Annotated in this window: 55 protein-coding genes, 1 tRNA gene and 1 riboswitch (1 of these 57 only partly in view); of the genes, 25 read left to right on the plus strand and 31 right to left on the minus strand. The window is 68.3% G+C overall.

Features of this window, described 5'->3' with window-relative positions; genetic code table 11:
* The coding region (locus tag Q8N19_RS15020; RefSeq protein WP_305592353.1) for a class I SAM-dependent methyltransferase at nt 1-168 on the minus strand (168 nt) is incomplete at its 3' end.
* A gap of 99 nt (nt 169-267) precedes the next feature.
* On the opposite strand from Q8N19_RS15020, the gene mutM reads away from it, so the two are divergent.
* From mutM to dnaA, 6 genes are all read left to right on the plus strand, one after another.
* Nucleotides 268-1131, plus strand: a complete 864-nt coding sequence (gene mutM / locus Q8N19_RS15025) for a bifunctional DNA-formamidopyrimidine glycosylase/DNA-(apurinic or apyrimidinic site) lyase (RefSeq protein ID WP_305592025.1) — start codon at nt 268-270, stop codon at nt 1129-1131.
* Between the two features lie 5 nt (nt 1132-1136).
* Nucleotides 1137-2015, plus strand: coding sequence for a TraB/GumN family protein (locus Q8N19_RS15030; RefSeq protein ID WP_305592027.1), 879 nt, complete (start codon nt 1137-1139; stop codon nt 2013-2015).
* 47 nt (nt 2016-2062) lie between these two features.
* Entirely contained in the window at nt 2063-2848 is a 786-nt protein-coding gene (locus Q8N19_RS15035) for an enoyl-CoA hydratase (protein WP_305592356.1), read from the plus strand.
* Nucleotides 2849-3433, plus strand: a complete 585-nt coding sequence (locus Q8N19_RS15040) for a GDSL-type esterase/lipase family protein (RefSeq protein WP_305592029.1) — start codon at nt 2849-2851, stop codon at nt 3431-3433.
* Nucleotides 3434-3550: 117 nt separating this feature from the next.
* Nucleotides 3551-3820: a 30S ribosomal protein S20 gene (gene rpsT, locus Q8N19_RS15045; RefSeq protein ID WP_293321062.1), complete on the plus strand. Its 270-nt coding sequence runs from the start codon at nt 3551-3553 to the stop codon at nt 3818-3820.
* Nucleotides 3821-4238: 418 nt separating this feature from the next.
* Nucleotides 4239-5693, plus strand: coding sequence for a chromosomal replication initiator protein DnaA (gene dnaA, locus Q8N19_RS15050; RefSeq protein WP_371133874.1), 1455 nt, complete (start codon nt 4239-4241; stop codon nt 5691-5693).
* 216 nt (nt 5694-5909) lie between these two features.
* On the opposite strand, the gene Q8N19_RS15055 is transcribed toward dnaA, so the two are convergent.
* The 9 genes from Q8N19_RS15055 to Q8N19_RS15095 form a co-directional block, all read right to left on the minus strand.
* Complete coding sequence (locus Q8N19_RS15055; RefSeq protein ID WP_305592033.1) at nt 5910-6434, minus strand: DUF2087 domain-containing protein; 525 nt, start codon at nt 6432-6434, stop codon at nt 5910-5912.
* A 269-nt stretch (nt 6435-6703) separates the two neighbouring features.
* Entirely contained in the window at nt 6704-8842 is a 2139-nt protein-coding gene (pnp, locus tag Q8N19_RS15060) for a polyribonucleotide nucleotidyltransferase (protein WP_305592035.1), read from the minus strand.
* 268 nt (nt 8843-9110) lie between these two features.
* Nucleotides 9111-9380: a 30S ribosomal protein S15 gene (gene rpsO, locus Q8N19_RS15065; protein WP_305592037.1), complete on the minus strand. Its 270-nt coding sequence runs from the start codon at nt 9378-9380 to the stop codon at nt 9111-9113.
* Between the two features lie 14 nt (nt 9381-9394).
* Complete coding sequence (truB, locus tag Q8N19_RS15070; protein WP_305592039.1) at nt 9395-10327, minus strand: tRNA pseudouridine(55) synthase TruB; 933 nt, start codon at nt 10325-10327, stop codon at nt 9395-9397.
* Nucleotides 10328-10330: 3 nt separating this feature from the next.
* Complete coding sequence (gene rbfA / locus Q8N19_RS15075) at nt 10331-10774, minus strand: 30S ribosome-binding factor RbfA (RefSeq protein ID WP_305592041.1); 444 nt, start codon at nt 10772-10774, stop codon at nt 10331-10333.
* A gap of 122 nt (nt 10775-10896) precedes the next feature.
* A complete protein-coding gene (locus tag Q8N19_RS15080) occupies nt 10897-11685 on the minus strand; it encodes a dienelactone hydrolase family protein (protein ID WP_305592043.1) in 789 nt (262 codons plus the stop codon).
* Between the two features lie 34 nt (nt 11686-11719).
* Nucleotides 11720-12235: a DUF2939 domain-containing protein gene (locus tag Q8N19_RS15085; protein ID WP_305592045.1), complete on the minus strand. Its 516-nt coding sequence runs from the start codon at nt 12233-12235 to the stop codon at nt 11720-11722.
* Nucleotides 12236-12268: 33 nt separating this feature from the next.
* Nucleotides 12269-12547 (minus strand): DUF167 domain-containing protein, encoded by a 279-nt coding sequence (locus tag Q8N19_RS15090; protein WP_305592047.1) that lies wholly within the window; start codon nt 12545-12547, stop codon nt 12269-12271.
* 10 nt (nt 12548-12557) lie between these two features.
* Complete coding sequence (locus Q8N19_RS15095) at nt 12558-12872, minus strand: YggT family protein (protein WP_305592049.1); 315 nt, start codon at nt 12870-12872, stop codon at nt 12558-12560.
* 130 nt (nt 12873-13002) lie between these two features.
* Here Q8N19_RS15095 and Q8N19_RS15100 point away from each other — a divergent pair.
* The 6 genes from Q8N19_RS15100 to Q8N19_RS15125 all read left to right on the plus strand — a co-directional run bounded on the left by Q8N19_RS15100 (nt 13003) and on the right by Q8N19_RS15125 (nt 18428).
* Nucleotides 13003-13078: transfer RNA gene (locus Q8N19_RS15100), tRNA-Ala, on the plus strand.
* A 384-nt stretch (nt 13079-13462) separates the two neighbouring features.
* Nucleotides 13463-13777, plus strand: a complete 315-nt coding sequence (locus tag Q8N19_RS15105) for a hypothetical protein (RefSeq protein ID WP_305592050.1) — start codon at nt 13463-13465, stop codon at nt 13775-13777.
* Nucleotides 13778-13838: 61 nt separating this feature from the next.
* Nucleotides 13839-15446, plus strand: coding sequence for a methyl-accepting chemotaxis protein (locus Q8N19_RS15110; protein WP_305592052.1), 1608 nt, complete (start codon nt 13839-13841; stop codon nt 15444-15446).
* 174 nt (nt 15447-15620) lie between these two features.
* Entirely contained in the window at nt 15621-15818 is a 198-nt protein-coding gene (locus Q8N19_RS15115) for a hypothetical protein (RefSeq protein ID WP_305592054.1), read from the plus strand.
* Nucleotides 15815-17566 carry an SLC13 family permease gene (locus Q8N19_RS15120; protein ID WP_305592059.1) on the plus strand — a complete coding sequence of 584 codons (1752 nt, stop codon included), beginning with the start codon at nt 15815-15817 and terminating at the stop codon, nt 17564-17566. The genes Q8N19_RS15115 and Q8N19_RS15120 overlap by 4 nt, the downstream gene beginning before the upstream one ends.
* A gap of 82 nt (nt 17567-17648) precedes the next feature.
* The gene (locus Q8N19_RS15125) at nt 17649-18428 is read left to right on the plus strand and encodes a metallophosphoesterase family protein (RefSeq protein ID WP_305592061.1); all 780 of its coding nucleotides are present in this window, start codon (nt 17649-17651) and stop codon (nt 18426-18428) included.
* An 8-nt stretch (nt 18429-18436) separates the two neighbouring features.
* On the opposite strand, the gene Q8N19_RS15130 is transcribed toward Q8N19_RS15125, so the two are convergent.
* On the minus strand, nt 18437-19315 hold the full coding sequence (locus Q8N19_RS15130; RefSeq protein WP_305592063.1) for a DUF1206 domain-containing protein: 879 nt from the start codon (nt 19313-19315) through the stop codon (nt 18437-18439).
* Between the two features lie 42 nt (nt 19316-19357).
* Nucleotides 19358-22195 carry a DNA polymerase I gene (polA, locus tag Q8N19_RS15135; RefSeq protein ID WP_305592065.1) on the minus strand — a complete coding sequence of 946 codons (2838 nt, stop codon included), beginning with the start codon at nt 22193-22195 and terminating at the stop codon, nt 19358-19360.
* A 212-nt stretch (nt 22196-22407) separates the two neighbouring features.
* Here polA and Q8N19_RS15140 point away from each other — a divergent pair, with 212 nt between their 5' ends.
* From Q8N19_RS15140 to Q8N19_RS15150, 3 genes are read left to right on the plus strand one after another with little or no spacing between them, the layout of a single operon-like run.
* A complete protein-coding gene (locus Q8N19_RS15140) occupies nt 22408-23199 on the plus strand; it encodes a helix-turn-helix domain-containing protein (RefSeq protein WP_305592067.1) in 792 nt (263 codons plus the stop codon).
* The gene (locus tag Q8N19_RS15145; RefSeq protein ID WP_305592069.1) at nt 23174-24709 is read left to right on the plus strand and encodes a GNAT family N-acetyltransferase; all 1536 of its coding nucleotides are present in this window, start codon (nt 23174-23176) and stop codon (nt 24707-24709) included. Before Q8N19_RS15140 ends, Q8N19_RS15145 begins: the two co-directional genes overlap by 26 nt.
* Nucleotides 24706-25245, plus strand: coding sequence for an ATP-binding protein (locus Q8N19_RS15150; protein ID WP_305592071.1), 540 nt, complete (start codon nt 24706-24708; stop codon nt 25243-25245). Before Q8N19_RS15145 ends, Q8N19_RS15150 begins: the two co-directional genes overlap by 4 nt.
* 118 nt (nt 25246-25363) lie before the next feature.
* Here Q8N19_RS15150 and Q8N19_RS15155 read toward each other — a convergent pair whose 3' ends face one another.
* Together Q8N19_RS15155 and Q8N19_RS15160 are read right to left on the minus strand one after the other, a co-directional pair.
* Entirely contained in the window at nt 25364-26167 is an 804-nt protein-coding gene (locus Q8N19_RS15155) for an isocitrate lyase/phosphoenolpyruvate mutase family protein (RefSeq protein ID WP_305592073.1), read from the minus strand.
* 195 nt (nt 26168-26362) lie between these two features.
* A complete protein-coding gene (locus Q8N19_RS15160) occupies nt 26363-27052 on the minus strand; it encodes a DUF4336 domain-containing protein (protein WP_305592075.1) in 690 nt (229 codons plus the stop codon).
* A gap of 332 nt (nt 27053-27384) precedes the next feature.
* Between Q8N19_RS15160 and Q8N19_RS15165 the strand changes: the two genes are divergently transcribed.
* Together Q8N19_RS15165 and Q8N19_RS15170 are read left to right on the plus strand one after the other, a co-directional pair.
* Nucleotides 27385-28590, plus strand: coding sequence for a saccharopine dehydrogenase family protein (locus Q8N19_RS15165; RefSeq protein ID WP_305592077.1), 1206 nt, complete (start codon nt 27385-27387; stop codon nt 28588-28590).
* Between the two features lie 6 nt (nt 28591-28596).
* On the plus strand, nt 28597-29772 hold the full coding sequence (locus tag Q8N19_RS15170; protein WP_305592079.1) for a carboxynorspermidine decarboxylase: 1176 nt from the start codon (nt 28597-28599) through the stop codon (nt 29770-29772).
* Here the strand turns inward: Q8N19_RS15170 and Q8N19_RS15175 are convergent.
* The 4 genes from Q8N19_RS15175 to Q8N19_RS15190 all read right to left on the minus strand — a co-directional run bounded on the left by Q8N19_RS15175 (nt 29769) and on the right by Q8N19_RS15190 (nt 34845).
* On the minus strand, nt 29769-30911 hold the full coding sequence (locus Q8N19_RS15175; protein ID WP_371133879.1) for a serine hydrolase domain-containing protein: 1143 nt from the start codon (nt 30909-30911) through the stop codon (nt 29769-29771). The genes Q8N19_RS15170 and Q8N19_RS15175 overlap by 4 nt on opposite strands.
* Nucleotides 30908-31753, minus strand: coding sequence for a bifunctional hydroxymethylpyrimidine kinase/phosphomethylpyrimidine kinase (locus tag Q8N19_RS15180; RefSeq protein ID WP_305592081.1), 846 nt, complete (start codon nt 31751-31753; stop codon nt 30908-30910). The genes Q8N19_RS15175 and Q8N19_RS15180 overlap by 4 nt, the downstream gene beginning before the upstream one ends.
* Before the next feature lie 100 nt (nt 31754-31853).
* The gene (gene ahcY / locus Q8N19_RS15185) at nt 31854-33245 is read right to left on the minus strand and encodes an adenosylhomocysteinase (protein ID WP_305592083.1); all 1392 of its coding nucleotides are present in this window, start codon (nt 33243-33245) and stop codon (nt 31854-31856) included.
* Nucleotides 33246-33369: 124 nt separating this feature from the next.
* Nucleotides 33370-34845 carry a CYTH and CHAD domain-containing protein gene (locus Q8N19_RS15190; RefSeq protein ID WP_305592085.1) on the minus strand — a complete coding sequence of 492 codons (1476 nt, stop codon included), beginning with the start codon at nt 34843-34845 and terminating at the stop codon, nt 33370-33372.
* A 98-nt stretch (nt 34846-34943) separates the two neighbouring features.
* On the opposite strand from Q8N19_RS15190, the gene bioB reads away from it, so the two are divergent.
* From bioB to Q8N19_RS15205, 3 genes are all read left to right on the plus strand, one after another.
* A complete protein-coding gene (bioB, locus tag Q8N19_RS15195; protein WP_305592087.1) occupies nt 34944-35939 on the plus strand; it encodes a biotin synthase BioB in 996 nt (331 codons plus the stop codon).
* 151 nt (nt 35940-36090) lie between these two features.
* Complete coding sequence (locus Q8N19_RS15200) at nt 36091-37026, plus strand: ABC transporter ATP-binding protein (protein ID WP_305592089.1); 936 nt, start codon at nt 36091-36093, stop codon at nt 37024-37026.
* Nucleotides 37023-37784 carry an ABC transporter permease gene (locus Q8N19_RS15205; RefSeq protein WP_305592091.1) on the plus strand — a complete coding sequence of 254 codons (762 nt, stop codon included), beginning with the start codon at nt 37023-37025 and terminating at the stop codon, nt 37782-37784. The genes Q8N19_RS15200 and Q8N19_RS15205 overlap by 4 nt, the downstream gene beginning before the upstream one ends.
* A gap of 21 nt (nt 37785-37805) precedes the next feature.
* On the opposite strand, the gene Q8N19_RS15210 is transcribed toward Q8N19_RS15205, so the two are convergent.
* From Q8N19_RS15210 to Q8N19_RS15230, 5 genes are all read right to left on the minus strand, one after another.
* Nucleotides 37806-38078: an HPr family phosphocarrier protein gene (locus Q8N19_RS15210; RefSeq protein WP_305592092.1), complete on the minus strand. Its 273-nt coding sequence runs from the start codon at nt 38076-38078 to the stop codon at nt 37806-37808.
* A complete protein-coding gene (locus Q8N19_RS15215; protein ID WP_305592093.1) occupies nt 38075-38479 on the minus strand; it encodes a PTS sugar transporter subunit IIA in 405 nt (134 codons plus the stop codon). Before Q8N19_RS15215 ends, Q8N19_RS15210 begins: the two co-directional genes overlap by 4 nt.
* An 87-nt stretch (nt 38480-38566) precedes the next feature.
* Nucleotides 38567-38980, minus strand: a complete 414-nt coding sequence (locus Q8N19_RS15220) for an HPr kinase/phosphorylase (protein ID WP_305592095.1) — start codon at nt 38978-38980, stop codon at nt 38567-38569.
* Nucleotides 38977-40620: a stimulus-sensing domain-containing protein gene (locus tag Q8N19_RS15225; protein ID WP_305592097.1), complete on the minus strand. Its 1644-nt coding sequence runs from the start codon at nt 40618-40620 to the stop codon at nt 38977-38979. The genes Q8N19_RS15220 and Q8N19_RS15225 overlap by 4 nt, the downstream gene beginning before the upstream one ends.
* Nucleotides 40589-41299, minus strand: coding sequence for a response regulator transcription factor (locus Q8N19_RS15230; protein WP_305592098.1), 711 nt, complete (start codon nt 41297-41299; stop codon nt 40589-40591). The genes Q8N19_RS15225 and Q8N19_RS15230 overlap by 32 nt, the downstream gene beginning before the upstream one ends.
* Before the next feature lie 182 nt (nt 41300-41481).
* Here Q8N19_RS15230 and Q8N19_RS15235 point away from each other — a divergent pair, with 182 nt between their 5' ends.
* A complete protein-coding gene (locus Q8N19_RS15235) occupies nt 41482-43194 on the plus strand; it encodes a hypothetical protein (RefSeq protein WP_305592100.1) in 1713 nt (570 codons plus the stop codon).
* Nucleotides 43195-43301: 107 nt separating this feature from the next.
* Here Q8N19_RS15235 and pseC read toward each other — a convergent pair whose 3' ends face one another.
* Together pseC and pseB are read right to left on the minus strand one after the other, a co-directional pair.
* A complete protein-coding gene (gene pseC, locus Q8N19_RS15240; protein ID WP_305592102.1) occupies nt 43302-44465 on the minus strand; it encodes a UDP-4-amino-4,6-dideoxy-N-acetyl-beta-L-altrosamine transaminase in 1164 nt (387 codons plus the stop codon).
* 6 nt (nt 44466-44471) lie between these two features.
* A complete protein-coding gene (gene pseB, locus Q8N19_RS15245; RefSeq protein ID WP_305592103.1) occupies nt 44472-45527 on the minus strand; it encodes a UDP-N-acetylglucosamine 4,6-dehydratase (inverting) in 1056 nt (351 codons plus the stop codon).
* A 95-nt stretch (nt 45528-45622) separates the two neighbouring features.
* Between pseB and Q8N19_RS15250 the strand changes: the two genes are divergently transcribed.
* Nucleotides 45623-46048 (plus strand): hypothetical protein, encoded by a 426-nt coding sequence (locus Q8N19_RS15250; RefSeq protein ID WP_305592105.1) that lies wholly within the window; start codon nt 45623-45625, stop codon nt 46046-46048.
* Between the two features lie 24 nt (nt 46049-46072).
* Here Q8N19_RS15250 and Q8N19_RS15255 read toward each other — a convergent pair whose 3' ends face one another.
* The 3 genes from Q8N19_RS15255 to Q8N19_RS15265 are packed head-to-tail and all read right to left on the minus strand — an operon-like array spanning nt 46073 to nt 47850.
* A complete protein-coding gene (locus tag Q8N19_RS15255; RefSeq protein ID WP_305592106.1) occupies nt 46073-46849 on the minus strand; it encodes an SDR family oxidoreductase in 777 nt (258 codons plus the stop codon).
* Nucleotides 46850-46897: 48 nt separating this feature from the next.
* Nucleotides 46898-47191, minus strand: a complete 294-nt coding sequence (locus tag Q8N19_RS15260; RefSeq protein ID WP_305592108.1) for a 4a-hydroxytetrahydrobiopterin dehydratase — start codon at nt 47189-47191, stop codon at nt 46898-46900.
* Nucleotides 47188-47850, minus strand: coding sequence for an HAD-IA family hydrolase (locus Q8N19_RS15265; RefSeq protein WP_305592110.1), 663 nt, complete (start codon nt 47848-47850; stop codon nt 47188-47190). The genes Q8N19_RS15260 and Q8N19_RS15265 overlap by 4 nt, the downstream gene beginning before the upstream one ends.
* A 49-nt stretch (nt 47851-47899) precedes the next feature.
* On the opposite strand from Q8N19_RS15265, the gene Q8N19_RS15270 reads away from it, so the two are divergent.
* From Q8N19_RS15270 to Q8N19_RS15280, 3 genes are read left to right on the plus strand one after another with little or no spacing between them, the layout of a single operon-like run.
* Nucleotides 47900-48295 carry a hypothetical protein gene (locus Q8N19_RS15270; protein WP_305592112.1) on the plus strand — a complete coding sequence of 132 codons (396 nt, stop codon included), beginning with the start codon at nt 47900-47902 and terminating at the stop codon, nt 48293-48295.
* Nucleotides 48292-49128 (plus strand): DUF3445 domain-containing protein, encoded by an 837-nt coding sequence (locus Q8N19_RS15275; RefSeq protein ID WP_305592114.1) that lies wholly within the window; start codon nt 48292-48294, stop codon nt 49126-49128. Before Q8N19_RS15270 ends, Q8N19_RS15275 begins: the two co-directional genes overlap by 4 nt.
* A gap of 32 nt (nt 49129-49160) precedes the next feature.
* A complete protein-coding gene (locus Q8N19_RS15280; protein WP_305592116.1) occupies nt 49161-49886 on the plus strand; it encodes a hypothetical protein in 726 nt (241 codons plus the stop codon).
* A gap of 174 nt (nt 49887-50060) precedes the next feature.
* On the opposite strand, the gene Q8N19_RS15285 is transcribed toward Q8N19_RS15280, so the two are convergent.
* The 3 genes from Q8N19_RS15285 to recF all read right to left on the minus strand — a co-directional run bounded on the left by Q8N19_RS15285 (nt 50061) and on the right by recF (nt 55167).
* Nucleotides 50061-51488 carry an amidase gene (locus Q8N19_RS15285; protein ID WP_305592118.1) on the minus strand — a complete coding sequence of 476 codons (1428 nt, stop codon included), beginning with the start codon at nt 51486-51488 and terminating at the stop codon, nt 50061-50063.
* An 87-nt stretch (nt 51489-51575) separates the two neighbouring features.
* On the minus strand, nt 51576-54014 hold the full coding sequence (gene gyrB, locus Q8N19_RS15290) for a DNA topoisomerase (ATP-hydrolyzing) subunit B (protein ID WP_305592120.1): 2439 nt from the start codon (nt 54012-54014) through the stop codon (nt 51576-51578).
* A 10-nt stretch (nt 54015-54024) separates the two neighbouring features.
* On the minus strand, nt 54025-55167 hold the full coding sequence (recF, locus tag Q8N19_RS15295) for a DNA replication/repair protein RecF (RefSeq protein WP_305592122.1): 1143 nt from the start codon (nt 55165-55167) through the stop codon (nt 54025-54027).
* 108 nt (nt 55168-55275) lie between these two features.
* A riboswitch (cobalamin riboswitch) is annotated at nt 55276-55314 on the plus strand (it continues 177 nt past the right edge of the window).

The raw sequence follows: 55314 nt of genomic DNA on the forward strand, positions 1-55314 counted from the left end.
CAGGCGGGCGGCGACGGCGTCCTTCCAGAGGCGGTGGACGCCGCCGCTCATCAGGTCGTTCATCAGGTCATAGCGGCGGGCGACGCTGTCGAAGACCCCGCGCACCAGGCGAGGCTTCTCGTCGGCCGCAACGTCGCGAAAGCCGAAGGTGGCGGCAGGTCCGGTCATGGCTCGCCTCATAGCCTCCCTGAGCCGCCCGCGCCAGCGCAAGGCCGCCTCACACAGTTCAAGTTGATCGGGGGCGCGGCCTCTGCCAATCGATGCCCCATGCCTGAACTTCCCGAGGTCGAGACCGTCCGCCGCGGCCTGGCGCCCGTTCTGGACGGCCAGCGCCTGACCCGCGTGGAGGCCAGGCGGCCGGACCTGCGCTTTCCCTTTCCCGAGGGGTTCGTCCAGCGGCTGGCCGGGGCGCGCATCGAGGCCCTGTCCCGGCGGGCGAAATATGTGCTGGCCCCCACCGACCGCGGCGACACGCTGGTCATGCATCTGGGCATGAGCGGCCGCTTCGAGATCGCCCGTCCCGAGGGGACGATCCGGCCAGGCCAGTTCGTCTATGCCGCCGACCCCGATCCCAAGCACGCCCATGTGGTCTTCGAGACCGAGGCCGGCGGCCGGGTCACCTATTACGACCCCCGGCGGTTCGGCTATATGGGCCTCATCCCGACAGAGACCCTAGCCAGCCACCCCTGGTTCGCCGGCATGGGGCCGGAGCCCCTGTCCGACGCCTTCGACGCCGGCCACCTCGCCTGCGCCTTCGAAGGCCGCAAGCAGGGTCCAAAGACCCTGTTGCTGGACCAGAGGATCGTGGCGGGGCTCGGCAACATCTATGTGTGCGAGGCCCTGCACATGGCCCGCATCTCCCCCTTCGGCCCCGCAGGCAAAATCAGCAAGCGGCGGCTGACCAGCCTGGTGGACGCCATCCGCCAGGTGCTGACCGCCGCCATCGCCGCCGGCGGCTCCACCTTGCGCGACTACGCCGCCGCCGACGGGGCCCTGGGCTATTTTCAACACAGTTTCCGCGCCTATGGGCGGGAGGGCGAGCCCTGCCTCAATGCGGGCTGCAAAGGGACCATCCAGCGCCAGGTCCAGGCCGGGCGCTCGACCTTCTTCTGTCCTGCCTGCCAGAGGTGAGCGTGATGCGTCGTCTGCCCGGGCTCTGCGCCCTGATCCTCCTGGCCCTGTCGGCGGCCTGCGCGCCCCCGCCAGCCAAGGCGCAGCCAGCGGTGTGGATCGTCCGCGATCACGATTCCGAGATGCTGCTGTTCGGCTCCATCCACCTGCTGCCGCCAGGGCTCGACTGGCGGCCGCAGGCCCTGGATGAGGCCCTGGCGAAGGCCGACGATCTCTGGTTCGAGCTGCCGGTGGATCCCGCCACCGAGCAGGAAGCCGCCCGCCTGGCCATGCGGCTGGGCGTCCTGCCGCCGGGGCCTGGCCTCTATGAACGCCTGCCCGAAGACAGCCGGCTGCGCCTGGGCCGCATGGCGGTGAAGTACGGCCTGCCGCCCAACGTGCTCGACCAGCTCAAGCCCTGGTTCGCCGAGGTCATGCTGGTCACCACCATGGTGGGCGCCCAGGGGGCCGACATCGCCAACGGTGTGGAACAGCAGGTCAGCGCCACAGCCCCGCCCAGCGTGCGGCGCGAGGCCCTGGAAACCGTCGAGGACCAGCTGTCGGCCTTCGACCACGTGCCCATGGACGAACAGCTCGCCAGCCTCGCCTATAACCTCCAGGCCATGGAGGAGGACCCCGAGGCCTTCGACCGGCTGGTGGCCATCTGGATGAACGCCGACCTGGCCGCCCTGGAGGCCGAGGCTGTGGCGCCCCTGGAGGCGGTCGCGCCAGCCCTCTATGAGCGCCTGATCGTCGCCCGCAACGCCGCCTGGCTCGCCCTGCTGCAGGACCGGCTGGAGGGCTCGGGTCGCACAGTGGTGGTGGTCGGCGCCGGGCATCTGGTGGGGGAGGTCGGCCTGCCGCAGCGTCTCCGCGCCCTTGGCTACGAGGTCGAGGGGCCTTAAGCGGCAAGGGACGTGTCTTCCACAGGAGCCGCCCCATGTCAGCGCCCATGTCCGCGCCCAGCTACGAGACTCTGCTCATCGAGGCCCACGGCCCCGTCACCCTGATCCGCCTCAACCGCCCCGAGGCGCTGAACGCCCTCAACGCCCAGCTGCTCGCCGATCTGGAAGCCGCGCTGGACGCCGCTGAGGCCGATGCGGACGTCCGCTGCCTGGTGCTCACCGGCTCGGCGCGGGCCTTCGCCGCCGGCGCCGACATCAAGGAGATGGCCGACAAGACCTATGCCGACATGTTCCTGGCTGACACCTTCGCCCGTAGCGCCCGGCGGATCGAGGCCTGCCGTAAGCCGATCATCGCCGCGGTCGCCGGCTTCGCCCTGGGCGGCGGCTGCGAACTGGCCATGATGTGCGACTTCATCCTGGCCGCCGACACCGCCAAGTTCGGCCAGCCGGAGATCAATCTGGGCGTCATGCCCGGCATCGGCGGCACCCAGCGCCTGACCCGCTTCGTGGGCAAGTCCAAGGCCATGGAGATGATCCTGACCGGCCGGATGATGGACGCCGCCGAGGCCGAGCGCGCGGGCCTGGTCTCGCGGGTGCTGCCGGCTGAGACCCTGGTGGAGGAGGCCCTGGCGGCGGCCGCCAAGATCGCCGCCCAGTCGCCGGTGGCGGTGATGATGAACAAGGAGCTGGTGGAGACCGCCTACGAGACCACCCTGTCGGCCGGGGTGGCGGTGGAGCGGCGGCTGTTCCACTCCCTCTTCGCCTTCGACGACCAGAAGGAGGGCATGGCCGCCTTCGTCGAAAAGCGGAAACCCAGCTTCAAGGGCCGCTAGGTGCGGATCCTCGCCTTCGGGGACTCCTTCGTGGCTGGGGTCGGCGATCCGGCCCACCAGGGCTGGCTTGGCCGCGCCCTGGCCGGGCGACCGGAGGTGACGCTGTACAATCTTGGCGTCCGCCGGGACACCAGCGCCGACATCGCCCGCCGCTGGCTGGCCGAGGCCCAGCCGCGGCTCACCGATCTTGAACCCTGCGGGCTGGTCTTTTCCTTTGGCTGCAATGACGCGAACGCCGCCGAAGGGGAGAGCTCACGACTCTCGCCGGCCGAGAGCCTGAAGAACGCCCATCTCCTGCTGAGCGCGGGCGCTCAGCAGGCGCCGGTGCTGATGGTGGGTCCGCCGCCGGCCGGAGAGCCAGGGCTCGCGGCGCGGGTCGAGGCGCTGAACGAAGCGTTCAAGGCGCTGTGCGCCCGTCTCAGGGTCCCCTATATCGACGTGCTGCGCCCCCTGGCGGTCAGCGGAACCTGGCTGGCCGAGGCCCAGGCCGGCGACGGCGCTCACCCGGGCGCGGCCGGGTATCAGCAGCTGGCCGAGCTTGTGGCGGTCCATCCGGCATGGCGAAGCTTCACCGGCCTGCAGTGAATCCGGGCTGACCGGTCAGGCGCCATTGACCGGCCCGCCGCCATCCCGTATATCCGCGCCTCCGATTTTCACCGCCCGGACCTGCGTTCGGGCGCGTTACTTTTCGAGAGCTTCAGAATGGCCAACACGCCCGGCGCCAAGAAGGCGATCCGCAAGATCGCCCGTCGCACCGAAGTCAACACCGCCCGCCGCTCGCGCGTCCGGACCTATCTCCGACGCTTCGAGGAGGCGGTCGCCGCCGGCGACGCCGCCGTCGCCAAGACCGCCTTCGTAGAGGCCCAGTCCGAAGTGATGCGCGCCGTCACCAAGGGCGTGATCCACAAGAACACCGCCTCGCGGAAGGTCTCGCGTCTGGCCGCCCGGCTGAAAAAGCTGGCCGTCGCCTAAAGCTTGACCTCGACTGCCCTTCGGGCGGCCTAGAGTCTTGAATCTGTTCGAAGAATGAACGAGCCCGCGCGCCTGTCCGGCGTGCGGGCTTTGTCGTTTTCCGGGCGCCGAGGTGCGACGCCTGCGACCAATGTTCTCAGCCCAGATCGGCCATTTCGGCATTTCCCTTGTGGCGCGAGGGCTCGCGCTTGAGTCAACGAAAATATCCGCGGACGGCGCGAAGAATCACCGTTGACCCCCCCCGGTCCAGGACTAGTCTCTGGCCTTCAACACAGACGTGTTTTCCATCTGAATTCGGATGAAAAAAACGGGGGCGGGACTCTATGCGCTCTCCGGGTAAGCCTCTGTGGTTGTTGAATAACGTGGCCGCGGCGTGGGGTTGCGGCCAATGATGGCGGATGTTGGGGGAAGAGCGAAAATGGCTTCTGGGGGATTGGCGGATAGAACGACGGCGACGCCGGCTGGGGCGGTCTGGACGAAGACCTGCCTGACCCTGAAACGCGAGCTGGGCGACGCCACCTTCGGCTCCTGGCTCGGCCACGCCGCCCTGCGTGAGCGGTCCGAGCATGAGGTCTGTCTGGTGGCGGCCACCGGCGTGGCCCGGGACTGGATCCGCCGCCACGCCTGGCGCCGCATCGGCGAGCTCTGGGCGCAGAACGACCCCGAGGGCCGGGCGCTCGACCTGAAATCCCGCATGGAGTTCGACGGGGCGGCCCCTGCGGAGCCCGTGATCGCCGAGGTGACCCTCGCCGCTGCCCAGGCTGCCGCCGCCCCCGTCCTGACCCTCCACGAGGCTCCTGCGGCCTTTGAGGCGCCTGCCGCCCGCCCGGTCCGGACCCACGGCCTGCAGGAACGCTTCACCTTTGACACCTTCGTGCCGGGGCCGGCCAATGAGTTCGCCTTCGCCGTGGCCCGCCGGGTGGGCTGCTGGGCCGATGGCCATTTCAATCCGGTGGTCTTTCATGGCCCCTATGGCTTCGGAAAGACCCACCTGCTGAACGCGCTCGGCTGGGAGGCTCTGCGCACGGCCCCGGACAAGAAGGTGGTCTATCTGACCGCCGAACGGTTCACCCAGACCTTCGTCAAGGCCGTCCAGGACCGCCAGACAGCGGCCTTCAAGGATGAGCTGCGCGACGCCGACCTGTTGCTGATCGACGACGTCCACTTCGTGGCCGGCAAGGCCTCGACCCAGGAGGAGCTGTTCCACACCCTGATCGCCCTGGTTCAGGACGGCCGCCGGGTGGTGATGACCGCCGACCGGCCGCCGCACGAGCTGTCGGACCTGGAGCCGCGCCTGCGCTCGCATCTGCAGGCGGGCCTGGTCTGCGGCATCGAGCCGGCCGACCGGGATCTTCGCCAGGGCATTCTGGAGCGCAAACTGACCATGCTGGCCCGCCAGGGGGGCTTCCCCGCTGAGGTGCGGCCTGAGGTGCTGCAGTTCCTCGCCGACCGCTTCAGCGACAGCGTGCGCGAGCTGGAAGGGGCCCTGAACACCCTGGTGGCCCGGGTGGGACCCGAGCTCGCCCAGCTCAGCCTGGACGAGGCCCAGGCCATTCTGCGGCCTCACCTGTCGGCGCCGGAGCGCAAGGTGACGGTGGATCACATCCAGAAGGCCGTGGCCGAGCATTTCGGCCTCACCCAGGCCGACCTGCTGTCAGAACGCCGGGCCCGGGCTGTGGCGCGCCCCCGCCAGGCGGCCATGTGGATCGCCAAGCAGATCACCACCCGCTCCCTGCCCGACATCGGCCGTCGGTTCGGCGGCCGCGACCACACCACCGTCCTGCACGCCGTGCGCCGTATCGAGGCCCTGAAGGCCGAGGATCCGAGCCTGGCCCGCGACCTCGACCTCCTGCTGCGCAAGCTGCGCGGCTAAGCGCCTTAGCCGACCCCACGGTCCGCAAGCCCAAAGGCCCGCCACCCCGGCGGGCCTTTCGCTTTTTCAGCCGACGCCTGGGACGGTTTGAGGCTCTGACCTCTCTCCGTCATGGTCGGACTTGATCCGACCATCCATGAGCACCCAGGCGGGCCCGGTGTTTATGGACCCTCGCGTCAAGCGCGACGGTGACGGGCGGGGGAGGGGCCGGCCAAGTCAGCCCCGCCGCAGCCGCCGGATCAGGGCCTGGGCCTCAGGCGGCGGCCGCTGTTCGATCCGCCGGTAGTCCTGACAGTCCTGGGTGCGCGAGACGAGGCCCGCGCTGACCATGGACCTGCGCAGGATGGCCGGGTCGCCGAAGGTGTGCAGGGCGTTCAGCCGGGCGTTGAACACCGGCTCTGAAACCGCATCCCCGGCCGGCAGGGCCGCCCACAGGGCCCAAAGCGCCAGGGCCTGCTGGGAGCGCTTGGCCGGCCATTGGGCAAGCCGCCCCTGGGCGTCGAACTGCCGGGCGATCTTCTCCACCCGCGCGAGATCGGCGGGCGGCGTCTCGATCGGCGCCTCAGGGGCGACGGAGCGGGCGCGAAAGTGTTGGAAGTTCTTCGCCCCGGCCGCCCGGGCCAGGATGTTGAGCATCTCCACATGGCCGGGCGTCGGCCCCTGGCGGGCCAGCTGGTCGCGCAGGGACTTGGCCAGGGCCGAGATGTCCGGCGTGGCGTACGGGATAGCTGTTCTGGGCATCACTCATCCTCATGAGGCGCCAACCCCGTGTCTCAGGGGCGTCGAGGTCACCGACTTTCGACCCGGCGCTTTCGGATAAGCGGGGCGTCTTCGTCTCAAGGCAGGTTTAGCTCCCCGGGTGGGGCGGTGACGCCTGGGTGAACTGCAGACCCTGACAGCGCTTCTATCAGTCCGTCAGAGGCTGGCAAGGCTGGCCAGTCGCGCACGAAAAAGGGCGGCCGCATCGCTGCGGCCGCCCTCGTTCGTCGTCAGGATGGAGGAGAGGCTGATCAGGCCTCGGCCTCGGCCCCTTCCTTCTTGGACAGGTCTTCGCCAGTCACCTGGTCGACGACCTTCATGGACAGGCGGGTCTTGCCGCGATCGTCGAAGCCCAGGAGCTTGACCTTCACTTCCTGGCCTTCGGTCAGAACGTCGGAGACCTTGGCCACGCGCTCGTTGGAGATCTGGCTCACGTGAACCAGGCCGTCCTTGGCGCCGAAGAAGTTCACGAAGGCCCCGAAGTCGACGACCTTGACCACCTTGCCGGTGTAGATCGCGTTCAGCTCGGGCTCCGAGGCGATGGAGCGGATCCAGTCGCGGGCCGCATCGATCTTGGACTGTTCGGAAGCCGCGATCTTGATGGTGCCGTCGTCGGAGATGTCCACCTTGGCGCCGGTTTCGGCGACGATCTCACGGATCACCTTGCCGCCCGAACCAATGACTTCGCGGATCTTGTCGACCGCGATCTTCATGGTTTCGATCTTGGGCGCGTATTCCCCGAGCTCAGCGCGGGGCGCGTCCATGGCCTTGGTCATCTCGTTCAGAATGTGCTGGCGGCCTTCCTTGGCCTGCTCCAGCGCCTTCTTCATGATCTCCTCGGTGATGCCGGCGATCTTGATGTCCATCTGCAGCGAGGTGATGCCATCAGCGGTGCCGGCGACCTTAAAGTCCATGTCGCCCAGGTGGTCTTCGTCGCCCAGGATGTCGGAGAGCACGGCGAAGCCGTCGGACTCCAGGATCAGGCCCATGGCGATGCCGGAGACCGGCTTCTTCAGGGGCACGCCCGCATCCATCATGGCCAGCGACGCGCCGCAGACCGTGGCCATGGAGGAGGAGCCGTTGGACTCCAGGATCTCCGAGACCAGGCGGATGGTGTAGGGGAAGTCTTCCGTCGCCGGCAGGACCGGACGGACGGCGCGCCAGGCGAGCTTGCCGTGGCCGATTTCACGACGGCCAGGCGAACCCATGCGGCCAGCTTCCCCGACGCTGAAGGGAGGGAAGTTGTAGTGGAGAAGGAACTTCTCCTTGTAGGTGCCTTCCAGGGCGTCGATGAACTGCTCGTCGTCGCCGGTGCCCAGTGTGGCGACCACCAGGGCCTGGGTCTCGCCGCGGGTGAACAGGGCCGAACCGTGGGCCCGGGGCAGGATGCCCACTTCCGAGACGATGGGACGGACCTTGTCGACGGTGCGGCCGTCGATGCGCAGGCCGGTGTCGAGGATACCGCGGCGGACCACGTCAGCCTCGAGCTCCTTGAACACGCCGCCCAGCTTCTGGCCGTCGGCGCCGTCGGGATTGGCGTCGGACTTGGCCATGGAGGCCATGGCCTTCTGCTTGGCCTGGCTGAGCGCTTCCTGGCGGTCCTGCTTCTTAGTGACCTTGTAGGCCGCGGCGATGTCGGCCCCGACCAGGGTCTTCATCTGCGCCTTCAGGGCGTCGGTGTCGTCAGCGGCGAAGTCGAAGGGCTCCTTGGCCGAATGCTCGGCCAGGTCGATGATCGCCTCGATCACCGGCTGGATCGACTTGTGGGCGAAGGAGACGCCGCCCAGGACCTGCTCTTCGGTCAGTTCCTGGATTTCGGACTCGACCATCATCACCGCGTCGGCGGTGCCGGCGACGACCAGGTCCATCTGGCTGGTCTTCAGCTCGTCCAGGGTCGGGTTGAGGACGTACTCGCCCTCGATGAAGGCCACCCGGGCCGCGGCGATCGGGCCCATGAAGGGGGCGCCGGAGATCACCAGGGCGGCCGAGGCCGCAACCATGGCGACGATGTCGGGATCATTTTCCAGGTCGTGCGCCAGAACGGTGCAGACCACCTGGACTTCGTTCTTGAAGCCCTTGACGAACAGGGGGCGGATCGGACGGTCGATCAGGCGGGAGACCAGGGTCTCCTTTTCCGAAGGCCGGCCTTCGCGCTTGAAGAAGCCGCCGGGGATCTTGCCCGCGGCATAGGTCTTTTCCTGATAGTTCACGGTCAGGGGGAAGAAGTCCTGGCCGGGCTTGGCGCTCTTGGCGAACACGGCGGTCGCCAGCACCACGGTCTCGCCGTAGGTGGCCAGAACCGCGCCGTCAGCCTGACGGGCCATGCGGCCGGTTTCGAGGGTCAGCGTCTTACCGCCCCACTCGATGGTCTTACGTTTGATGTCGAACATGCGTTTTTCTTCTTTCAGGTCCCGCAGGCGTATTCCTGGCGGGGGCGGACAGGGCGTCGGACTTCCGAAATCCTCTCCAGGTGAACAGGCGTGATGAGGATTTCGTCGCAACCCTCAGCGTGCGTCTTGGGGCCTTGGCCCCGCCGCCCGATAATCCCCGGCCTGTCTCGGAGGGGGCGGTGGTGATGGCCGCATTGAGCGGCGGCGGGGTCCTTGAAGCAGGGCCCCATATGCGACGCCCCCGCTTTCGCGGGGGCGCTTGGACGGTCTAGCGGCGGAGGCCGAGCACTTCGATGAGGGCCTGATAACGGTCGGCTTCCGACTTCTTCAGGTGATCGAGGAGCGACCGGCGCTGGGAGACGAGCTTGAGCAGGCCCCGACGCGAGTGGTTGTCCTTCTTGTGGGTCTTGAAGTGCTCGGTGAGGTTGACGATCCGTTCAGTCAGGATCGCGACCTGCACTTCGGCGCTTCCAGTGTCGCCCTCGCTGCGGGCGTGGGTCTTGATGAGTTCGGCCTTACGGTCCGGGGTAACCGACATCGTGCGTCTCCGCTCTATTCGAGATGAAAGACACGGGACGGCTCGAGCTTGCCGGCGCGCATCTCGCAGAGGGCCACCATCACGCCACGACACATGGCCGAAACGGTTCGAGCGCCCGGCGCAAGCCCGGCTCTCAAGGTTTCGACCTGTCGGGGAACGAGAACGATCGACCGTCCCTGCTTAAGTCTGAAAGCGTCTTCGTCGGTCACGGCCAACGCCGGGATGTCGTCCAGCGCGGTCTCGACCGGAAGCAATGCCTCCGACTGCCGGGCCTTATGCCCCAATTCCTCAAGTAAATCCAGCCCGATCGCCCGGGCCTCGGTGAAGGCGCCGACCCGGGTGCGGCGCAGGGCGCTCACATGGGCCTCCGCCCCCAGCCGCAGGGCCAGATCGCGCACCACCGAGCGCACATAGGCGCCCTTGCCGCAGTCCATGATCAGCTCGATGTGGTCGGCGTCGGGCGCCTCGCCCACCGCTAGGCCGTGGATCATGACGGGGCGCGCCTTCAGCTCGACCTCTTCGCCCGCGCGGGCCAGGTCATAGGCCCGCTCGCCGTCGACCTTGATGGCCGAATAGATGGGCGGGACTTGCATCACCTCGCCCTCGAACTCGTGCAGCACGGCCTTGACCTGCTCGGGCGTCGGGCGGACGTCGGACCGGGCGGTGATCTCGCCTTCCCGGTCGAGCGTCGTGGTGGACGCGCCCCAGCAGATGGTGAACCGGTAGCCCTTATCGGCCTCGACCATATAGGCCACCGTCTTGGTCGCCTCGCCCAGCGCCAGGGGCAGGACGCCGGTGGCCAGGGGGTCGAGGGTCCCGGCGTGGCCGGCCTTCTGGGCGTTGAAGATCCTGCGGACCTTGCCCACCGCCTGGGTGGAGGTCAGGTCATAGGGCTTGTCCAGGCAGATCCAGCCGGACACCGCCTCACCCTTGCGCCGACGGCCCATGGCTCAGTCCTCTTCGGGGGCGTCGAGGTCCTGGCGGACCTTGGGATCGTCGAAAAGCCGGCTCATCTGGTCGGCGGCGTCGAAGGTCTCGTCATGCAGGAACTTCAGTTCCGGCGTGGCGCGCAGCTCGATCATCCGCCCCAGCCGGCCGCGGAAAAATTTGGACGCCCGGTTCATGGCCGCCACGACCTCGGTGGCGTTCTCGCCGCCCAGGGGCTGGATGAAACAGACCGCGTGGCGCAGGTCGGGGCTGACGCGGACCTCGGTGATGGTGACGGGGTCGCCGGCCAGGGCCGGATCGTCCAGGTCCTCTTCCCGCAGGATCTCCACCAGGGCGTGGCGGACCAGCTCGCCGGCCCGCAGCTGGCGCTGGCTGGGGCCGCGAAGGGCGGGACGGGCGCCAGGCGTGCGCGAAGCCGGCGTGCGGGAAGGGGGACGGCGTTTCATGGCGAGGCTCTCGCAGGATCTGGCCTGGCCGGCGGCTCGAACGCCCGGCGCAGGGAAGGGCGCGCTTCTAGTGGCCGCGCCTTCCGAAGTCTAGGCCCGCGCCGCGCGGCCCGCCAGGGCGCTCACGCGCCCGTGCGCTGGCGGAAGAAGTCGATGACCCGGGTCTCGGCGGCCTTGGTCGGCCCGTCGGCCGCCAGATGCAGGGTCAGCGTCGAGTGGGGTGCGATGGGGGAGGGGGCGGCGTCGGCGTCCTCCAGCTCGATGGCCTCGAACCGGTCCCCGAACTCGGCCCGGTAGCGGTCGAACCGCGCCTGGCCCACCAGGGCGTCGCCCTTGAAGCGCAAGCCGATCATCGACAGGTCCTCGGTCTCGAACCGCCCCTTGGCGCAGGCGATCTCAGCCGGGCTGACCCCGATGGCGGCGGCGCGCCGCTTCGATCCTGCGGCCAGCGGCAGGGAGGGTTGGGCCAGGACCGGCGCCACCACGGCGGGCTCAGTCATCATGGCCAGCGCAAAGCCGCCGGTGAAGCACATGCCCACCGCGCCCACGCCCTTGCCGCCGCACTCGGCGTGGGCCTGACGGGCCAGGGCGCGGAGCCAGTCGACGATGGGACTCGACTTGTCGGTGGCCCAGACATGAAATTCCCGGCGCACGCAGATGGCCTTCAGGGCCTCGGCCGCTAGATAGGGCCGGCTGACCGGCCGGCCGGGTTCTCCGAACAGGCTCGGGCACCAGACGCTCATGCCCGCCTGGCTCAGCCGCTCGGCGAAGGCCAGGACCAGGGGGTGCAGGCCCGGCATCTCGTGGATGACAATGACCGCCGGCCCCGTCCCGCGGCGATAGACGGGCCGGACAAAGCGGCCGTCGTCGAATTCGAACCGCTGAAAGCCGTCCAGCTCAACCGCCGCCATGTCGTCTCCCCCTGCGCGTCGAGGGGAGACTAGCTCAGCGGCGCAGCATGTCGATCTCGCCCTCAAAGCCCGACAGCCGCCATACCCCCTCGGTCTGGGTGAAGATCAGCAGGCAGGGGCCGTCCTTGGTCCGGGTGGCGCAGACCCGGCCATCGTCCAGGGCCTTCAGCGACCCGGCGATGGCCACCCGCCCGGGCAGGGGCTGGGCCGCGTCATAGCCGTAGTATTCAGCCACCCCGCGAAACACCTGCGGGCGGACCAGCTGCTCGCTGGCGGCCTTGGCGATGGCCGGACCCAGCAGGGCGCCGAGCGCCCGCATCTCGTCATTGCCCCCGGCGCGGGCGGTCTCGGCGGCGATGCGCGCCTCAATCTGCGCCCGCAGCGCCTGGCGGTCCACATGGCGATCAAAGGTCGCCTCGTCCCCGTCGCGGATGGCGGTCAGCAGGGTGTGAACGTCGCCCGCCGCATCCAGCCGCTGGGCGCCGCCGGCGCAGGCGGTGAGCGTCAGGACGAGGGCGAGCGGGATCAGCAGGCGCAGGGGCTTGAACATCGGGCATCCTCTTCGACGATCATCAGGATCGCCTCACGGTGGCGATCCGAAGGCGGCGGCCAGATCTTCATCCGCCAGATCCTCGATTTCCACCAGCTTCAGTCGCGCGGTCTCGCCGGACACGATCTTCAGGCTGGAGCGCGGTCGCCGGAGCGTCTTGGCCAGGAAGGTGATCAGGGCCGCGTTGGCCGCGCCATCCACCGGCGGGGCCGAGACTCGCACCTTCAGATAGGCCCGGCCCTCGGCGTCCTGGCCCCAGCCGTCGGCGGCGTCGCGCCCGCCCTTGGGCGTCAGCCGCACGGCCAGACGCATCTTACAAGACTCAGATGACCGGTGTGACCAGGGCGCGATAGAGCGCCGGCAGCAGGATGTCCTTCACCCCGATCAGCACCAGGATGACGATGATCGGGCTGATATCCACCCCGCCCAGGGGCGGAATGATGCGCTGCACCGGGCGCATCACCGGCGCGGTCACCGCCTCCAGAGCGCGGGCGATATTGTAGACGAACCGGTTGCGCAGATTGATCACGTCGAAGGCCACCAGCCAGGACAGGATCGCATTGATGATGATCGCATAGATCATCAGCTGGAGGATCGCCCCGATGATGAAGAAGATGAACTGGAGGATGGCGGCCATGGGGCGTCCCGATCTGACTTGAGCGCCGGTTCTAGCCGCGGGGCCTCCCCCCTGACAAGGCGGCGCCGGCGCCTGAGCCTTTGAGCGGCTTGACAGAAATCTACCGCGCGCCTAACTCCGCGCCTTCCTGGGGGCCGTAGCTCAGTTGGTAGAGCGCCTCGTTCGCAATGAGGAGGTCAGCGGTTCGATTCCGCTCGGCTCCACCAGGATTCTCCTCCAGCGCTTTCGCCATGACGGACCCGCCCCACACCGCGGTGGAACCGGAGCGTGGGCATGACGTTCTCCAACCACAGCTAACCCTGGAGAGATGTTATGAACTCGATCATCTATATTGTCGGTCTGGTCGTTGTCGTCGGTGCTGTGCTCGCTTTCGTCTTCTGAGCCCCCGATGGTGAATGCTTGAGTCATCGCCCAGGTCAGTCATTGGACCAGGCGATGACTCTCAGCCTACCTTTTTCGATTTTGGCTTAGGTCTCCAGACCCTAGCCAGATGGCTAGACATCTGCGACATCCTGCCGCCCTTCAGGGTGGCTAAGCTCTGATTAACCCAGCCGGCGCTACACCTCTTCCCCGAAATGGGGAGTTGATCCGTGGCGACGTGGTTTCCAGCCGCCGGCCTTTGCTTTCTGAGCCTGATCGCCGCCCTCGTCCTGGGCGCCGCCCCGCGTCAGGCCAACGCCGCCGCCGCTATTTTCCCGCCCTGGTGGGACGCCCCGCGCGCCCTGGCCGCCGCTGATCGCGCCGGCGCCGTCACCGGCATTGGCGCCCAGCCCTTCATCATCACCCTTACAGAGCGCGCGCCTTCGGACGCGACGAACCGGAGTCTGGCCGCGGCCCTGCGGGCCCAGGGCGCTTGGCTGGTCGTCGATCCGGGACTGGCCGGGCCCTGCGCCCCGCCCCGCTGACCATGCCCGTCCCACCCCCAATCCCCGGCTTAGCCGCCGCCATCCGCCAGAGCCGCACACCATGACCAACTCCCGCGCCCTCACCCTCGAAGACCAGCGCGCCTTTGGTCTGAAGGTCCTGAACGCCCTGATCTGCCTGTTCATCCCCCTGGTGGGACTGGCCGCCTTCCTGAACGGCGGGCCCTGGATCGGCCTCAGCCTGGCGGTGGCCGCCCTGGCCGGCGCCTCCCTGCTGATGACCCGGGTCGGCGGCGCCGCGGCGCGACTGACCCTGGGTGTCGCCCTGATGGGGGCGGTGTCGCTCCTGGTGGCCGCCTTCGCTGGAGCCCCCTGGCAGGTGGACATGCACATGGCCTATTTCGCGGCGCTGGCGACCCTGATCGTCTTCTGCGACTGGCGGGCCATTGTGGCCGGGGCCGGAACCGTGGCCGTCCACCACCTGGTCCTCAGCTTCGTCCTGCCCGCCGCGGTCTTCCCAGGCGGCGGCGATATCGGCCGGGTTCTGGTCCATGCGGTGATCCTGGTGATCGAGGCCGCAGTCTTGGTTTGGGCCGCCCTGCGGATTCTGCAGATGTTCGCCACCTCCACCACGGCTGTGGCCGAGGCGCAGGCCGCCCGCCAGACTGCCGAGGGCGCCACCCTGGCGGTTGAGGAGTCCCGGGCCGCCGAGGCCATCGCCGCCCAGGAGCGTCTGGACCTGCAGCAGGCGGTCGATGAGGAGCGCAAGGCCGTGGTCGAGGGCCTGGCGGCAGGCCTCGACAAGCTGGCTCAAGGGGTTCTGACCTACCGCATCGGCAAGGCCTTCACCCCGCAGTACGAGGCCCTTCGTCGGGATTTCAACAGCGCCGCCGAACGGCTGCAGGACGCCCTGGGGGTCATTTCCCAGGCCGCCACCAATATGAGCGGCGGCGCCGGCGAGATCAGCCAGGCGGCCGACAATCTCTCCCGCCGCACCGAGCAGCAGGCCGCCGGCCTGGAGGAGACGGCCGCGGCCCTGGACGAGGTCACCGCCACGGTGCGCAAGTCCGCCGAGGGCGCCAAGGAGGCCGCCGAAGTGGTGGCCCGCTCCCGCCAGGACGCTCAGAAGGCCGGCCAGGTGGTCGGCGACGCTGTCCAGGCCATGAGCGAGATCGAGAAATCCTCCGCCGAGATCACCCAGATCATCGGCGTCATCGACGAGATCGCCTTCCAGACCAACCTGCTGGCCCTCAACGCCGGGGTCGAGGCCGCCCGGGCCGGGGACGCCGGCCGTGGCTTCGCCGTCGTCGCCTCCGAAGTCCGGGCTCTGGCCCAGCGCTCGGCCGACGCCGCCAAGGAGATCAAGTCCCTGATCAGCGCGTCGTCCCAGCAGGTGGCCCAAGGGGTCGGCCTCGTGGGTCAGACCGGCGAGGCCCTGCAGCGGATCGTGGCCCATGTGGCCGAGATTGACGGCCTGGTGCGGGAGATCGCCGCCGGCGCCCAGGAACAGGCCACCGGCCTGCACGAGGTCAACACTGCCGTGAACGATATGGACCGGGTGACCCAGCAGAATGCCGCCATGGTCGAAGAGACCACGGCGGCCAGCCACGCCCTGGCCAGCGAAGCCCGGCTGCTGGCCGAGAGCGTCGCCCGCTTCGACATCGGCGCACCGGGAGCGTCCATGGCGCTTGGTCGGCGGGCCGCCGCCTAAGGAGCCAGGCGCGGCCCTGATCCGCTGACGGGGCTCCACCCAGCGGCCTCGCTCCGCCGCTCGGGTCCCTGCGCGCCAGTGATCGCTGATGATCGCGCGATGGAACGTTTCGGCGCCGAAGTCGTTGGGTCGGCCAGCCCCGGACCTCGGGGGCCAAGGCGCCGGAATCTCCGTGTGGCCGAGGCCCGAGCGCAAGCCGTGGCCGATCGGCTGGAGGCCCTGGGCGTGCGCGACATCGAAAACATGAGCGAGACGCCCGCCGTCTCGCCACAGGACCCCTCGGCCCTGTGGGTCGCCGATGTGCGGTCCCTCGGCCTGACGGGGGCGCAGGCCGCCGGGGCTGACGCCAGCCCGGACGAGGTCGCCCCATGAGCGACGCCCTTCTGGCCGGCCTGGTCCTTGTCTTCGCCCTGACCCTGTTCGCCTGGGACAAGGTGCGTCACGACCTGGTGGCGGTGTGCGCCCTGGGCGCCTGTCTGATCCTGGGGCTCACCACCCCCGACCAGGCTCTGCAGGGTTTTTCAGACCCCGCCGTGGTGGTGGTCGCCGCCGTGCTGATCATCGGCCGGGCCATCGAGCTGACCGGGGTGGCCGCCGCCGCCACCGAACGGCTGGCGGCCCTGCGGATGCCCTTTCCCCTGCAGCTCAGCATCCTGCTGATCGCGGCGGCGGCCCTGTCGGCCTTCATGAACAATATCGCCGCCCTGGCGATCACCATGCCGGTGGTGGCCAGCGTCTGCCGCGCCGCCCGCCTGCCGGCCGCCGCCGGCCTTATGCCGCTCGCCTTCGCCACCATCCTGGGGGGCATGACCACCCTGATCGGCACGCCGGCCAACCTGATCCTGTCCTCGATCCGGCGGGAGGAGCTGGGCGAGCCCTTCGGCTTCTTCGCCATGTCGCCGCTCGGCGTCACCGTGGCCGGGGCCGGCCTGCTCTACCTCTGCCTGATCGGCTGGCGGCTGACCCCGCGGCGCGCGGGCGAGGAGGCCGCCAGCGGCGGTCGCAACGTGTTCGAACTGCTTCCCCCCCGCCCCCCCGCCGATGAGGAGGGCAAGGTCCCGGAGATCGACTACGAGGCCCTGTTCGCTGAGATCAAGGCCTCGGGCGGCCATGTCCTTGCGGTGATCCGTCGGCACCGGCGCATCAAGCTCGACAAGCTCGACCGGCTGTCGCCCACCGACCGGGTGCTGGTGGTGTCCCCCCTCGATCCCTGGGAGCTGGCCAACAAGGTCGGCGGCAGCCTGGCCTTCGAGCGGTCCAGCGCCGCCGATGCGGTGACCTCCCGCGTGGCGGTGGCCCATGGTTCGCCCCTGATCCGCAGGCCCTATGACACCATCGCCGCCGAGACCGACCAGGAGCTGCGGGTCGTAGCCGCCGGCCCCCGCGCCGCCGGCGCCGAGGGCTCCCTGGGGGCCATGGAGATCCGGGCCGGCGATCAGCTGGTGCTGCATGGCCCCGCCGAAAAGCTGGAGGCCTTCCTGCGCTATGGCCGACTGCTGGAGCTCGACCGCAAGTCCGCCGTGGTGGTGCAGCCCAGGCGCGCGGCCCTGGCTCTGGCCATCTACGCCGCAGCCGTCATCGCCGCCGTCGCCTTCGGCCTGCCCACGGCGCTGACCTTCGCCGCCGCCGCCGCGGGACTCGCGGCCCTGCGCTTCCTGCCCTCCGGCGAGATCTATTCCTCGATCGACTGGCCGGCCATCGTGCTGCTGGCGGCCATGATCCCGGTCGGTCAGAGCTTCCAGACCAGCGGGGCCGCCGCCATCGTCGCCGACTGGCTGGGCACGGGTCTGGGCGGCGCGCCCCTGTTCGCCGCCGCCGCCGCGGTCTCCGTGGCCACCATCCTTCTGTCCCTGTTCCTGAACAATGTGGCCACCGCCGTGATCATGGGGCCGGTGGCCATCGGCATGTCCGTCCAGCTGGGCTTCCCGCCGGACGCCCTGCTGCTGGCCGTGCTGATCGCCGCCTCGTCGGACTTCCTGACGCCCATCGGGCACCAGAACAATCTGCTGGTCATGGCGCCCGGGGGCTACAAGTTCCGGGACTACGCCCGGGTGGGGGCGGCCCTCACCACCCTGGTGGTGCTGGTCTCCTCGGGCATGATCTCCTTCTTCTACGCCTAGAGGCGAGCCCCCCGCGCCCTTGCCTTGGCGGGGGGCAAGCCGCCACTATGTAGGACGCATCGCGACCCCAGGACGTCAGCCCTTGTTCAACCGCCTGTTCGGCAAGAAAAAGCCCGCCGCCCCGCCCTCAACCGGCGGGCGCAGGGTCTATGCGGTGGGGGACATTCACGGGCGCCACGACCTGCTTGAAGGCCTCCTGCGGGAGATCGCCCGGGACGTCAGCGCCGAACCGCCGCAGGCCCAGCCGATCCTGATCTTCCTGGGGGACTATGTGGACCGGGGGCCGGGCTCCCATCAGGTGGTGGAGACCATCCTTTCGCTGCGCCGGGAGCCGGCCTTCGAGGTCCGCGCGCTCAAGGGCAATCACGAGGAGGCCCTGCTGCGCTTCCTGGATGAGCCGGGCTTCGGCTCCACCTGGGCCGAGCATGGGGGCAACGCCACCCTGGCCTCCTATGGGGTGCAGCCGCCGGCCACCCGCACCGATCCCGAGGCCTGGGCGGTGGCGCGGGAGGCCTTCGCCGCCACCCTGCCGGGCGACCACAAGACCTTCTATGACGAGCTGGAGCTGATCACCGAGGTGGGGGACTACGCCTTTGTCCATGCCGGGGTGCGGCCGGGCGTGCCGCTGGCCCATCAGACCGAGCGGGATCTCCTGTGGATCCGCGGCGAGTTCCTGCAGGCCCCGGGGCCGTTCGGCAAGGTGATCGTCCATGGACACACGCCGATGGAGGCGCCGCAGATGACGCCGCACCGGCTGGGCCTCGACACCGGCGCCTACGCCACCGGCGTGCTCACCGCCGCCCGGCTGGACGAGACCGGCCAGAAGATCATCCAGGCCCGGGTGGGGCGCGCGGCGGCCTAGGTCCGCCCTCAGTCGTCGATGACTTCGCCCGCCGGAATTTCGCGGTAGCGCGCCTCCATCAGGGCGAAGGCGCCAAAGGCCAGCAGGCCGAGCGCCACGCCGATCAGCAGGCCGTCGCCCCAGGGCGCCCGCTCCAGCGCCTGCAAAGCCTCGGCCAGGCCTGCGGCCTCGGCGGCGTTGGCGTGAAGCCCGGCCTGGACCAGCATCACCCCCATGACGGCGAAGGCCGCGCCGCGGGCGCCATAGCCCAGGCGGCCCATGGGTTCGGCCACCCGCCGCACCGCCGCGTCACAGACCAGCCGCTCCGCCAGGCCGCCGCGGATCGCCTTGGCCAGATTGGCCAGGCCCGCGGCCAGGATGAAGACCCCGACACCGATGATCAGCCACTCGCCGCCGGGGATGGCCAGGGCCTGGGCCGCGGCCTCCTGTTCGCTCGCCCCCTCCTCGGGGTCGGCCAGATCGTCCAGCAGGTCCATGGCGCTGAACACCGAAAAGCCCAGGGTCCCGTAGACGACGCCGCTGACCGCCTGGCCGGCCCGGGCGGCCAGGGCCTTGGGGCTGGTCCCCTGGCGCTCGGCGTCGAACACCGACTGCAACAGTCGCCAGCCTGCGAAGCCATAGAGGCCGATCCCGGCCGCCCCCAGGAGGACGAGGCCCAGCGGCCAGTCGGCCCAGGCCTCCACCGCCCCGAGCGAGCCCTCGGCCTGCGGAACCCTCTCCACGGCCGCCAGGACGGCGATGACGCCTATGCTCACATAGACAAACCCCCGGGCGGCGTAACCGAACCGGCAGGCCAGTTGAGCCAGGGCCCCGAGCGGTGCGGCGCGAAGCCAGCGCAGGGTCTTGCGGAGCGCGGTCTCGGCGTCGTGGTCTGAGGCTGTGGTCATGGCCGGGCGGGAACGTGCCCGCGACAGCCCAGGTTCCAGGCCCTAGTGCGCGTCGTCCCAGTTGGCCGCCGCGCGGGCCTCCACCACCAGGGGCACGGAGAAGGCCACGGCGGGTTCGGACGCGGTCTCCATCACCTTCTTGATGACGGCGATGGCGGCGTCAGCCTCGGCCTCGGGGGCTTCGAACACCAGTTCATCGTGCACCTGCAGGAGCATGCGGGTGGAAAGCCCCGCGGCGGCCAGGGCGCCCGGCATGCGGATCATGGCCCGGCGGATCACGTCGGCGGCCGTGCCCTGGATGGGGGCGTTGATCGCCGCGCGGTCGGCGAAGGCCCGCATGCCGGCGGCCTTGGCGCCCACCTCGGGGATGTTCACCTTGCGGCCAAAGAGCGTGGTGACGAAGCCCTGGCTGCGCACCTTGGCCTTTTCGGCGTCCATATAGTCGCGGATGCCGGGGAAGCGGTCGAAATAGGTGCGGATATAGGCCCCGGCCTCGTCCTGCGGGATCGACAGCTGGTTGGCCAGGCCAAAGGCCGAGATGCCATAGACGATGCCGAAATTGATCGCCTTAGCGCGGCGGCGGGTCTCGGCCGGCATGCCTTCGATGGGCACGCCGAACATCTCCGAGGCCGTCATGGCGTGGATGTCCAGACCGTCCAAAAAGGCCCGTTTAAGCTGCGGAATGTCGCCCATATGGGCCAAAATGCGCAGCTCGATCTGGCTGTAGTCGGCGCTGATCAGCAGATGGCCGGGCTCGGCCACGAAGGCCTTGCGGATCTTGCGGCCCTCTTCGGTGCGGATCGGGATGTTCTGCAGATTGGGGTCGGACGACGACAGCCGCCCCGTCGTGGTGGCCGCCAGCGCGAACGAGGTGTGCACCCGCCTGGTGTCGGGCGCGATGGCCGAGACAAGCGCGTCGGTATAGGTGCCCTTCAGCTTCGACAGCTGGCGCCAGTCCAGCAGGACGCGGGGCAGTTCGTGGCCTTGGGCGGCCAGCTCCTCCAGCACCGAGGCGTCGGTGGACGAGGCGCCGGACGCCGTGGTCCGCTTCGGCGAAAGCCCCATCTCCTGGTAGAGGATTTCGCCGACCTGCTTGGGCGAGCCCAGGTTGAAGGGCCGGCCGGCCAGGTCGTGGGCCTTGGCCTCGAACTCGGCCATCCGCAGGGAGAAGTCGTTGGAGAGGCGCCTCAGGTGCTCGGGGTCCACCGCGATGCCGGCCACCTCCATGTCGGCCAGGACGGCGGCCAGCGGGCGCTCCAGGGTCTCATAGACGGTGGACAGGCCGGCAGGCGCCAGCTTGGGCTTGAGCACCTCATAGAGCCGCAGGGTGACGTCGGCGTCTTCGGCGGCGTAACAGGTGGCCTCCTTCAGGGCGACCTTCTTGAAGCTCTTCTGCCCCTTGCCGGTCCCGGCCACCTGCTTGAACGGGATCGGCTCGTGGCCCAGCCACAGGCGCGACAGCTCGTCCATGCCGTGCCCGTGCAGGCCCGCCTCCAGCACATAGGAGATCAGCATGGTGTCCTCGACCGGCGCCACGCGGATTCCGTAGCGCGACAGGACGGCCAGGTCGTACTTGGCGTTCTGGGCGATCTTCAGGACCGCGGGGTCCTCCAGCATCGGCTTCAACAGCTCGATGGCGATGGGCAGGGGGATCTGGGTGAGGTCCGACGGGGCGTCGAGCGCCAGGCCGTCCAGTTCCTCATGGGCCAGCGGGATGTAGCAGGCCTCGCCCGGCGCGAGCGCCAGGGACACGCCGCACAGGCCGGCGCTGGCTGAGGAGAGCGCATCGGTCTCGGTGTCGAAGGCCACGACGCCGATGGCCCGGGCCTTCTCGATCCAGACCTCCAGGGTCGCCACATCGCGCACGCATTCATAGCCGTTGACGTCGATGGGCGGCGCTTCCGGCGCAGCCCGCGGCTCCGGCGCCGGCTGGGAGGGGGCCGCGTCGCCCGCGCTCACGCGCCTGGCCAGACTGCGGAACTGCATCTCCTCCAGGAAGGCCGCCAGCACGGCGGGCTCCGGCTCGGCCACCACCAGTTCATCGATGGGGGCGGGCAGGGGGGTGTCGCAGTCCAGCTGCACCAGCTGGCGCGACAGGCGGATCTGGTCGGCGAAGTTGATCAGGGTCTCGCGCCGCTTGGGCTGCTTGATCTCAGCCGCGCGGGCCAACAGGGTATCGAGGTCGCCATATTCGTTGATCAGCTGGGCGGCGGTCTTGATGCCGATGCCCGGCGCGCCCGGCACATTGTCGACGGAGTCGCCGCACAGGGCCTGGACATCCACCACCTTTTCTGGCGGCACCCCGAACTTCTCGATCACCTGCTCGCGGCCGATCTTCAGGTTCTTCATGGTGTCGAGCATGGAGACCCGGTCGCCGACCAGCTGCATCAGGTCCTTGTCCGACGAGATGATGGTCACCTCGCCGCCGGCGTCGCGCACCTTGCAGGCATAGGCCGCGATCAGGTCGTCGGCCTCATAGCCGGCCAGCTCCAGGCTGGGCACGCCAAAGGCCCGCGTCGCCTCCCGCACCAGGGGAAACTGCGGGATCAGGTCCTCCGGCGGCGGCGGCCTATGCGCCTTGTACTGGTCATAGAGGCCGTTGCGGAACGTCTTCTCCGAATGGTCGAAGATCACCGCCAGGTGGGTCGGCGCATCGGCCTGGGCCCGCATCTCCACCAGGAGCTTCCACAGCATGTTGCAGAAGCCCGACACCGCCCCGATGGGCAGGCCGTCGCTCTTTCGGGTCAATGGCGGCAGGGCGTGATAGGCGCGGAAGATATAGCCCGACCCATCCACCAGATAGAGCCGCACCGGCGGCCCATCCTGAGTGGGGGTCCGCGGCAGGTCCGGCAGGGGGGCGGTCTCAAGCGTGTCGGTCATGCGCGGAAGATAGGCGCGAGAGCGGCGGGGGTCACGTGGAGAGGTGGGGGAAGAGTCTACGGTTTCGACTTGGTTACGTCTGTGGTCAGCTTCTAGGAACGACTACGCTTGTGATGGCGAGCATCAAAGCGGCCATTGCACAGCTTTCGAAACAAGATTTGCCTCGCAATATGACCTCGGTGTAATAACGGGCTAAAGTGAGCGAGGTCGGCATGAAACTCGAAGGCAAGGTGTTCGAGGCGGGCCTCGGTGGGCCCTCGCAAGGCGACGAGCATATCGGTTCTCGCCTACGCCAGATTCGCAAGCTCGCCGGGCTCACCCAAGCCGAGCTCGCTGCGCGGCTCAACATCGGCCAAGGGGCCTTGTCTCGCGTCGAGAGTCGCAAGGATATTTTGGTCTCGACCCTGCGCGACTATCTGGCGGCCCTTGGTGCCACCCTCCGGATTGACGCGCAGCTCGGCGACGCTGCAGCGCTAGTAACCAGCATGAGGGAGGCCGCATTCCAGTTCGATCCTGTTGATGAGAATCAGTTGCTACTTCCGATCATCGGCGATGCGATCTACCCCCCACGGCGAGACGTGGTGTTCAGTATAAAACCCGAGTACTGCGACGCCATCATTGATGGCCGCAAAACAGTAGAATTGCGCCGACGTTTTCCTGCCACAGCCCCGGTGGGCACTACGGTCTTTATCTACGCCACCAGCCCAACCCGCGCCCTAGTCGGCATGGCGGAAATCGGCCAAGTACATTGTCGCACACCTCAGGAGATCTGGGACAGCTTCTCGGATCGCGCCTGCATTGCGCGAAAAGATTTTGATCGGTATTTCGATGGCGTCGAGAGTGGCGTTGCGATTGAACTGAGGCGTGGCCGCCGCCTCCGCCGGTCACTCGACCTCAGCGAGCTGCGCGAACGATTTAGTTTCGAGCCCCCGCAGTCTTACCTCTACGCGACGCCAAAGATGCGGGAAGCGCTGCACTATGAGTGCTCCGAAGTATCTCATTGATACCAACGTCTTCATTGGCCTTGAGGATCACGCCGAGGTCGCCCCGGTCTTCGCCTCGCTGCAGCAACTCGCGGCGCGCTATGGCGTAGGCATCTGCGTTCACGCTGCCTCTGTTGATGACATCGAGCGCGATAGGAACATCGCTCGTCGCCGCGTCTCTCTTAGCAAGATCCAGAAGTTCCCGGTCATTGCCCGCGTGATCGGGCTGGACGACGCGGTCCTTGAAGCTCGCTATGGCGCGCTACGCAAGCCTAACGATGTTGTCGACGCGACCCTACTACATGCTCTCGACATCGGGGTCGTCGATTTCCTTGTTACCGAGGACCAGGGCCTTCATGACCGCGCCCTCAAGGCCTCGGCTGCATTGGCTTCGCGCGTGCTACACGTTGCAGACGCCGTCTCACTGCTCCGCACCACGTACGCTACCGTCAACGTCAATCTGCCAGCAGTCCGCGAGGTGGACGCTCACACCATTCCGCTCGACGATCCAATCTTTGCCACCCTGCGCGCCGACTATCCGCCGTTCGACACTTGGTGGCGCGAGAAGTGCGTCCGGCCCATGCGGAAGTGCTGGGTGGTAATCGACGACACCTGCATCGCCGGCCTAGTGGTGCGCAAAGATGAAACCCGGAGTGACACTGACGCCAGCCTGGCAGGGAACAAAGTCCTCAAGGTCTGTACCTTCAAGGTCCGCCCCGAAAGCCGCGGGGTGAAACTGGGCGAGCTGCTTCTGAAGCAGGTGTTGTGGTATGCTAGGACGAACAAGCACGATGTAGTGTACCTCACCACCTATCCTGGTCAAACTACCCTTATAGGGCTCCTTGAGTATTACGGCTTCATCCACACATACGACAAAGCTAACGGTGAGCGAGTCTACGAAAAGCCGCTGTTGCGCGAGCGGTTGGTGGCCAAGGGTGGTGACTCTTTGTTCGACCTCGCCCGCCTCAACTACCCACGGTTCGCAACCGGCTCGGGAGTTAAAGCGTATGCCATCCCGATCAAAGAAGAGTTCCACCGAGTACTGTTTCCGGAGCTGTTTGAGCAGCCACAACTAAGCCTTTTCCCCACGTCGGCCGATATCGGCTTGCATCGCCCGGGCAACACCATCCGCAAGGTCTATCTGTGCCGCGCACAGGCCAGAATCGATCAGCCCGGAGCCCTGCTGTTCTTCTACAAAGGAAAGGCAGCGCTTCCGCCGTCACAGGCGATCACAACGGTCGGGGTGTTCGAGGATATGGCCCTGGCACATTCCAACGATGAATTACGCCGAATGGCGGGCGGCCGGTCCGTCTATACTGACGCCCAGCTCACGGCGATGGGGGCAACAGCCCACAGACCGGTGAAGGTGATCAATTTTTTGCTGGCGGGGCATTTCGAGCCGCCCGTCGGCCTGGCCGCCCTAGTGCGCGACAAGGTCTTCGCCGGTCATCCGCCACAGTCGATCAAACATCTGGAGTCCGATCAGCTGGCGTCCGTGCTGGGACAGGTTGACCTAGGATTCGCGGTGTGACCCAGCGGGTGGCACTACTTGGCCTGTCTGGTGTCGGCAAATCGACCCTTGTCGGCCAAGTCGCCGAGCGCCTTCCGCTGCTCCACCTGCAGGCCAGCATCCTGATCAGAACGGAGCAGGCGTATCGCGCCCAGGCTCAGCATACCTCCGAAGCCCTACGAACGGGCCCCGTACTCGACAATCAGGCGCTCATGATCGCCGCCTACAGTCGCCTGACGGAAACGGCCACGGTACCGGTGGTCTTTGATGGACATAGTGTTGTGGATGGTCGCAACGGCTTGCTTGAAATTCCCAGTACGGTGTTCGCTGCGCTCAGCCTCGATGCCATCTGCATACTAACCGCCGCCCCATCCGTGATTTTCGAGCGCCGCAGGCACGATATAGCCCGCGAGCGGCCGCATCGGGATGTCGAGGCACTAGCGGCACACCAGGCGGTAGCTATTGCTGCTGCGCAGCGGATCGCCAACGACCTCGATCGCCCTTTCCACCACCTCGAGACTGACCCACGCGCGCGTCTAGTGCAGCTCCTACGCTGATACCTAGACGAGCCACAACGGCGCGGTTCGTGCATCGCCAAACCTGTTACTTCTAATGTCACCGAAGAGGCTTGGGTGAGGTATGCGCAAGACGAAGGACGGACTCGACGACTAGACCTTACTGCCCCCCAAACACCGCATCCAAATCCGGCAGCGCCCCCTGCCCGGTGAACGACGCGAACGTCCCCGTTTCCAGATAGCCCGGCAGGGCCTCCACCAGCGTCCCATAGGCGGCGCGGAAGGGGGCGGTGGCTGAGGAGAGGCGGCGCACGCCAAGAGCCGTGAGGCGCTCGGCCGCAGGCGTGGTCGGACGCAGCATGATGTTGAGGGGGGCCTTGACGCCATCGGCCAGGGCGCCGATCACCGCCTCGTCGGCCGGGCCGGGGACGAAGATGCCGCTTGCGCCGGCGGTGAGGTAGAGGGCCGCGCGGCGCAGGGTCTCAGTCAGGGCGGCCTCGCCCTGGGCCAGGCCCAGCAGATAGATGTCGGTGCGGGCATTGATGTAGAGGGCCACGCCCTCGGCGTCCGCAGCCGCGCGGGCCGCGGCGATCTTGCGGGCGTGGAGGTCGGGGTCTCGGGCGCCGTCCTCCAGATTGATCCCCACGGCGCCGGCGCCCGCCACCTTGCGGATGGTCTCGGAAAGCTCGGCAAGGTCGTCGGTGTAGCCACCCTCGATGTCGGCGGTGACCGGGACCGGCGTCACCCGCACCACATCTGCGATCACCGCAATCAGCCGGTCGGTCGGCAGGGCGTCCCCATCGGGGAACCCTTGCGCCCAGGCCACGGCGGCCGAGGAGGTGGCTACCGCCTTGGCGCCCGCGCTCGCCATCAGGGCCGCGCTGGCGGCGTCCCAGGCATTGGGCAGGATGAGCAGGTCGGGGCCGGTGTGCAGGGCGTGGAAGGCTGTGGCGTGGTCGGTCATGGGGGGCTCCTTGGGCGGGTGAGCCATCAGAGCATGGGGGGCTTGCGGCGTCCGGCGGAGTTCGGACGTGGACAGCGCCCCCTTCACCGTCATGGTCGGACTTGATCCGACCATCCATGAACACGGGGCCGGCCGCGTTGTGCATGGACCCTCGGGTCAAGCCCGAGGTGACGGAGGTGGGGGAGGGCGGCGCCCTCAGCCCCGCAGCCAGGCGAAGGTGCGGGTGAGGAAGGCCTGGCCGTCTTCCAGGACGGGCGGGGCGTGGGCCATGAGGACGCGGCGGGTGGGCCAGGCGGTGATGCGGGTGAGCGCGGCGCGGGCCGCCTTGCGGTCGGTGAAGGCCAGGCGGAACTTGCGCGGGGTCTGGGGCGCATCCCCGGTCATCAGGTCCAGCCGGGCGACCAGGGCGCGCCAGCCCTTGAGGCTGGCCGGGTCCAGCTGCTGGATCAGGTCGGCGAAGAGGGCCGTGCGGCTGGCCTTGTGGAAGAAGACCACCTCGACCGCGATCCTGTTGCCGGCGACATGGACCTGATCGATCTCGCCCGCCCAGGGGTGGCCGGGGCCATCGGCCAGGTCGCCGTCGAAGGCGAGGTCGGGGCGGCGCTGGCGCAGGCCCGGCGGGGCGTAGAGCCGGGCCTCGGGATAGGCGGCCTGCCATTCCGCCAGGAAGAGGTTGTGCATGGCTGTGGGCGAGACCAGCCAGCGCACCGGCCCCAGGGCGTCCACGGCGGCCTTCAGCTCAGGCTCCAGCGCCGTCGGCGACCAGATGAAGAGGCCGCCGTCCCCTAGCCGGATGACCACCAGGCGAGTGGGATAGGCGAACCCCAGGACGCGCACCTGCGGCCCCGCCGCCGTCCAGATGTCCTTGTCCAGGGGCTGCAGCATGACGGGGCCAGGATGCATGGGTGTAAGGGCGGGGCAAGGCCCTCCCTCCCACCGTCATGGTCGGACTTGATCCGACCATCCATGAACACCGGGGGCCGGCCGCGGTGTGCATGGACCCCCGGGTCAAGCCCGGGGGTGACGGGAGTGGGGAGGGGGTGGGCCGGCGCCCCATCGCCTTCGTGTCCCCTCTTGCAGCTACCGTCACTGAACCTTCACCGCGACACATCGCCCGGCCATTAGCTCCCGGCGCCGTCCCGTGATATGGCCCCATCCCCGCGTGGCGGGCGTTTTGGTTCTGTGATTTGCCGCCGGGCGGCAGGGAAGGGCGAGAGATGAGCAGAGTTCTGGTGATTGGCGCGGGCGGCGTGGGCTCGGTGGCGGTCCACAAGATGGCCATGTCCCCTGAGATCTTCAGCCACATTACGCTCGCCAGCCGGACCAAGGCCAAGTGCGACGCCATCGCGGACTCGGTGAAAACCCGCACCGGCGTGGTGGTGGAGACCGCCGCCCTGGACGCCGACGACATCGCCGCGACCACCGCCCTGATCCAGAAGGTGAAGCCCGTTCTCGTGGTGAACCTCGCCCTGCCCTATCAGGACCTGGCGATCATGGAGGCCTGCCTGGCGGCGGGCGTGAACTATCTCGACACCGCCAACTACGAGCCCCGCGACCAGGCCAAGTTCGAATACAGCTGGCAGTGGGCCTATCAGGACCGCTTCAAGGAAGCCGGGCTGATGGCGCTTCTGGGCTGCGGCTTTGATCCCGGGGTGACCTCGGTGTTCACCACCTACACCGCCAAGCACCTGCTGGATTCCATCGAGACCCTGGACATCCTCGACTGCAACGGGGGCGACCACGGCCACCCCTTCGCCACCAACTTCAATCCCGAGATCAATCTGCGCGAAGTGACCGCGCCGTCGCGGCACTGGGAGAACGGCCAGTGGGTCGAGGGGCCGGCGCTGGCGAAGAAGCAGGTCTTCGACTTCGACCAGGTGGGGCCGAAGAACATGTACCTCATGTATCATGAGGAGCTGGAGTCGCTCGCCAAATTCTACCCCGAAATCAAGCGCATCCGGTTCTGGATGACCTTTGGCGACGCCTATCTGAAGCACCTCGACGTGCTGGGCAATGTGGGCATGCTGCGCATCGATCCGGTGATGTTCGAGGGCCGCGAGATCATTCCCCTTCAGTTCCTGAAGGCGCTGTTGCCTGAGCCGGCGTCGCTTGGCCCCCGCACCAAGGGCAAGACCAATATCGGCACCATCGCCACCGGCCTGAAGGACGGCGCCCAGAAGACCATCTACATCAACAATGTCTGCGACCATGAAGAGGCCTATGCCGAGACCGGCAGCCAGGCGGTCAGCTACACCACCGGCGTCCCGGCCATGATCGGGGCGGCTCTGATGGTGCAGGGCGTCTATTCAGGCGCGGGCGTCTTCAACCTGGAGCAGATGGACCCCGATCCGTTCATGGACATGCTGAATGTCCACGGCCTGCCCTGGAAGATGCGGGAGCTGGCCGCTCCCCTGGACTTCTAAGGGGCCATGGAGACCAAGGCCGGCGGCGCCGGCACATTCGCCCGTTTCGATCTGTCCCGGGTTCCGTCCCCCTGTTTCGTGGTGGATGAGGCGGCGATCACGCGCAATCTGCAGGTGCTCGCCGATGTGGGCGCCCGCGGCGGCGCCCAGGTGCTGCTGGCGCTGAAGGCCTTTTCCATGTGGTCGCTGGCGGACTTGGTGGGCCAGCATCTGGACGGGGTCTGCGCCTCTGGGCTCTGGGAGGCGAGGCTGGCGCGGGAGTTTTATCGCGGCGAGCTGACCACCTATTCGCCCGCCTACAAGGCCGCCGACCTGCCCGAGATCTTGCGGCTGTCCGACACGGTGATCTTCAATTCGCCCGACCAGATCGCCCGGTTTGCGAGCCTGATCGAGGCGGCGCGGGCGGCGGGCGAGGTCTTCCAGATCGGCCTGCGCCTGAACCCCGAGCACAGCGAGGCCGAGGTCGCCAAGTACGATCCCTGCCAGGTCGGCTCGCGCCTGGGCTTCCCGGTCTCCCAGCTGACGGCTGAAAATCTGGCCGGCGTGGACGGCCTGCATATCCATGCGCTCTGCGAACAGGGCTTCGAACCGCTTAAGCGGATCTGGGCCTCGCTTGAGCCCAAGCTCGCCGGCGTGCTGGGCGCTCAGATCAAGTGGGTGAACCTGGGCGGCGGCCACCACATCACCCGCGCCGACTATGACCGCGAGGCGCTTGTGGCCTTCCTTAAAGACGTGAAGGCTCGCTTCGACATCGGCCTCTTCCTGGAGCCCGGCGAGGCCATCGCCCTGGACGCCGGCATATTGGTCGGTGAGGTGCTGGACGTCTTCGACAACGGCATGGCCATCGGGATCACCGACATCTCGGCCACCTGCCACATGCCCGATGTCATCGAGGCGCCCTATCGCCCGGCCATGCTGAATGAGGCGGAAGGTGGCGTGGCCCTGCGCCTGGGCGGGCCCTCGTGCCTGGCCGGCGACATCATCGGCGACTACCGGTTTACGGTCAGGCCCGCGCCCGGGACCCGCATCGCCTTCCTCGACCAGGCGCACTATTCGATGGTCAAGACCAACACCTTCAACGGCGTGCCCCTGCCGGCCATCGCGCTGTGGAACAGCGAGACCGACGCCCTGAAGATGGTGCGCGAGTTCGACTACGCCGAGTTCCGCGACAGGCTGTCCTAGAGGCTGGCGTAGGCCGCCTCGATCAACCGCTTGGCCCGCGGATCGCCCAGCAGATGGGCCGACTGCTTGTTCATGACGTAAGCGCCGGCCAGCCCGGTCTGCCGGTCCGCAAACGCACATGAGCCGCCCCAACCGGAATGGCCGAAGGTCTCTTCCCCCGGCCCCCAGGGCTTGAGCGGCCCGTTGCGCATGACGCCGGCGCCCCAGCTCATGACAAAGGGCAGGACGAGATCCTGGCCCGTAATGCGTTCGCGACTCATCTCGGCGATCAGGGCGGGCGAGAGGATCATCTCCCCGTCCAGCCAGCCGCCAGAGGCCAGCGCGCCCATCAGCCGGGCCAGCGCCGGGGCCGTCGCATGGCCATTGGCCGAGGGGATCTCCGCCCGGCGCCATTCCGCCTGGCCGCGACCGCCCGGCGAGGACCAGGGCTCCAGAAAGGCGGCTCTGGTGGCGACATTGATCTCGCCGAAATCTGGGAAAGCCGGCGGCCGCTGCAGCTCGGCGCATCGGTCGTGCTCGGCGTCCGGCAGGCCGATCCAGAGGTCCAGGTCAAAGGGCTGGGCGAGGTCCTCGCGCAGGGCTGTGCCTAGGGTCCGGCCATCCACCCGACGGAAGATCTCGCCGGCGAGGTAGCCGTAGGTCACCGGGTGGTAGCCGCTGGCGGTTCCTGGCGGCCAGAGCGGCGCCATGGCCGCGAGCTTGGCGCAGGTGGCGTCCCAGTCGAACCATAGGGACGGCTCCACAGCCTCGACGAAGCCCGACAGGCCCGCCTGGTGCGACAGAGCCTGCTCGACGGTGATGTCCGCCTTGCCGGCTTGCGCGAACGCCGGCCAGACCTCAGCGACGGGCTGGTCATAGGTAAGCCGGCCCTGGTCCACGAGGCGGGCGACCATCAGGGCGGCCACGGCCTTGGTGGTGGAAAACAGCGGGGTCAGGGTGTCGGCGGCGAACGGCTGGGTGCGCGCCCGGTCGGCGTGGCCGGCCCACAGGTCGACGATCAGATCGCCGTTCCGGACCAGGGCAAACCGCGCGCCGAGCTCTGCGCCTTGCGCGAAATTGGCCTCGAAGGCGGCGGAGACGGCCTCGAAGCCTGGGGCGACGTGGCCGTGGATCTCTGGGACGGGGGCGGCGGTGGTCAGTTCAGACGCTCCATGCGGACATGCGGCGAGGTGGCCTTCAGGCGCTGGGCCATGGCCACCAGGGGAAGCTCCTTGGCCTTCCACATATGGGCCGCCGAAACGGTCTCGGCCACCCCGCCCACGGCCCGGGGCAAGGCGTAGGCCGGCGCCAGGCCATCAAGCACGGCGGCGCCATAGAGGGCGGTGAGCAGGTCGCCGGTGCCCTTGGGCGCCTCGGGCGAGCGGGGATGGGCGGCCATCCAGGCTTCCTTGCGGTCGGCATAGATGACGGCCACCTCCTCGCCCCGGGCCACCGAGGAGATGAGGGCCGGCTTGCCCAGCAACCGCGCGCCCGCCAGGGCCTGGGCGGGATTGCGGGTCTCAGCCCCGGTCAGCCGCTGCAGCTCCCAGGTGTTGCAGGCCACGAGGTCGGCGCGGGGGACGAGGTCGGCGGTGACGGCTTCAGCCACGTCGATGGGCACATAGAGGCCCTTGCCGGCGTCCCCCAGGGTCGGGTCGATGATGACGAAGGGCTTGCGGGCGCTCGGCTCCCGGGGGGCGGCGCGGACGGCGTCGATGGCCCGGGCGGCGGCCCGCACCTGGACGCTGCTGGCGAAATAGCCGGTGATGACCAGGTCGATCTGGGAGAAGTAGCCGTTGGCCTCGATGCCATCGAGCATGCCGTCGATGGCCTCCACCGGCACGGCCGCCCCGCCCGGCGGTCCCCAGCCAGGATGTCGGCCATAGAGCACGGTGGGCACGACCATGGCGTCCACCTTGAACGGGGCGAAGGCCAGGGCCTGGGCGGAGCCGCCGACGCGGCTGGCGGCGACATGGCTGGAGATGATGAGGGCGAGCGGCATGAGGGCCGCATAGAGAGCCGCCGCGCCGGGACCCGCAAGGGGCGCCGACGCGGCGTTGCAAATAATTCTCCCGCCTGGAACGGGAGTGTGAGGTAAAGTTCTAGTAGCGGTAGTGATCCGGCTTGAACGGGCCAGCTTCCGGCACGCCGATATAGTCAGCCTGTTCCTTGCTCAGACGGGTCAGCTTGGCGCCGAGTTTTTCCAGGTGAAGGATGGCGACCTTCTCGTCCAGGTGCTTGGGCAGGGTGTAGACCTTGGTCTCGTAACGCCCGCCGTTCTGCCACAGCTCAATCTGCGCCAGAGTCTGGTTGGTGAAGGAGGCGCTCATCACGAAGCTCGGATGGCCCGTGGCGTTGCCCAGGTTCACCAGGCGGCCTTCCGACAGGACGATGATCTTCTTGCCGTCGGGGAATTCCACGTGGTGGACCTGATCCTTGATCTTGTCCCACTTGAAGTTGCGCAGGCCGGCGATCTGAATCTCGGAATCGAAGTGGCCGATGTTGCAGACGATGGCGTTGTTCTTCATCGCCCGCATGTGGTCGACGGTGAGCACGTCCTTGTTGCCGGTGGCGGTGACGAAGATGTCTGCCTTGTCGGCCACGTCCTCGACGGTGACGACCTCATAGCCTTCCATCGCCGCCTGCAGGGCGCAGATCGGATCGACCTCGGTGACCATGACCCGGGCGCCGCCATTGCGGAGCGAAGCGGCCGAGCCCTTGCCCACATCGCCATAGCCCATGACCACCGCGGTCTTGCCGGCCAGCATCACGTCGGTGCCGCGGCGGATGGCGTCCACCAGGCTCTCGCGGCAGCCGTAGAGGTTGTCGAACTTCGACTTGGTGACGCTGTCGTTCACATTGATGGCGGGATAGGGCAGTTCGCCCCGCTCGGCCATCTGATAGAGGCGATGGACGCCCGTGGTGGTCTCTTCGGACACGCCCTTGATGGCCGCGCGGATGGCCGAATAGAAGCCCGGCTTTTCCTTGAGATAGCGCTTCATCACCGCATAGAGGGCTTCTTCCTCCTCGTTCTGCGGGTTGTTCAGGACCGAGGGGTCCTTCTCGGCCTTGGGGCCAAGCACGGTCAGCAGGGTGGCGTCGCCGCCGTCGTCGAGGATCAGGTTCGGATAGCCGCCGTCGGCCCATTCGAAGATCTTGTGGGCGTATTCCCAGTACTCCACCAGGGTCTCGCCTTTGATGGCGAACACGGGGGTGCCGGCCGCGGCGATGGCGGCGGCGGCGTGGTCCTGGGTGGAGAAGATGTTGCACGAGGCCCAGCGGACCTCGGCGCCCAGGGCTTCCAGGGTCTGGATCAGCACCGCGGTCTGGATCGTCATGTGCAAGGAGCCAGCGATGCGGGCGCCCTTCAGGGGCTGGCTCGCGCCGAATTCCTCACGGGTCGCCATCAGACCGGGCATTTCGGTCTCGGCGATCTCGATTTCCTTGCGGCCAAAGTCAGCCAGGCTGATGTCCTTGACGATGTAGTCGGTCATGTCGGTGGGTCCTGCGGTCCTGTCGCGGGCGCACGCATGGCGCGCCTAAGATGCGGTTTTGGCGCTCTATAGCCGGGACGCCGGTCCGGAGCAAGGATCGTATAAAGATATCCTTATATCTTCCTTACCAGGGGTCATCAGCCTCGCGATAGGCGCTCCAGGCCCGGGCGGCGGCCTTGAGCCGGCCGTCCTGGTCGGCGGCCACTTCGCCCGCCAGATGGCCGGCGGCATAGAGGGCCGGCCCCTCGAGCGCGAGGCTGGTGAGCAGGGCCTCGGCGGTGGCCCCGTCGTTCAGGGCGCCCAGTGCGGCCTGCAGGGCCTTGGTCTTCTTGATGAGCCTGCGGGCCGGCTTGTCCTTGAGCAGGGGGCGGAAGGCCTCGGCGGCGTAACGGAGCTTCTTGGCCTGGATACGCACCTGGTGGCGCTCGCTGTCGGACAGCTCCATCAACCCTTGGCCGCGCTTGGCGAGCTTGCGCCGCCGTGCGCTAAGCGCCTGGATGGCGAACTCGCCCGCCGGACCGCCCCCATCGGCCAGGGGCTCCAGCCAGTCGCCGGTCTCGATCCAGGCGTGCAGGTCCAGCAGCAGGGCGCGGAAGCGGGTGGAGGCCGCCGCTCCTCGGGCCCGGGCATGGGCCTTGCCGCGGGCGGCGTCCAGCGCCTGTCCAAGATCGGCTAGCCCGTGGATGGCGGCCTTGCCCTGGGCGGCGGGCCGATAGGTCTCCTCTACGAAGACATCGAGATTGCGGGCCTCATCGCAGGCGCCGGCCAGCCATTTCAGTTCGCCCTTCAGCACATCGAGCTCAGCCCCGGCCACCATGGCCTTGAAGGTGCTCATGGCGCTGCGCAGGCGCCGGACCGCCACCCGCAACTGGTGCACCGCTTCGGGAGAGTCGCCGCCCCGACGCAGGATCAGGCCGTTGGCGGCGATCTGGGCCAGGGCGGAGCGGGCGATGGCCTGGAAGGCGGCGGCCGCCGACATGGCCGGGACGAGGCCGGCCTGGGCGTGGCGCCGGGAGTCTTCATCGCCCTCCACCAGGGCGAACCCCTGGTCGGCCTTGGTTTCAAAGCTCAGATAGAGGGGCGCGGCCTCAAACAGACGGCGCGCCAGGGAGAAGAGCGCTGCAGGCGCGCCGGTCTTGAGTTCGAGCTCCACCTCACAGAGGCTGGTGCGGCGGCCGCCCGCCAGGATTTCACCCTCGTCGAGGGCGAGCTCGATTTCAGCATCCTCCCAGACCAGGGTGCGCAGCCGACGACGGACCTGGACGGCGAACAGGGGCTCCAGCCGCGCCACCTGATCATCGCCCAGGAGATCGCGCAGGGGGCCGTGGCTGGCCTCGGGCTGATCGCTCTCGACGGCGATCTCATGTTCCCGCCGCCTCAGACCCTTGCCGGCCTTGAGGGTCTGGCGGCGGCCCTGCGGCTCCTGGCGGATGCGCAGACCCGCGCCCAGGTCGCGCAGGCGACGGTCAGGCGTGTCGAAATAGATGGCCGCCAGATCGATGGCGCCGTCCTCGCCCTCAGGCGCGGCGCTCAAGACCGCCTCGATATCGGCCGGTTCGCAGAGGAATTTGAGTTCGGTTTCTTCCGGGGGGGCGCTCAAGGGTCGGCTCCGATTCGAAGGCGTTTTCCTCCCCGGCCAAGCATCCTATAGGGGAGGCCATAGCGATTGCGCCGCGGCGCAGACCAGGAGTGCTCCCCATGAACGCCCCGATCCGCCATGTCGACCCCGCCCAGCCGCGATTTGATTGGACGCTGGAGGAAATCGAGGCGCTCTTCGAACGTCCCTTCATGGAATTGGTGTTCGAAGCCGCGGCCATTCACCGGCGCTGGTTCGACCCTTCGGAGGTCCAGCTGTCGCAGCTCTTGTCGGTGAAGACCGGCGGCTGCGCCGAGAACTGCGGCTATTGCAGTCAGTCCCAGCACTTCAAGACCGGGGTGGCCGCCACCAAGCTGATGGAGGCCGATACGGTGATCGCCGCGGCGGCCGAGGCCAAGGCCGGCGGCGCCCAGCGCTTCTGCATGGGGGCGGCCTGGCGCGACCTGAAGGATCGCGACCTACCCAAGGTGGCCGCCATGATCTCGGGCGTGAAGGCGCTGGGCCTGGAGACCTGCGCCACGCTGGGCATGCTCAAGCCCGAGCAGGCCAAGGCGCTCAAGGACGCTGGCCTCGACTACTACAATCACAACCTGGACACCGGGCCGGACTATTACGACCAGGTGGTCACCACGCGGACCTATCAGGACCGGCTGGACACCCTGGAGGCGGTGCGCGACGCCGGCCTCTCCACCTGCTGCGGCGGCATTGTCGGCATGGGCGAGACCCGGCGCGATCGGGCTGGCCTGCTGCATGCCCTGGCCACCCTGCCGGCCCATCCCGACAGCCTGCCGATCAACGACCTGATGCCCATTCCGGGCACGCCGCTGGGCGACAGCGCGGCGGTGGACGGGCTGGAATTCGTGCGGATGATCGCCGTAGCCCGCATCGTCTGCCCCAAGGCCGTGGTCCGCCTCTCGGCCGGGCGCGAGCACATGTCGCGGGAACTCCAGGCGCTCTGCTTCCTGGCCGGCGCCAACTCCATGTTCGTGGGCGGTAAGCTGCTGACCACCAGCAATCCGGACAAGGACACCGACGCGGCCCTGATGGCCGAGCTTGGTCTGCGTCCCATGGGGACCGCTGCGGCTGAAGCCGTCTAGGCGGCGACCACTTTCCCACAAGGTCCTGTCGGCCCCGACAACCTTTGGACGTCCTAGAGCGCGTTCCGAAGACTGGGAACCGGTTATCGGATGAAACGCGCTCTAGTCTCGCCCTGTCGGGGCGCCTATCTGGCTGGGACGCCGAGGGGGAGTGCTGCGGTTGTCATCGATTATTTCCGTAAAGGGTCTGACCAAGACCTATGCCGGAGGCTTTGCGGCGCTCAAAGGCGTCGATCTGGAGATTCGTGAGGGTGAGATCTTCGCCCTGCTGGGGCCCAACGGGGCAGGCAAGACCACCCTGATCTCGATCATCTGCGGCATCGTCAATCCGACCTCCGGCGAGGTTCTGGCCGACGGCCATGACATTGCGCGCGAGTTCCGCGCCGCGCGCTCCAAGATCGGCCTGGTGCCGCAGGAGCTGTCCACCGACGCCTTCGAGACCGTCTGGGACACGGTGAAGTTCAGCCGGGGTCTGTTTGGCAAGCCCCCCAATCCCGCCCATCTGGAGAAGGTGCTCAAGGACCTGTCCCTCTGGGACAAGAAGGACTCCAAGATCATGGCCCTGTCCGGCGGCATGAAGCGCCGGGTGATGATCGCCAAGGCCCTGTCCCACGAGCCGAAGATCCTGTTCCTCGACGAACCCACCGCCGGCGTCGATGTCGAGCTGCGGCGGGACATGTGGGAGATGGTCCGGTCCCTGCGCGAGAGCGGCGTGACCATCATCCTGACCACCCACTATATCGAGGAGGCCGAAGAGATGGCCGACCGGATCGGGGTGATCCGCAAGGGCGAGATCATCCTGGTCCAGGACAAAAATGTCCTCATGCGTCAGCTGGGCGAGCGGCGGCTGACCCTGCACCTGCAGGCGCCCCTGGCCGCCATCCCGCCGGAGCTGGCCAGTGAGCCCCTGGAGCTGGCGGCCGACGGCCACGAGCTGATCTACACCTTCGACGCCCAGGCTGAGGACACCGGCATCGCCGCCCTGCTGCGCCGGCTGGAAGGCCACGGCATCGACTTCAAGGACCTGCAGACCAAGCAGAGCTCCCTGGAAGACATTTTCGTCAGCCTGGTGAGGGCGCCCCAATGAACCTCTATGCGGTCAAGGCCATCTACCAGTTCGAGCTGGCGCGGACCTGGCGGACGCTGATGCAGTCCATCGCCTCGCCGGTCATCTCCACCTCGCTCTATTTCGTGGTGTTCGGCTCGGCCATCGGCTCGCGGATGGTGGAGATCGACGGGATCAGCTACGGGGCCTTCATCATCCCCGGCCTCATCATGCTGTCCCTGCTGACCGAGAGCATCTCCAACGCCTCGTTCGGAATCTACATGCCGAAGTTTTCCGGCACGATCTATGAGGTGCTCTCCGCGCCCATCTCGGTGGTGGAGATCGTGGCGGGCTATGTCGGGGCCGCGGCCACCAAGTCGATCATCCTGGGGCTCATCATCCTGGCGACCGCGCGGATCTTCGTGCCCTACGAGATCGCCCATCCCTTCGTGATGCTGAGCTTCCTGGTGCTGACGGCTGTGACCTTCAGCCTGTTCGGCTTCGTCATCGGCGTCTGGGCCGACGGCTGGGAGAAGCTGCAGATCATTCCCATGCTGGTGGTCATGCCGCTGACCTTCCTGGGCGGCAGCTTCTATTCGATCAGCATGCTGCCGCCGGTCTGGCAGACCATCACCCTGTTCAACCCGGTGGTCTATCTGGTGAGCGGCTTCCGCTGGAGCTTCTACGGGGTCTCCGACGTGGACATCGGGATCAGCATCGCCATGACGCTCGGCTTCATGGCGCTCTGCCTTGCGGCGATCATCTGGATCTTCCGCACCGGCTACAAGCTCAAGGCCTGAGGCCGGAGAGACCCGGCGCCGCTACTGGTCTTCATCGAAGCGGGCGGCCACCAGGCCGCACAGGGCCTCGAGGGCCTCATCGGCCTGATCGCCCTCGGCGGCGATATGGATGGTGCTGCCGGGACCGGCGGCCAGCATCATCAGGCCCATGATCGAGCGGGCGTCGACGCTCTGACCGTCCTTGGACACCTGGACCTCGGCCTCGAAGGATGAGGCGAGCTTGACGAACTTGGCCGAGGCGCGGGCGTGCAGACCCCGCTTGTTCAGGATTTCGACCGTCCGTTCGGCGGTCATTTTTCGCCCGCCAGGACGTAGGAGGCCACGGAGATGTACTTGCGTCCGGCCTCCTGAGCGGCGGAGACGCAGTCCTCCAGGCCGCAACGGGTGCGGACGCTGGCCAGCTTGATCAGCATGGGCAGGTTGAGCCCGGCGATGACCTCGGCCCGGGTCTGTTCCATCACCGAAATGGCGAGGTTGGACGGCGTGCCGCCGAACATGTCGGTCAGCAGGATGACCCCGCCGCCGGTGTCGGCCCGCGCGCAGGCGCCCAGGATGTCCATCCGGCGCCGTTCCATGTCGTCGTCGGGTCCGATGCAGATGGCCTCGACCGCGGTCTGCGGCCCCACCACATGCTCCATCGCCGAAACGAACTCTGCGGCCAATCGCCCGTGCGTGACGATCACGAGCCCGATCATGCCCAAGCTCTCAAAGGTAATCCCCTGTCGGCCGCGCTGTCGCAGAATGCGGACCAGAAGCCGGGTGTGATACGCGCCTTCCGCACGTCATCCAAGTGAGTCCAGGACGTGACTCAGTTTCGCAGGGGCCGAATTCTCCAGTCCCGCGAGCGTTGCGAGCGGTATTTCCACCCCAAGATGAGTCACAGTTTCGAGATCAGGCAACCGGTCCGGCGCGCCGAGGCGAACCCACAGGCTGATCGGGGCGAGCGGCCGGGCGCTCACGGGCCGGACACCGAGGCCGCGAATCTCCATCTGGCCGGCCAGGACATCGGGGGCGCGTCCGAAAAGCCGGCCGCCGGACACCCAGGTGACCACCCGGTCGTCGGCCACGAGGCGAAAGCCGTGATCCAGGCATCGCAGGGCCAGGTCGCTCTTGCCGGCGCCGGAAGGCCCTTCGATCAGAACCCCGCGCCAGCCGTCCGCGCCGGGCCGGGCGATCAGGCCGGCGTGCAGGATCACCGGCGCGCCTCAGGCAGGATGACGGTGAAGCGGGCGCCGGCGACGTCGCCCGGCGCGCCCTCGGCGGCCCCCTCGCCTTCGGCGTCGATCCGCGGGCGGTTCTCGGCGCGCACCGTGCCGTCATGGGCCAGGATGATCTGTCGGGCGATGGAGAGCCCGAGGCCCGAATTGCCGCCAAAGGCCGTCCCCTTGGGCCTTGAGGTGTAGAACCGCTCGAAGATGCTCTCCAGATTCTCTGGCGGAATGCCCGGCCCGTCGTCGTCGACGGTGATCAGGGCCAGGCCCTTCTGCCGACCCAGCGACACCCGCACCACGCCGTCCGGGGCGCTGAACGAACGGGCGTTGTCGATCAGATTGCGCAGCACCTGGCCCAGCGCGCCCTCCTGGCCAGAGACCATGACGCTGTCGACCCCCTCCGGGACCGTGAAGGTGACGGCGGCTTCGCCCGGCCGGGCGGTGGCCTGATAGAGGGAGACCACGTCGGAGATCAGCCGGCGCAGGTCCACGGGCGTCGGCGGCTCCCGGGAAAGCTCGGCGTCCAGGCGGGAGGCGTTGGAGATGTCGGTGACGAGGCGGTCGAGGCGCTGCACGTCGTTCTGCAGCACGGCCATCAGCCGGTCACGGGCGGCGGGCTCCTCCACCAGGCCCAGGGTCTCCACCGCCGAGCGGAGGGAGGTCAGGGGATTGCGGATCTCGTGGGCCACGTCGGCGGCGAAGCGTTCGATGGCGTCGATCCGCTCGGACAGGGCGTGGGTCATGTCCTCAAGCGACCGGGAAAGGTCGCCGAGCTCGTCGTCCCGCCGGGAAATGTCGGGCACCGAGATGGCGCGGGCCCGGGCCAGACGCACCCGGTCGGCCGCCCGGGCCAGCCTGCGGACCGGATGGGCCACGAGCCGGTTCAGCAGCAGGGAGCTCATCAGCGAGACCGCCACGGCGATCAGGATGAAGGGCAGCAGGGCGGCCCGCTCGGCGGCGATGATCTCGTCCACGTCCCGGGCCTCCAGGGTCAGGACGCCCAGCACCGCCTTGACGTGCTGGATCGGAATGGAGACCGAGACCACCCGCTCCCCGTCGGCGCCGACCCGCAGCCCCGCCCAGTGAACGCCGCGCAGGGCGGTGTTGACCTCGGCCCGCAGGGCGGCCTGGGCCTTGGCGGCCTCGGCGCTGTCGGGATTGGCCTCCGAGCCGCCGCTAAGGTTGAGGTCGAGCCCCGGGCCGTCCCCGCGGGCCCGGGCGGGGGGCAGGGTTCGCCATTCCACCCGGTCCGACACCCAGTAGGAGTCGGCGATCAGCCGGCCTTCGGCATCGAACAGCCGGGCCCGCTGGGAGCGTGGATTGGACAGCAGCTGAAGAATTTCAGAGGCGTAGGCGCCGTCCATCATCGGCTCGGGCTCGCCGACCGTGGCGGCCTGGTCGATGATGGTGGCCAGCAGTTCGCCCTGGGTGGTCAGGCTGTCGATACGGGCGTTGACCAGGCCCCGGCGCAGCTCGTTCAGCACCAGGGCGCCGGAGATCAGGATCGCCAGCCCAAACAGGTTGAGGACAATGATCAGCCGCCCCAGGCGCGAGCCGGGCAGCCACCGCAAGCCCCGGCGCCGCGGCGGGTCTTCAGGACTCGCGATAGCGGTATCCGACGCCATAGAGGGTTTCGATTGCGTCGAACTCAGGGTCGATCTCGCGGAACTTCTTGCGCATGCGCTTGATGTGGCTGTCGATGGTCCGGTCGTCCACATAGACCTGATCGTCGTAGGCCGCATCCATCAGGTTGTCGCGGCTCTTCACGAAGCCAGGCCGCTGGGCGAGCGACTGCAGCAGCAGGAATTCGGTGACCGTCAGCTTCACCGGCCGGTCCTCCCAAAGACAGTCATGGCGGGCCGGATCCAGGGTCAGCTTGCCGCGCTTCAGCGCCCGGGCCTCGGCCTCGGACACGGGGCCGGCCACCCCTTCGCCGCCATCGGCGCCGGCCCGGCGCAGCACCGCCTTGACCCGTTCCAGCAGCAGGCGCTGGCTGAAGGGCTTGTGGATGTAGTCGTCGGCGCCGAGGTTGAAGCCAAGGATCTCGTCGATCTCGTCATCCTTGGAGGTCAGGATGATGACCGGCAGGTCGCTGGTCCGACGCAGGCGGCGCAGGACCTCCATCCCGTCCATCCGCGGCATCTTCACGTCCAGGATCGCCAGGTCCGGGGGCTCGTTCTCCAGAGCAGCCAGGCCCGCCGCGCCGTCGAAGAAGGCCTTCACGGCGTGGCCGTGACTTTCCAAGGCGAGGCTGACCGAGGTGACGATGTTCTCGTCGTCATCGACCAGGGTGATGTTGGCCATCGGGAAAAGCACTCCTGAAGTCTTCGGCGGTGTAGCGAAGCTAGTGGTTTGGCCTGATGGCCTCAATGTGGCGCGTCACACGTGGTCAAGGTTAAATTCCCGACAGATTGGCCCGTTCCGCCATCAAGGGGAGCTTAATTCTATTGGGGCTATATCGCTTCCAGGTCCTGGGGAGCGACCAGATGGAACGGCCCAAAGTGCATTACGAGGTTTTCGTCCGGAAGACCGTCGGCTCCGGCTGGACGCTGGAAATGGCGACCGAGAACCGTGGTCAGGCGGTCGCCGTGGCCGAGGAGCTGATCGCCGAGCGGCGGGTCGCCTCGGCGCGGGTCACCAAGGAGTCCATGGACCCTGAGACCAATGAGTTTCAGAGCGTGGTCATCCAGTCCCTGGGCCTGCCCGACACCGCCAAGGTCAAGAAGACGCCGGAGCGCAACGATCCCCTCTGCGTGGCGCCACAGGATCTCTATACCGTCCACGCCCGGGAACGGATCGGCCGGCTGCTCGACAGCTGGCTTGCGCGCCATCACGCGACCCCGTTCGAACTGCTGCACCGGGCCGATCTGGTCGAGCGGCTGGAAGCCTCCGGGGTGGAGCTGCAGCACGCCATCCAGAAGATCGCCGTGCCGGAATCCCAGGCCCGCGGCGTCTCGATCCACGACGTCATGCGCGCCTTCCAGAGCCTGGTGGAGCGGGCCATCGAGCGCCTGCTGGGGGACGCCCGTCGCGGTGACCTGCCCGATGTGGACAAGGAAGGTTTCGCCGCCGCGGCTGAGCGCGTCTCCCACGCCCCGGATCGGGCCTATCTGCTGGGGGCCGGAGTCGCCGCCTCCATCGCGCCGGCCCGAAACTGGAGCGAGAAGGTCTCGCGCCTGCTGGACCTGGCCGACGCCGCCCCGATCGCCGGTCCCCCCCGGGGCCTGGCCCTGCAGACCATCGAACAGCCCCTGGCCGAGATCCTCGGCTCCAGCGCCGGCCTGGACGGCCTGATCGGCAAGGATCTCGACCTCGGCGTCCGCCTGGCGGCCATGACCCGCCTGGCCGCCCATGATGCGGTCGAGGCGCTGATCAGCCTTGAGCCCTCGGTCGCCAAGATCATGCCCGAGCTGTCGGAGCCAGCCCAGCGCCTGGCCAAGTGGCTGGCCACCGAGGACTTCCGCGCCGTGCGCGGCGCCATCACCAAGCGGGTTCTGAAGGAGCTCAACGGTCCTCGCCGGCTCAAGCCCAGCGACGGCGCCGGCGAGATCGACCTGCTGCGGGGCCTGGCCATGGCCCTGACGGCCGCCGCGGGCGACCTTGTTCCCCTGGACGACGTGCACCAGGCCTTTGTCAACCGGTCCAAGATGCTGGTGACCGGCGACTTCGTGGAAACCTACCTTGGCAAGGGACAGACCGCCCTGGCCGAAGCCGAGGCGCTCATGTGGCTGGTGGAGAATGTCATCGGCGCGGCCAACAAGCGTCAGGCCGTGCGTTGGCTGGGCGCAGTGGTCGGCTCCCTGGCCTTCGAGAAGGACGCCCGCAACCCGGACGTCTCCGCAGCCCAGCGGCTGTTCTCCATGGCCAAGCTCTACCGCGCGGTGGGCCGCGGCGGGCTGCTCGCCGAGGATTACGCTCCCATCCAGCAGAAGCTCGGGGATCTGGGTGGACTGGCCGAGGCCGACGCCAAGGTCACCCAGGGTCTGGCCCGGGCCAATGCGCCGGCCGCCACCCGGCTGACCCTGTTGCTGAAACTGGCCTGTGGCGAAGCCGCACCCTTGGGACCGGCCGCCGACCGAGCCAAGGCCGAGGCCCTCAAGCTGGTGCGTCTGGACGACACCCGCGCCGAATTGGCCCGCTCGCCCGAACGCATGGCCGAGGTCCGCACCCTGATCCAGGCCGCGGGCCTGGCGGCCTAGAGCCTGCTGCGATCAGACCAAACCGTCTGATCGTTGAATCAGGCTCTAAACTTTGAGTCTTGAGCGCGTTTCATCCGATAACCGGTCCCCACTTATCGGAACGCGCTCTACAGCCCCAACACTTCGCCCAGGGCCGCGACCACCCGGCCCACATCGGCCAGGTCCATCCCCGGATAGAGGGGCAGGCTGAGGGTGCGGTCGTACCAGGCCTGGGCGCCGGGCAGGTCCAACTCGCCATAGCGGGCGCGGTAGTAGGGCTGGGTGTGGACGGGGATGTAATGGACCTGGCTGCCGATCCCTCGGTCCTTCAGCGCCTCCATCACCTGCCGACGGCTCCGCCCCAGGGCGGCGAAGTCGATCAGCACGCACATCAGGTGGGGCGTGGCCACGCTGCCCTCCGGCGAGGCGGCGGGCCGCACGGCGGGCGCCAGCGGCGTCAGGGCCTCAAGATAGCGCGCCGCCAGGGCCTGACGGGCGGCGGAGAACCGCGGCAGCTTGGCCAGCTGCGAGTGGCCAAGCGCGCAGAGAAGGTCGGGCAGCCGGTAGTTGAACCCCGGCTCGGCCATCTCATACCACCACGGATCAGCGCCCGGGGGGCGCACCATGCCATGGCTGCGCAGCCGGCGCAGGCGCTCAGCCAAGCCCGCATCCGGCGTGGTGATCATGCCGCCTTCGCCGGTGGCGATGGTCTTGACCGGATGGAAGGAGAAGGTCGAGGCCGAGGACCAGCGCCCCGAACCCACGGGAACCTCGGCGTTGCCCTGGAGCAGCCGCGAGCCCAGGGCGTGGCAGGCGTCCTCCACAACGACCGCCCCGGCGGAGTCCGCCAGGGCCGCGATGGCCGGCAGGTCGAGAACCTCGCCCCGCAGATGGACTGGCAGGACGGCGGTCACCTGGCGGGGGGCGGCCTGATCCAGGGCCCGGGACAGATCCTGCGGGCGCATCAGGCCGCTGTCGGGATCCACGTCGGCGAAGACAACCTCGGCGCCCACATAGCGGACGCAGTTGGCGGTCGCCAGGAAGGTGGTGGAGGGAACGACACAGACATCGCCCTCGCGGACCCCCAGGGCCAGCATGGTCAGGTGCAGGGCCGCGGTGCCGTTGGCGCAGGCCACGGCGTGCTCGGCGCCGACGGCCTCGGCGAAGGCCGCCTCGAAGGCCTCCACCCGCGGGCCGGTGGTTAGGAGGTCGTCGCGCAGGGCCGCAGCCACCGCGGCGATGTCGTCATCCTCGATAGTCTGTCGACCATAGGGCAGGAAGGGCTCGGCCATGAAACCTCAGTCTGTGGCGCGACGCCGGCGGGGGGGCGGCGCCTGGTCGAGCAAGGCCAGGAGATCCGGCCCGCTCAGCCAGTCATCATTGGTGTCGCTGGCATAGGAGAAGTCTTCGGCGACCATGCCATGTTCCGTTGAGAACGGCCTGCGGGCGTACTCCACGAAAGCCGGCTCTATGGCGTAGCGGTCCCCCAGATCGGCGGTGGATCTGGCGTCGTCGGCGGAGATCATCATCTCATGCAGCTTCTCGCCCGGGCGGATGCCGACGAGCTTGTGCGGCAGGCCCGGCGCCATGGCTTCGGCCAGATCGACGATCTTGGTCGAGGGGATCTTGGGCACGAAGATCTCGCCGCCGCGCATGATGTCGAGGGACGACAGAACAAAGTCGACGCCCTCGTCCAGGGTGATCAGGAAGCGGGTCATGCGAGGGTCGGTGATCGGCAGTTCGGTCGCGCCCCGGTCCAGCAGCCGTTGGAACAGCGGCGCCACAGACCCGCGTGATCCGACCACATTGCCATACCGAACCACGGAAAATCGAGTGCCGATATCACCGGCCAGATTGTTCGCCGCCACGAAGGTCTTGTCCGAGGCGAGCTTGGTGGCGCCATAGAGATTGACCGGATTGCAGGCCTTGTCGGTGGACAGCGCCACCACCTTCTTCACCCGGTTGGTCAGGCAGGCCCAGACGACGTTCTCGGCCCCCAGAACATTGGTGTGGATGCATTCGGACGGGTTGTACTCGGCCGCCGGCACCTGCTTGAGGGCCGCGGCGTGGATGACGATGTCGACCCCGCGCAGGGCGAGCGTCAGCCGCTCCCGGTCACGCACATCCCCCAGGAAGAAGCGCATTCGCGCCATGTCCTCTGGCCCATAGCGCTCGGCCAGGTCGATCTGCATGTCGTGCTGTTTCAGCTCATCGCGGCTGTAGACGATCAGCTTGCGTGGGGCGGCCCGGCTGAGCACCGTGTCGATGAAGCGGCGCCCGAAGGAGCCTGTGCCCCCGGTGACAAGGATGACCTTGCCGTCGAGGTCGAGCGAGTCTGGCGCGAAACGGCCCAAGGCGGCCTCCGATGCGGTCGGTGCGAATCTTGGTCGCAGTCTTCGGCCGCCCGCGTAAAGAGACCGCTAACCATGAATGCGGCACACCGACGCGTATGGAACAGATCCATCGCCTGCGGCTCGCCCTGCCCCTGCTGTTCAGCGGTCTCGTGGCCCTGAGCGCCAGTCCGACCGCCGCCGCGGGGCCGCCCAAGGGCGACAAGAAGAAGGGCGGCGGCCTTACCTTCATCCAGCTGCAGACCCTGACCGCCACCGTGGCCGGGGAGCGCGGCGGCCGGGCGGTCATGACCCTGGAGGCTGGCCTCGACATTCCCGACGAAAAGCTCCGGGCCGCGGCCGAGCTGGCGACGCCGCGCCTGCGGGCGGCTTTTTCCCAGAGCCTCCGGGTCTATGCCGCCGGGCTCGGGCCTGCGGCACTGCCCAATGCCGACTATCTCGCCCGCCAGCTGCAGCGGGACGCCGACCGGGTCCTGGGCAAGGGCGGCGCCACCCTGCTGCTCGGCACCATATTGGTGAACTGAGCGCCCGCCGCAGTTGGGCTGGCCTCACATGGCCGAAATACCGCCATCCAGCTTAAGCTCGGCCCCGGTCATGAACCGGCTCTCGTCCGAGGCCAGGTAGAGGGCGGCGTTGGCGATGTCGGATGGCGCGCCGATACGGCCCAGGGGCACCTGCCGGGCGAGCTTGTTCTCGGCCTCCTCCTTGCCGAACCGCTGGCGCAAAGGATCGAGGATCGGGGTGTCCACGAAGGTCGGGTGAATGGAGTTGGAGCGGATATCCAGCCCCTGCTTGGCGCAGTGCAGGGCGATGCCCTTGGAAAGCAGCCAGACCGCGGCCTTGGAAGCGTTGTAGACCGGGCTGTTATGGGCGGCGATCAGGCCGGCGATGGAGCTGATATTGATGATCGAGCCCGGCTGGCAGCGGCGCATGTACTTGAGCGCGTGCTTGGTCCCCAGGAAGACGGAGTCCACATTGACGCTCATCACGAACTTCCAGTCCTCATAGGACAGCTGCTCGATGTCGCCGCCCCGGCTGACGCCGGCGTTGTTGATCAGCACCGACAGCCCGCCCATGGCCGCATCGGCCTCCTCCAGGGCGTAAATCCACTGATCTTCCCGGGTGACGTCCAGGGGCAGGGCGAAGGCCACCTCTTCGCCAGCCGTCGCATTGATTTCGGCGGCCTGGGCCTTGGCGCCCTCGTGATTTATGTCGGCCAGGGTGACCTTGGCCCCCTCCGCCGCCAGGGCTGCGGCCATGGCCGCGCCGAGCCCCTGGGCGCCCCCGGTGATGAAGGCCTTCTTTCCTGCGACCCGTCCGCTCATCTGGTCCCTCCCTGGGATCTGTCGTTCTGTGGTGTTGAGGCGCTGGCCTCAGGCGCCGGCCGCCTGGTCCATGAACCGCGCCAGCTTAAGGTCGAGCTCGGTGACGCCGCCGGCGTCATGGGTGGTCAGCGTCACGTCCACCCGGTTGTAGACATTGAACCACTCGGGGTGGTGGTCGAGCGTCTCGGCCATCAGGGCCACCCGGGCCATGAAGCCGAAGGCTGTGTTGAAGTCATCGAAGCGAAAGGTCTTCACCAGGGCCTCCCGCTCGCCTGGACCCGCGGTCCAGCCCGACAGCTCGGCCAGGGCGGTCTCGACGCCGATACGGGCGGGGCGGCTCATCGGGCGACCTCGGGGGCGGGGAAGCTCAGGCCGGTGGCGGCCGACAGCTCCGCCAGGGTCTGATCCACGTCCACCACCTTGATGGCCTTCATGCCCAGTTGGGCGGCCGGCTTGCAGTTGACCCCGAGGTCGTCGAGATAGACGCAAGCCTCAGGCGCCACCGAGAGCGCCTCGCACATCATCTGATAGATGCGCGGATCAGGCTTGCGCACGCCCGCCTTGGAGCTTTCGATCACATGGTCGAACAGGGGCATGATCTCGCCCATCGCCCCGCGGGGCTTCTGGACGCCATCGGCGCCGGGGCTGTGATGGCTGACCATGTTGTTGGTGATGCAGCCCACCTTGAACTGGGCCTTGCAGAGCCTCAGCGCCTCAACCATGCGCGGACGCACCACCCCGGAGATCAGCGGCAGGACGTCGGCCCCGCGGATCGGGAAACCGAGCGCTGCGGACTCCTCCAGGAACAGGGCGTCGAACCCGGCCGTATCGATCTCATTGCGTTCGAACAGGGCCCAGGCGTTGGTGTCGGGATTGGTCGCATTGACCCGGCGGATATGATCCTTGGGCGCGCCGATGGCCGCCTCGTGCCGGGCGAAGGCTTCGAAGGGCGAGGAGGTGAATACGCCGCCGAAGTCCCAGATCACCGCTTCGATCGCCATCACACCCATCCTTCAAACGCCTGTTTTACGCCGCGAAGCTAGAGACGGCGTGGCTGACGTGCAAGCTAGGGTCATGGTGTTTCGCGCGCAGCTTTCCCCCCTGGCCCGCCGCTATGGCGCGGCGGCCTTCGCCCTGTGCCTGCTGGCCATCCTGTTCCTGTCCCTGGCGCCGTCCGACGCCACCCTGGCGCCGGACCTCGGCGGCGACAAGGTGCGCCACGCCCTGGCCTATTTCGTCCTGACGGGCCTGGGCCTGCTGGCCTTCGGCCCGCGCTTGGCCCTGCTGGGCGGGATCCTTCTGCTGGGCGCCGGGGTGGAAATCGCCCAGGCGCTGATGGGGCTGGGGCGGCAAGGCGACCTGGCCGACCTTGCGGCCAATCTGAGCGGCGAGGCGGCCGCCCTTCTGCTCTGGCTGGCCTGGGGGCGGTGGAGACGGGTGAGGTGAGCCTGCCCCACAGCCCCTGGGCCGAGGCCGGCGGCGACTTCGCCATCGGCCTGCGGCCGATCCCGGAGGCCGCCTGGCTGGAGGGCGGGGAGGCTGATCCCGCGATCCGCAAGGACCCGCTGATGGCGGCCCATCCCGTCATTGTCTGGGGGGAGACTCCAGGGTCCCGCGACGCCCAGGCCGAGGCCCTGGCGCTGGTCGACGCCGTGCGGGGGGCTCAGGCCGGGGAGGCGGGCCTGCCGCCTCTGCTGGCGGCCGCCCGGCGGGTGTCCGACGACCTGTGCCTGATGGAGCGGCGGGACGGGGTCTGGCGATTGACCGCGCTCAGCCTCTGCGCTCCCAGCTTCTTCACCGCGCAGGACGCCCTGGGCAAGAGCCTGGCTGAGCTTCACGCCCCGGTGGACGGGTTTGAGCCGCGGTTCGGTGGCCGGCTGGAGCGCATCTTTTCGGGCCTTCGCCCTGGCCTGATCTTGGAGCGGCGCAACTGGACGGTGGTCAATTCCGACGCCCTGTTCACGCCGGACTCCGCGCCGATCCGGGCGCAGATCCCGCAGATTTCGCCTGAAAAGGCCGGCCAGATCCTGCACCTGCGGGTGGAGCGCCAGACCCTCCGGCGGTTGCCCGTCACGGGCGGCGCCCTGTTCACCATCCGGATCTGGCGCGCGCCTCTGGAAACCCTGGACCTGGATCGCGAGCGGCTCGCGGCTTTCGCCAAAGCTTGGCGCGGCGCTACGGCAGAGTTCCGCAATTACAAGGGGTTCGCCTCCTATGACACCCTGGTGGCGGCCTTTCTTCGCGCGAGGGGAGAATCCTACAGCGTTAATGAGGTGTAAACGCGCAGCGTGTGGTCGAGGGAGTTTTCGCCATGCGTACCAGTACCGTCTCGTCGATCATCGCCGCCCTGGGCCTGGCCCTGGTCGTAGCCGCCTGCGACGAGCGTCCGCCCAAGCCGCCCTTCGCCGAGAAGGCCGCGCCGACCGACGCTGCGCCGGCCGGTCAGGCGAGCCTTCCCGAGACCCTGCCCCCTTCGGCGCAGGCCGCCAACTGCTGCGCCTGCCCGCCGGCCAAGGCCGCCTGCCCTGAGGCCAAGCCCGTCCAGAGCGCCCAGACGCCGGCCAGGCCCGTCGCGCGTCAGCGTCCGGCCCCGGTCCGCCAGGCCCGCGCCCCGGCGCCGCGGCATCCCTCGCCCCGTCATCCCGCCCCGGCCCCCCGCGACTACGCCCACCAGGCGCCACCAGCGGGCCATGGGCAGGACTATCGCCGCTATCAGGGTCCCGACATCGCCACCCGCGGCGGCTACCAGCAGCGGGCGGAGTCCCAGGGCCAGTATCAGGAACAGTATCGCGGCGAGGCCTATCACGAGGAGCGCTACGCCTATGCGCCCCCGCCTCCGCCGCCGCAGGCGCGCGGCTATGCCGAGCAGCATCAGTCCTACAGTGAGCACCGCAGCTATTCGCAGCAGTCCAGCGGCTATGGCCATGCCGTGGCCAGCGGACCCTGCTGCGCCGGCCCGCCGGTCCAGGCCGCCGGCCGGGACTCTGGCGGCTATCTGACCTGGCCGGGCAAGCGTCCGCCCGCGCCCTACTACTGAGCCGCAAGGGCTCACATCGAACTGTCACTCCCGGGGGGGAAACTATGAGAATGCGTTCGCCGAGCGGTCCTTGGTTCAAATGGTATGAGGTCGTGGCCCTCGTCGCCTTTGGCAGCGTGGCGCTGACGCTCGCCAAGCTCGGCGTGGTGTTCTGAAGGCGCAGATCCTGGGGCCTCAGTTCCAGAGGGCCGGGCGGCGGTCCTTCCAGGGCTGTTCCTTTTCCAGCTGCCCAGCCAGCCGATAGAGGGTGGCCTCATCGGCGAAGCGGCCGGTGAACATCATGCCTACGGGCAGGCCGTCTTCAGACTCCCACAGCGGCACGGACATGGACGGCTGGCCGGTGAAGTTGGCCGGCGGGGTCGTGGCGTAGGTGGCTGCCTGGCGCTTATCGAACTCCCGGGTGTCGGCCATGTTGGGGTCGAGCCAGTCGATCCGGGGGGCCGGCGTGCTCATCACCGGGGTCAGATAGACGTCGAAATCCTCGAAGGCCGACAGGATCTGGCGGTTCATCAGGCGCAGCTGCTGGAAACCCCAGAAGGCCTGTTGGCCGTTCAGCCGCTTGCCGGCCTCATAGCCGCGCCGCGCCAGGGGCCCGAGTTCGTCCTCGCCGGGCTCGCGGCCGAGCCTCTCCACCCAGCGGGCCACATTGGCCGAGAAGTTCGAGGCGCTGGCCAGGCTCTGGGCGCGATAGAGCTGGCGGTAGTCCACGCCAAGGCCCTTCTCGAACACCTCGTGGCCGAGGCCCTTCAGCAGCTCCACCGTCCGCAGCAGGTGGGCGAGCATCTCATCAGGGATGGGCCGACCGCTGGGGGTCTCCGCCGACCAGGCGATGCGCAGGCGGCCTGGGCTCTTGGTCACCTCGTCCAGATAGGGGCCATCCTTGGCCGGGGCCTGGAAGGGGTCGCCGGCCTGCGGATAGCCGGTGGCGTCCAGCATGGCGGCGGAGTCGCGCACCGTGCGGCTGACCACATGATGGACCGAGAAGCCGAGGGCGCCATCGACCACTTCGCAGATGGGCGTGCGGTCGCGGGTGATCTTCATGCCGAACAGGCCGCAGCAGGCCGCCGGAATCCGGATCGAGCCCAGGCCGTCGCTGGCGTGGGCCAGGGGCACCATGCCCGCCGCCGTGGCTGACGCCGCCCCGCCGGACGAGCCGCCGGAGATGTGGTCGGGGTTCCAGGGATTGCGGCAGGCCCCCAACTGGTCGGAATTGGTGACGCCGGGAATGCCGAACTCCGGCGTGTTGGACTTGCCGAGCAGGACCACGCCCGCGGCGCGGTAGCGGGCCACCAGTTCGCTGTCGGCGTCATCGGCGGCCACCTGGGCGAACCGGCTGCCGGAGGTCCGAGGCCAGCCCTTCACCTGGGCGCCCAGGTCCTTGATCAGGAAGGGCACGCCCTTGAAGGGGCCATCGGGCAGCTTGCCTTTGGCCGTGGCGCGGGCCTCGTCATAGGCCTTGTGGACGACGGCGTTCAGGACACCGTTGTGCCGCTCGACCCGCGCGATGGCGGCCTCGACCAGCTCGGCGGGGCTGACCTCGCCCTTGGCCACCAGGGCGGCGAGCCCCAGGCCGTCATGCTCGGCAAATTCGTCAAAGGCCATGGCCCAACTCCCTGCCGGTTTCCGGCTGTCGTTTCCTCTGAGCCGAAGAGTTCAGGAGTTGGGGCGGCCTGTCCAGGCTTGTGGGGGCTAGACGTCCACCTCGGCGTCCAGGGCGTTCTCCTGGATGAACTCGCGGCGGGGTTCGACCAGGTCGCCCATCAGGCGGGTGAACATGCCGTCGGCGTCGTCGGCATGGGCCACCTTGACCTGCAGCAGGCTGCGGGCCTCGGCGTCCAGGGTGGTCTCCCAGAGCTGGTCGGGGTTCATCTCGCCCAGCCCCTTGTAGCGCTGGATGGCCAGGCCGCGGCGACCGGCCTCCATGACAGCGTTGAACAGGTCCAGCGGGCCACGAACGGTGGTCACCTTGTCCCGGCGGGTGAAGCTGGCCGGAGAGGCGAAGGTTTCGGCCATGCTGGCGGCGCGTTCGGCCAGACGCAGGGCGTCGGCGGCGTGCAGCAGAAGGTCGTCCAGAACCACCCGCTCGGACACGCCCCGGCGGACGCGGCTGAACACATAGCCGCCGGTGGCTGCGGTCTCGCCGCTCCAGGGACCATCGCCCTCTTCGGCGTAGAGGTTGAGGCGTTTCGCCGCCATCTCGAGGTCGCCGTTTTCCCCCAGCAGGCCGGCCAGGGCCGCCTGCTCGATGGCGAAGGCCGGCGCCCGGGAAGACAGGCGGTCGACATTGGCCTTGGCGCCGCGGGCGGTCTGGACCAGGGCGTGCAGATCAGGGCCGGCCAGCCGCTCGCCATTGGCGAGCGTCAGGGTGGCGCCGTCGACGCCCTCATTGACCAGGAAGGCTTCCAGCTCGGGGTCGTCCTGCAGGTAACGGACAGACTTGCCCTTGGTCGCCTTATAGAGCGGCGGCCGGGCGATATAGAGGTAGCCCCGCTCGATCACCTGCGGCATCTGCCGATAGAAGAAGGTCAGCAAGAGGGTGCGGATGTGGGCGCCGTCCACGTCGGCGTCGGTCATGATGACGATCTTGTGGTAGCGGATCTTGTCGATGTTGAAGTCGTCGCGGCCGATGCCGGCGCCGAGCGCCGTGATCAGGGTGCCGATCTGGTCGGACGACAGCATCTTGTCGAAGCGGGCGCGCTCGACGTTCAGGATCTTGCCGCGCAGGGGCAGGACGGCCTGATTGTCCCGGTTGCGGGCCTGCTTGGCCGAGCCGCCGGCGGAGTCGCCCTCCACCAGGAAGATTTCGGACTTGGCCGGGTCCTTCTCCGAACAGTCGGCGAGCTTGCCGGGCAGGGAGGTGATATCCAGGGCCGACTTGCGCCGGGTCAGGTCGCGGGCCTTGCGGGCCGCCTCGCGGGCGGCGGCGGCCTCGGCGATCTTCTGGACGATGATCTTGGCTTCGGCGGGGTGTTCCTCGAACCAGGTCGACAGCCCCTCGGAGACCAGGCCTTCCACGGCCGGGCGAACTTCTGAGGAGACCAGCTTGTCCTTGGTCTGGGACGAGAACTTGGGATCCGGCACCTTGACCGACAGGACGCAGGTCAGGCCTTCGCGGGCGTCTTCCCCGGTCAGCGAGACCTTCTCCCGTTTGGCCGCGCCAGAACTCTCCGCATAGGAGGTGATCAGCCTCGTCATCGCCGAGCGGAAGGCCGCCAGGTGGGTGCCGCCGTCCTTCTGCGGGATGTTGTTGGTGAAGCAGAGCACGTTCTCGTGGAAGCCGTCGTTCCACCAGAGCGACAGGTCGATCTCAACGTTCTCGCGGCGGCCGCGGATGACGATGGGATCGCGGATCAGCGGGGTCTTGGCCTTGTCCAGGTGGCGGACGAAGGCCTCGATGCCGCCCTCATAGGACATGACCTCTTCGAAGGGCTCGGCCCCGCGGAAGTCCTTCAGCCAGATGGTGACGCCGGAATTGAGGAAGGCCAGCTCCCGCAACCGGTGCTCGAGCGTCTTCCGGTCGAAGTCGATGAAGGCGAAGGTGGTGGTCGAGGGATAGAAGGTCAGCTCGGTGCCCGAGAGCGGCAGGCCGTTCTCGCGCATGGGCGCCTCGCCGGTCTCCACCAGGGGCGAGACGGTGTCGCCGCGGCGGAACTCGATCTCATAGGCCTTGCCGCCGCGATAGATCTTCAGCTTCAGCCAGTCCGACAGGGCGTTGACCACCGAGACGCCGACCCCGTGCAGGCCGCCGGAGACCTTGTAGCTGTTCTGGTCGAATTTCCCGCCGGCGTGCAGCTGGGTCATGATGACCTCGGCGGCCGAGACGCCCTCGCCCTCGTGCATGTCCACCGGAATGCCGCGGCCGTCATCAGTGACGGTGACCGAGCCGTCGCCATTGAGGATCACCTCGACGCGGCTGGCATAGCCGGCCAGGGTCTCGTCGATGGCGTTGTCCACCACCTCATAGACCATGTGGTGCAGACCAGACCCGTCGTCGGTGTCGCCGATATACATGCCCGGCCGTTTGCGCACCGCGTCCAGGCCCTTCAGGACCTTGATGGATTCCGCGCCATATTCGGCCTGGCCGTTGCTCGACGGCGTTTCGCCGGCGCCTTGGGTTTCGTCGCTCATTTGGGTCTTCTTACGCGTCCAGTAGGGCCAGGCCCGAAGCGTCCACCCGGACGCCCTGGGCTCGGCCACGAAGGTCTTCGAACAGGTGCTCGTCGGTTCCGGTCAGGAAGGCCTGCAGGCCGAGCGCCTCGATTTCGTCGAACAGGGCCCTTCGCCGACGGCGATCCAGGTGTGCTGCGACTTCATCCAGTAACAATATAGGGTTTGGCGCTGATTCTGCACGCGAAAGTCTCGCCGCCTGGGCCAGGACCAGGTTCAGGATGAGCGCCTTCTGCTCGCCGGTGGAGCATTCGGCGGCCGGGCGGTCCTTCTCCAGGTGGATGACGGCCAGATCCCCCCGGTGCGGGCCGGTCAGGGCGCGGCCGGCGCTAGCGTCGCGCTCCCGGGCCGCGCCCAGGGCTGAGACCAGTCGGGCCTCGATTTCGCCGGCGTCGAGACCCTGCAGCGCCATCTGCTCCCAGTCCCCGGTGAGGGCGAGGCGCGCCTGCGGGAAGGGGCGTTCGCCGCGGCTGTCGATCTCCGCCTGCAGGTCGGTGAGGGTGGCGGCTCTCGCCTGAGCCATCTGGGCGCCGGCCTGCCCCATCCGCGCCTCCAGGGCGCCCAGCCATGCGGGGTCGTTCGGCCCGTCGGTCAGCAGGCGCATCCGCTCACGCTGGGCCTTTTCATAGGCGCTGGCCTGGGCCGCATGGCCGGGCCTGGCCGCATAGACCAGCCGGTCGAAGAAGCGGCGGCGCTCGGAGGCGCCCTCCAGGAACAGGCGATCCTGGGCCGGTGTCAGCCAGACCTGGCGCTGCAGGTCCGACAACCGGCCCGGCGTCACGGTCTCCCCCTCCAGCCGCACGGTGCGCCGCGCCGCGCCGGGCGCCTCGACCCCGGTTCCGACCTTCAGGATCTCCTCGCCCAGGGTGATTTCAGCGGCGACCGCCCAGGCGCGCCCCTTGCCCTCGCCGGGCAGGCGTCGGCCGAGCTCGGCCATGGCCGCCCCACGCAGGCCCCGACCGGCGGTCAGCAGGGAGACGGCTTCCAGCAGATTGGTCTTCCCCGCCCCATTGGGCCCGGCCAGCACCACGGGCCGGCCGTCCAGGGCCAGCTCGGCGCGGACATAGGACCGGAAGTCGGTGAGGGTCAGGCGGGTGAGGGCGGCGCGGGTCACGGAGGGCTCATAGCCGGTTTGGCGGCCAGACGCGAAATCTCGGGCGCTTAGAGCCATAATGACATAAGGATATCTTTATATCATCCTTGACGGCGCCTTGGCGGTCGGCTTAGGTGTCAGGGTCGCGGTTCTGCGGGCTTTCGGGCC

This window comes from Phenylobacterium sp. (assembly GCF_030693405.1).
In the GTDB taxonomy this organism is placed as follows: Bacteria; Pseudomonadota; Alphaproteobacteria; order Caulobacterales; family Caulobacteraceae; genus Phenylobacterium.

Excerpts from the sequence above, each read along its gene's own strand:
- polA (WP_305592065.1), bottom strand. The coding sequence starts at position 22,195 with ATGACCGACACGCTTGAGACCGCCCCCCTGCCGGACCTGCCGCGGACC.
- Q8N19_RS15160 (WP_305592075.1), bottom strand. The coding sequence starts at position 27,052 with ATGCTGCAGCCCCTGGACAAGGACATCTGGACGGCGGCGGGGCCGCAG.
- pnp (WP_305592035.1), bottom strand. The coding sequence starts at position 8,842 with ATGTTCGACATCAAACGTAAGACCATCGAGTGGGGCGGTAAGACGCTG.
- Q8N19_RS15210 (WP_305592092.1), bottom strand. The coding sequence starts at position 38,078 with ATGACCGCCGAACGGACGGTCGAAATCCTGAACAAGCGGGGTCTGCAC.
- Q8N19_RS15090 (WP_305592047.1), bottom strand. The coding sequence starts at position 12,547 with ATGCGTCTGGCCGTGCGGCTGACGCCCAAGGGCGGGCGCGACGCCGCC.
- Q8N19_RS15085 (WP_305592045.1), bottom strand. The coding sequence starts at position 12,235 with ATGTTCAAGCCCCTGCGCCTGCTGATCCCGCTCGCCCTCGTCCTGACG.
- Q8N19_RS15255 (WP_305592106.1), bottom strand. The coding sequence starts at position 46,849 with ATGAGCGGACGGGTCGCAGGAAAGAAGGCCTTCATCACCGGGGGCGCC.
- mutM (WP_305592025.1), top strand. The coding sequence starts at position 268 with ATGCCTGAACTTCCCGAGGTCGAGACCGTCCGCCGCGGCCTGGCGCCC.
- Q8N19_RS15170 (WP_305592079.1), top strand. The coding sequence starts at position 28,597 with ATGGAGACCAAGGCCGGCGGCGCCGGCACATTCGCCCGTTTCGATCTG.
- Q8N19_RS15165 (WP_305592077.1), top strand. The coding sequence starts at position 27,385 with ATGAGCAGAGTTCTGGTGATTGGCGCGGGCGGCGTGGGCTCGGTGGCG.
- Q8N19_RS15265 (WP_305592110.1), bottom strand. The coding sequence starts at position 47,850 with ATGGCGATCGAAGCGGTGATCTGGGACTTCGGCGGCGTATTCACCTCC.
- Q8N19_RS15260 (WP_305592108.1), bottom strand. The coding sequence starts at position 47,191 with ATGAGCCGCCCCGCCCGTATCGGCGTCGAGACCGCCCTGGCCGAGCTG.
- Q8N19_RS15230 (WP_305592098.1), bottom strand. The coding sequence starts at position 41,299 with ATGGCCAACATCACCCTGGTCGATGACGACGAGAACATCGTCACCTCG.
- Q8N19_RS15225 (WP_305592097.1), bottom strand. The coding sequence starts at position 40,620 with ATGGCGTCGGATACCGCTATCGCGAGTCCTGAAGACCCGCCGCGGCGC.
- ahcY (WP_305592083.1), bottom strand. The coding sequence starts at position 33,245 with ATGACCGACTACATCGTCAAGGACATCAGCCTGGCTGACTTTGGCCGC.
- Q8N19_RS15030 (WP_305592027.1), top strand. The coding sequence starts at position 1,137 with ATGCGTCGTCTGCCCGGGCTCTGCGCCCTGATCCTCCTGGCCCTGTCG.
- Q8N19_RS15035 (WP_305592356.1), top strand. The coding sequence starts at position 2,063 with ATGTCCGCGCCCAGCTACGAGACTCTGCTCATCGAGGCCCACGGCCCC.
- Q8N19_RS15055 (WP_305592033.1), bottom strand. The coding sequence starts at position 6,434 with ATGCCCAGAACAGCTATCCCGTACGCCACGCCGGACATCTCGGCCCTG.
- rbfA (WP_305592041.1), bottom strand. The coding sequence starts at position 10,774 with ATGAAACGCCGTCCCCCTTCCCGCACGCCGGCTTCGCGCACGCCTGGC.
- Q8N19_RS15155 (WP_305592073.1), bottom strand. The coding sequence starts at position 26,167 with ATGACCGACCACGCCACAGCCTTCCACGCCCTGCACACCGGCCCCGAC.
- Q8N19_RS15145 (WP_305592069.1), top strand. The coding sequence starts at position 23,174 with ATGAGTGCTCCGAAGTATCTCATTGATACCAACGTCTTCATTGGCCTT.
- Q8N19_RS15215 (WP_305592093.1), bottom strand. The coding sequence starts at position 38,479 with ATGATCGGGCTCGTGATCGTCACGCACGGGCGATTGGCCGCAGAGTTC.
- Q8N19_RS15095 (WP_305592049.1), bottom strand. The coding sequence starts at position 12,872 with ATGGCCGCCATCCTCCAGTTCATCTTCTTCATCATCGGGGCGATCCTC.
- Q8N19_RS15180 (WP_305592081.1), bottom strand. The coding sequence starts at position 31,753 with ATGCCGCTCGCCCTCATCATCTCCAGCCATGTCGCCGCCAGCCGCGTC.
- Q8N19_RS15080 (WP_305592043.1), bottom strand. The coding sequence starts at position 11,685 with ATGGCGGCGGTTGAGCTGGACGGCTTTCAGCGGTTCGAATTCGACGAC.
- rpsO (WP_305592037.1), bottom strand. The coding sequence starts at position 9,380 with ATGTCGGTTACCCCGGACCGTAAGGCCGAACTCATCAAGACCCACGCC.
- dnaA (WP_371133874.1), top strand. The coding sequence starts at position 4,239 with ATGGCTTCTGGGGGATTGGCGGATAGAACGACGGCGACGCCGGCTGGG.
- pseC (WP_305592102.1), bottom strand. The coding sequence starts at position 44,465 with ATGGCCGAGCCCTTCCTGCCCTATGGTCGACAGACTATCGAGGATGAC.
- bioB (WP_305592087.1), top strand. The coding sequence starts at position 34,944 with ATGAACGCCCCGATCCGCCATGTCGACCCCGCCCAGCCGCGATTTGAT.
- Q8N19_RS15250 (WP_305592105.1), top strand. The coding sequence starts at position 45,623 with ATGGAACAGATCCATCGCCTGCGGCTCGCCCTGCCCCTGCTGTTCAGC.
- truB (WP_305592039.1), bottom strand. The coding sequence starts at position 10,327 with ATGGGCCGTCGGCGCAAGGGTGAGGCGGTGTCCGGCTGGATCTGCCTG.
- rpsT (WP_293321062.1), top strand. The coding sequence starts at position 3,551 with ATGGCCAACACGCCCGGCGCCAAGAAGGCGATCCGCAAGATCGCCCGT.
- Q8N19_RS15120 (WP_305592059.1), top strand. The coding sequence starts at position 15,815 with ATGAGCGACGCCCTTCTGGCCGGCCTGGTCCTTGTCTTCGCCCTGACC.
- Q8N19_RS15110 (WP_305592052.1), top strand. The coding sequence starts at position 13,839 with ATGACCAACTCCCGCGCCCTCACCCTCGAAGACCAGCGCGCCTTTGGT.
- gyrB (WP_305592120.1), bottom strand. The coding sequence starts at position 54,014 with ATGAGCGACGAAACCCAAGGCGCCGGCGAAACGCCGTCGAGCAACGGC.
- Q8N19_RS15140 (WP_305592067.1), top strand. The coding sequence starts at position 22,408 with ATGAAACTCGAAGGCAAGGTGTTCGAGGCGGGCCTCGGTGGGCCCTCG.
- Q8N19_RS15130 (WP_305592063.1), bottom strand. The coding sequence starts at position 19,315 with ATGACCACAGCCTCAGACCACGACGCCGAGACCGCGCTCCGCAAGACC.
- Q8N19_RS15205 (WP_305592091.1), top strand. The coding sequence starts at position 37,023 with ATGAACCTCTATGCGGTCAAGGCCATCTACCAGTTCGAGCTGGCGCGG.
- Q8N19_RS15285 (WP_305592118.1), bottom strand. The coding sequence starts at position 51,488 with ATGGCCTTTGACGAATTTGCCGAGCATGACGGCCTGGGGCTCGCCGCC.
- Q8N19_RS15235 (WP_305592100.1), top strand. The coding sequence starts at position 41,482 with ATGGAACGGCCCAAAGTGCATTACGAGGTTTTCGTCCGGAAGACCGTC.
- Q8N19_RS15280 (WP_305592116.1), top strand. The coding sequence starts at position 49,161 with ATGCGTACCAGTACCGTCTCGTCGATCATCGCCGCCCTGGGCCTGGCC.